The organism is Candidatus Desulfosporosinus nitrosoreducens, assembly GCF_030954495.1.
GTDB lineage: Bacteria > Bacillota > Desulfitobacteriia > Desulfitobacteriales > Desulfitobacteriaceae > Desulfosporosinus > Desulfosporosinus nitrosoreducens.
In genome coordinates this window covers 57,672-115,342 of record NZ_JAVHUW010000083.1, presented here as the reverse complement: position 1 = coordinate 115,342, position 57,671 = coordinate 57,672, and the positions used below count along the sequence as shown (strand labels likewise).

Here is a 57,671-nt window from a genome sequence, read left to right as displayed (position 1 = left end):
CAGGAATCAGATGGCTGGGATGGATCACTGTTTTCCCGATCAGACCATTTTCCTTATCCAGGATGACCTCGCGGATCAGACCATCCATGTATTTATTCAAAAGCTGTTGGCGCACGTTGGTTCTGTTATGTCCCGGGCTCGTCTGAAATTCCTCAAAAGGGCTTCTGCGCAGCAAAGGTTTTAAGACTCTCCCCTCGCCGGCAAAGTATTCCCACACCGGACCGGAGAGAACATAATCGCTCTCAATTCGTCCGAAAATATTGAGGATATCGGCAATGCAGTCCCGTATAACTGTGATATCATAAATAGTCACATCCGGCCCTCGTCTTATTCCAAAAAGACCGGAAAAATCTGTCGCTCCAATCCGTACATTTAAAATGAGGTCCTGATAAGCATCAAGAAGACCTTTAATCTCCAATAATTCTTGAAGCCTTGTTTCCCGATAAATAACTTTGGGACTTTCAATAATCGGCATCCCGTAGAAGCGGTCTGAAGCCTGACTATTAAGGTCCCCAAGGACCTCCAGATAACGATAACTGTCCGAAGAGAATTTCGGAAAGACGAAGCCCGTTAACAACCCGGAATACTTTCCTATTTTATCCACAAGCTTAAGAACCTGATCGGGAGTGCGAACTCTAATAAAAATCAGAGGAAGGTCCTCCGACGCCAATTCTTCCTCTGCGATAGCCTGACCGAGTCTTCGGATCTGAGCTGTGAGATTCTCTTCAGCCAAAATCACTTCCGAATCGGCAATAGAATCTTCTAAACAAACGACAGCCGCAACTAAGCCCGGATTCTTTTTCCTGATAAACTCCTGAGCAATTGTTTCCCGGGTTCCCGGCATATAAAGGGTCGCCCCTAAGGCATGGGAAAGAAGCGAACGGGGAGTATGTTTGTTGAAAGGCTCCGGCCCCTTAAAAAAGGTGATTTTCTGATTTTCCGGAGTTAGATAACTAAAATGCTTCACTTTATTGTCCTAACCATTACGTTAGCCTTCCCTCCTCACGGCTGTGAGCAAATTTAATCTTCAGACCTCAAGGCAGCAGATCTTAAAGTATTAAATTCTAGCCGTCGCCTGCAAATCCCTCTTTTTTGAGAAACTCAATTCCCCTCCGATTTCCCAAGGCATTCGGTTAAGGACAAAATGCCTCTCACTTAAGTCTTGGCTTTAGAAATAAGGCAAGGATGACCAGGTCCCTTAGAAAACCAGGGATTCTTGCGGGGAAGCTTTGGCAAATCGCTGAGGATAGAATAAGTTTCCCTCAATTTGTTCACAACGCCCCTTTAAAATCAGGTCTGACACGATGCGGCCAACGGCTGAAGCATGCATAAAGCCGTGACCGCTAAAGCCGCTTGTCAGATAAAAACCCTTCAAGTCTGCTGCTTCGCCGATAATGGGAAGATAATCTGGAGTTTGATCACGTATCCCGGTATAGGTGCGCAGCCATTTAATATTGAGAGCGGAAGGGATTGCCTCCATTGCGGCCAGAAAAAAATCCTCGGCTAAAGATTTGTCAACCACCTCATCCAGCCCGGGTCGGGTGTCTTTATCGGTCCCGCCTAATAAGACGGTTTTAGCACTGGCTTCCTGATGCAAATAAAAGCCTGTGGCTAAATCCACGATCAGGGGAGCCGCAGCCGGCACATCTTTGGGATTAGTGCAAACATACACCTGACGGCGAAAGGACTGTACGGGGAGAACAATCCCGGCTGCGCCGGCCAATCCGGCGGCATAAGGGCCGGCGGCGTTCACAATAATCGGACTATGGAATACCCCTTGTGTCGTTTCAACACCTGAGACAGCATTGCCCTGGCGGAGGATTTTTCTTGCTTCACATTGGAAATGTACGGGAACTCCCCGTCTCCGCACCGAAGCATAGAGAGCTGCCAAGACGGCATAGGGATCTGCATAAGCATCCCATTGACCGAAGGTTCCGCCTAAGTAATGGTCCTGCTGCAGATAGGGAAAGTTTTTTTCGAGTTCCTCTTGAGATAAGATTTTAACAGGTATACCCTCGCTCTCAGCCTGTCCGGCGCTCAGCTTCAGATCAGCCCACAGAGCCTCGTTGGGGGCCAGCATCAGATAGCCCCTTTCCCGATACCAGATCGGAGTATCGAAAGCCGGCTCAAAGTTAAGGAAAAAATCTCTGCTGAGAAGGCTTAAGCGCCGCAGAAGAGGACTGCTGAATTGGTAACGGATGCCCCCTGTGCATTTCCCGGTTGAACCTAAACCCAATAATTTTTCTTTTTCCAAGATGACAATCGATAATTTAGGATCGGCCTCCAGAAGGTGATAGGCCACACTTAACCCCATAATACCCGCGCCGATAATTATGATATCCGACTTAGGTTGTTTATAATTATTGCTCATTGACATTTCTCCTTAAGCAAATCTAACCAGGACAACGGCTTTAGGCCTGTTAAATAAAATAAGCCCTTTAGTTAACAGGGCTTGGAAAACAGCCATAGCGATCTACATTATAATTACGCAGATCGCATCTGACTTAACAGCGCTTTCCCATTACAATTGGGAATCAGCGCACGTTCAAACTTTACGGCAAATTCAGCAAGCGGCGGAGACCTTAAAATAACTGGGTTTAAACAAATAAGTCCGGCTCTTGGCGAGCGGCATATTCAATTTCTAATTCCTCTTTATGCCGCAGATAATCCGGATCATCGTAATATTTTGCCTGGGTAGGACATTTTTTAATACAGGCGCCACATTTAATACAGATTCCCAGCAGTTCAGAGACATTTTCAGGATTGATCGAACCCATAGGACAGACTTCAACGCAAAGTTTACAATTAGTGCACTGATCATTTGTTTTGGGAGTTACCTTTCTTATATCCACTGGATTACCGTCTTTGTTTTTAGGTTTATAATAATTTCTATACGGTTGATTTCCTCTCACGGCTACCGCCTTACACTCCCCCGGTGCGCTTAATTTCACGTAGAGACCTTTGGCAAATTCCTCGGCAATGGCCATGTCTTTCTCATCCGGTCTGTTTTGAGCAAGGGTTAGGGAAAAGGAGTGCTCTCCAATAAACGCTCCGGCTGCCAGCACTTTAAAGCCGTTAGCTTCCAGAATATCTCTCAATTCTATTAAAGCATCGTCATAGTTTCTGTTTCCATAAACAACAATAGGGATCGCTAAAGCACCGCGACCGCTAATCGTGTTTAAATAGTTTAATAAGACATTCGGAACTCTTCCCGCATAGACCGGAACACCGATAATAACGACATCCTGTTCTGAAAAGGACACAGGTTTTAACCTGATCCCCGGCAAGGTAAAATCAATGTTCCTGGCGGCTGTTTCTTGATCAGGTTTCCCGGATGTACTTTCTGCAAGTTTCCGGGCTATTCCCAATACTATTTTTTTAGTCGTGCCTGTCGGACTGAAATACATGGAGTTAATCGCCTGACTCATAACCCGTCCCCCTTGATTTTTGCAATAATCTCTGATTTATAGAATCAATACGTTTACAACCGGAATGTCTTCTCCAACAACACCCAAAGAATGTCCTCGCAAACAACTATATTCCAAATTAACGGCGAAAGATGGCGAAAAAGCGAACCTATAACAAAAAAATAGTTAAGAATAGTTTGGGTTCAACTATCTTAGCTATCTTTTTAAGCGGTTTATTCAATTTCCAAATCAATATCTTTGTACAGTTCAGACTTCTCCTCGATTTGGAAAGGGACCAAAGAAACAACAATATTTCTATAATTCAAAAGCGCTCTGGCTATAAACAAACTGGTGTTATTGTGAAGTGCCATTTCCCAAGGCTTCGCCACAACAAACTGGGGCAAAAGAACAGTTATCACATCTCCCGGTCTTGAAGCATGTTCATTGGACTCGATATACTCAGTAAGAGGACCAACTATGTCCCGGTACGCTGACTGCTTGATCACAAGCGGGACATCTGTTTTAAGTTTGGCCCATTTGCTTCTCAGTTTATCTGCTTCACCCTCATAAGTCTCTACATTGAACACTTCAACCTCGTTAGACAAGCTTTTAGCATAGCGAAGTGTCTTTATTACCATAACATTAAGACTTTGGACAGGAATAATAACATAGGGCATCGGTTTGGGACTGAGTTTCAGCCGTTCTATCCGGTCATTGGGAACATCCAGCCTTTTGGCAATCATAGTATAGTGATTTCTGATCTTCATCATAACAATAACCAGCAAGGGAATGATCAGTAAAACAACCCAGGCACCACTGAGAAATTTGGTAACGGCAATAACGATTACGGTTATGAAGGTTATAATGGTTCCTAATCCGTTGATAAAGGCCTTATAAACCCAACCCCTGGGCTTTGTCCTAAACCATTTTAAGAATATTCCGGCCTGGGCTAAGGTAAAGGACGTAAAGACACCGATAGCATACAAAGGAATAAGCAAGTGGGTATCACTTTGGAAAATTATGACCAGCATCCCCGCCGCTAAGGATAAAAGTAAAATGCCATTGGAAAAACCTAATCTGTGTCCCCGCATTGCAAACTGCCGCGGAACATAACCGTCCCGGGCAATAATGGACAACAGGATCGGAAAACCGGCAAAAGCAGTGTTGGCCGCCATGGCTAAGATAACGGTTGTCGTTGCTTGAATAATATAAAACATTAAGCCCCGGCCGAAAATGCTAGCGGCTAATTGGGCGATGACCGTTTGCTGGGAATTAGGCACAGGATGAAAAACCGTCGCTAAGTATGTGATCCCGCCAAAGGTTATAATCACAAAAATAGTCAGCAAGACATAAGCCAGCTTGGCGTTTTTTACCGCCGGCTCTTTAAAGTTGGGCACAGCGTCACAAATGGCTTCTACCCCTGTAACGGCGGCACAACCCGAGGAAAAAGCCCGCAGCAGCAGAAAAAGGGAAATAGCCTGAGTGCCGAAAGAAACAGCAGGATCAGAAACCATAGGGGGAATCGGTACTGCAGTCCCCCCAATGCTCTTGATTATGCCTGCTATGAGGAGACTAAGTATGGTAACCAAAAAAGCGTAGGTTGGAATACTGAAAAATTTCGAAGAGTCACTAACCCCGCGCAGATTCCCTATAGTCATTAGGGCTATAAAAAATATCGCTATGGCTATCCGGTGGGGGTACAGCGCCGGAATTGCCGAGGTAACAGCGGCTGTACCGGCGCTGATGCTGACGGCAACCGTTAAAATATAATCAACCGACAGGGATGCGCCGACAATAAGCCCATACTTTACTTTGAGATTGTCCTTAGCGACAATGTAGGCCCCGCCGCCATTAGGATAAGCACTAACGATTTGACGATAAGAAATGGTCAGTACAAGGAGAAGCAAGATAATGGCTATGGCAATCTTAGGAGCCCAATAGTAGGAAATCAAACCGATTGAAGGAACAAGGACCCATAAAATTTCATCAACGGCATAGGCAACCGAAGAAATGGCATCGCTCGCCAAAACAGGAAGACCCCAAAAAACATTAAATTTTTCTTCACTGAGCCTATTCGTCGGTAATTTTTCACCCAAAAGCCATCTTTTTAGGTTTTGTATCACTGCTATGCACCTCGCAAATCTAAAGTCAATCATAAGGCTTATCTTTTTAAGACGAAAACATACTTAACATTTTCAACTACCTATGCTCAATTAAAATATTAAGTAAAAAAGAGGTACATAGACTTGGCCCTTAATTGTGCTAAACAGGCAACCCATCTCTTATTCTCATGTTTTTGGCTTATAAAAACAAATATAATTCTACTCTATCCAATGATCGGAGTCTAGCAGATTTTAGCATTCCTTTTCGTAAAAAAGGCTAAATTCAGGTAAATTATCAACAATTTCAGGTCTAATTACATTCAGACTATTTTTATCTCGATTGTGCTCGAAGATAAACCTAAATCATGCGGAAATTATCTCTGCTTGTCCCAAACTTAGGAACTCAGAAATATTTCAGGCAATAAATCTTTGCCACTAACTGTTACAGGTATTTTTCCGCCAATCGTCTGCAATTATTAATCTTATGAATCTTTTTCTCTGAATTTCCCTAAATAATCTTGCTAATGCCACAAACCATCTTCAAGAAAAGATCAAGAGGCTGACCCGCCCATGAGAGAGCAATAAGTCAGCCTCTTAAAAAGTTTCTTCTTCTCTGTTATTCTTTGTCTTCAGGAATCTCAGATAATGCCTCCAGCGTCCGCCAATTTCTCATGAATCCAATTCACAATCTCTGTCGTAGGTGCTCCCGGAGTAAACAGCGCTTCCGCATGTCCGGCCTCTAAAAGCGAAACGATATCTTCCTCGGGAAACGTTCCCCCGCCCATGAGCACAATATCTTCAGCATTTTGCTCTTTAAGCAGCTCCTTGATTCTCGGGAAAATTGTCATGTGCGCTCCGGATAAAACACTAATTCCTATTATATCCACATCTTCCTGAATCGCGGCTTCGACGATCTGTTCCGGGGTTTGATGCAAACCCGAGTAGATGACTTCCATTCCCGCATCACGAAGTGCCCGCGCGATCACTTTAGCACCCCGGTCATGTCCGTCCAAACCCGGCTTGCCAACTAAGACACGAATTCGACTCTTCTTCATGACGTTCCCTCCCCCAATACTTAAAATACAGCTTGTTCCCGATACTCCCCAAAGACTTCTTTCAGAACAGCAATCATCTCTCCCTCGGTAGCATAAGCCCGGACAGCGTCAATAATTTTCGGAATCAAATTGCCGGATTCCTGAGCCGCTTCCTTTAAGTCCGTTAAGGTCGTTTGAACCCGGAGGTTATCGCGGCCTTGTTTCATGGCCTGAAGCGCGCATATTTGAGATTTCTCAATTTCGGGGTCAATTTTCAGCAGTTCAATCTCTACTTTTCCCTCGTTAACAAACTCATTAACCCCTACAATAATCCGGTCTTTGCTTTCGATCTCCTGTTGATAGCGGTAAGCCGCATCGGCTATTTCCTGCTGAAAGAAATTCTCGCGGATGCCTCCCAGAACCCCGCCCAGTTCATCAATTTTGCGGAAGTACTCCTCAGCCCCCTCTTCCATTTGCTGGGTTAGAGTTTCCACAAAGTAAGAACCCGCCAAGGGGTCAATAGTATTGACCACGCCCGTTTCATAAGCAAGAACTTGTTGGGTGCGCAAAGCAATCTGAACGGACTTTTGCGTCGGCAAAGCCAGAACTTCATCCATGGAATTGGTATGCAGCGACTGAGTACCGCCTAAGACAGCGGCCATGGCTTGGTAAGCCGTCCTGACAATGTTATTTTCCGGCTGCTGGCCCGTTAGAGAACAGCCCGCGGTTTGAGTATGAAAGCGCAAGAGTAAGCTTTCTTCCTTTTTAGCTCCATACTTTTCTTTCATATGACGGGCCCAAATGCGGCGGGCCGCTCGGTATTTGGCGATTTCTTCAAAAAAATCCGTATGAGAGTTAAAGAAGAAGGATAAACGGGGAGCAAAATCGTCCACATCAAGACCCGCTTTGATACCTGCTTCAACATAGGCAAATCCATCCGCCAGGGTAAAGGCTAATTCCTGCAAAGCCGTTGCCCCCGCTTCCCGAATGTGGTAACCACTGATGCTAATGGTATTCCACTTGGGAACATTTTCTTTGGCATAGCCGAAAATATCCGTAATGAGGCGCAGCGAAGGTTCGGGCGGAAAGATCCAGGACTTTTGGGCAATGTATTCTTTGAGAATATCGTTCTGAATTGTTCCGGTTAATTTATTGGCCGCAACGCCCTGCTTTTCCGCCGCCACAATATACATGGACCAAATGATCGAGGCCGGAGCATTGATAGTCATTGACGTACTCACTTTGTCAAGCGGAATGCCCTCAAATAAGATTTCCATGTCGGCCAGGGAATCAATAGCTACCCCAACCCGGCCTACCTCCCCATAAGCGCGCAGATGATCCGAGTCATAGCCCATGATCGTCGGCATATCAAAAGCAACACTCAAGCCCGTTTGGCCTTGCCCAAGCAGAAACTTATACCGCTCATTGGACTCCTTCGCCGTGGCGAAACCGGCAAATTGACGCATGGTCCAGAGCCGCCCGCGATACATATTCGACCGGACACCGCGAGTGTAAGGATACTCCCCGGGATTTCCCAAATCCTTCTCATAATCAATCTCGGCCATATGCCCCGGTGCATAGAGCGGATCAAGCGGAACACTAGAAACCGTAATAAATGGTCCTTTTCGCTCTTTCTGGGCATCATAGTTCGCTTTCCAGCGCAAGAAATTGTTTCTCATCCCATTTATCCTCCTTTAAAACGCTCTTCCCACAGCCTTTGCGCTATTTCGTAGGGATCTGCTTCAGCGTAAGACCTGAATTTTTCTTTAGCCGCTTCCCAAACGCTCTCGAACAATGCCAGGGTTTTATCCTCCCATTGGCGCCAGACTTCCAGGCGAAGCCGCTCTTTGCGCCGTTCATCTCTTTGCCCGGATTCTAACAGATGCACTTGATGAACCTCTATTTGCTGAAATAAGGTCTCCAGTCCACTATTATTAAGCACACTGGTCAGAATAACCGGCGGACGCCAAGTCTTCCCATCGCAGCTCAAGTTCAACATCATCTCGATGTCATTTTTCATGCGTTCCGACCCGGGCAGGTCTGATTTATTGATCACAAAAATATCCGCAACTTCCATAATTCCCGCTTTAATGGCCTGAATCCCGTCTCCCGTCCCCGGATTAAGTACGACCACGACAGTATCGGCCATTTGCATGATTTCCAGTTCAGATTGACCGACTCCGACCGTTTCCAGCAGAAGCCGGCCATACCCCCCGGCTTCTAAAATTCTCAAAACATCCAATGTCGAGCGGGTAACTCCGCCTAAATGCCCCCGCGTTCCTAAGCTGCGGATAAATACGTCACGGTCTGTTCCATGGGCCTGCATACGAATGCGGTCCCCTAAAATTGCCCCGCCTGAATAAGGGCTGCTGGGGTCCACTGCGACAATCCCCACTCTTTCATTTTTTGAGCGGTAGAATTTTGTCAAGGCCTCAACTAACGAGCTTTTTCCGGCTCCAGGCGGCCCCGTTATTCCTACGACCATTTGACGGTTCGTCTGTTTGAGGATAGACCGCATAATGTATTCCCGTTCGAAGTCATCTTCAACCCAGGAAATGAGCTTGGCAGCCGCCCTGCGGTCACGTTCTAAGAGACGGACTAGCCATTGATCGAGTGCTTCTTTGCTCAAAATTCCATCCCTGCTTTCGCCTCAACCCCCTGGTTATAGGCATGCCTTTTTTCCGTCATTTCTGTCACAGTATCAGCAATTTCCATAATTTCAGGCGCTGCGTAACGACCCGTCAACACTAAATTCAGGCGAGACGGCTTCTGCCGGACTAAATCTAAAACCTGAGCCACTGATATTAGTTTAAAGGCCACCGCCACTAGAATTTCATCCAGCACAATGAGATCAAATTTATCCTCTTTAAACCATTGTTTAGCCAGTTCGTATCCTTCCTGAGCCATTCTAATGTCCACCGGGTCGGGATTTTCATAAGAGACAAAGGATTCCTGACCCGATTGAACCAAAGTAAAATTGGGCAACACGGAGGCAATTTTTACTTCTCCGTAATTTTTGCTCCCTTTCATAAACTGCAGAAATCCAACGGTTTGATTATGTCCAAGCGCTCGCACGCTCAGGCCAATTGCCGCTGTAGTCTTGCCCTTTCCGTTGCCCGTATAAACAAGTATAAGCCCTGCCATACCTCCTTACCCCCTTTCCTAACGAGCCTTTTTTAGCCCTTTTAAATTTAAGGCCTCACTCCTTCTTTGTATTTTTCCAATAATCTAAATATTCTTAATTGCAAAATTTATACCACAAAGGCCCCAACCATTTATAAATTAATCCCGCCAATTAATGCCTATAGTATTTACGATGAATCAGGGCCCTTTTTCCAGGGGTGAACCTTAAAGGTTCTTCTTTGCTCAAAGGATTTTAAGCTAATTCCAAGCCATAAAAATGCCCGTAAACGGTACGTTTTTGTAGGAATGTGTACCGCTTACAGGACGTTATGGGGCAGCAATATTTCTCAGTGTTATTTGCTGCTCAGACTTGATTAAATCTTAAGATATAACATACAATGTCCACTATAGGAGTGATATATTTGATTAGATATTACAATCGCAAGAACAAAGCCTACGAAATAGAACAGGTAGCCGGAGAAAAAGCTCTGAATTGGACTTACTCTTCTCCGTTGGGCCTGAATCTCTTAGAAATAGTTATAAAGAAAAAAATGTTCTCAAGCCTCTATGGCTGGTATCTGGACAGGAGCGTAAGCAGGAAAAAAATCGGCCCCTTTATCCAAAAATTCAACCTGGATATGTCTATGGCTGAAAAAAGGCTTAAAGATTTTGCCTCATTCAATGATTTCTTTTACCGCAAATTGAAATCCAGTGCTCGTCCGATCGATCCCGACAGCCATGCCCTTATTTCATTAGGAGATGGGCGACTTTTGGCCTATGAGAAAATAGATTTGGACAACCTGGTTCAAGTTAAAGGGCTGACCTATAGCCTCAGAGATTTGCTTAAAAATGACCGAGTTGCCGAGAGATATCAAAAAGGGACTTGCTTGATTTTAAGGCTCTGTCCCACAGATTATCATCGCTACCACTTCATAGACAGCGGTACCTGTGAGAATACTGAAAAAATCAGAGGAGCCTATTACTCCGTCAATCCGATTGCCCTGCAAAAGGTCAGGAAACTCTTTTGCGAAAATAAAAGAGAATGGAGTACTTTCCATTCCGATCACTTTGGCGACGTCTTGTATGTCGAAGTAGGAGCGACTTGCGTCGGTTCAATTATTCAAACCTATAGCCCCCAAAAACGTGTAAGCCGTGGAGAGGAAAAGGGCTATTTTAAATTCGGAGGTTCCACTGTGATCCTGTTCTTTGAACCGGGCAGGGTGGGAATTGACGAAGATATCCTCAAGCAAACTGAGCTGGGGTATGAAAGTTATGTCTTATTGGGAGAAAAAATCGGGATTAAACTTGAAGCTTCGGAAATTTAAAGCGATAAAAGTATTTATGATTGGGCATTATTTATTTGTAAGTTGTATATATTGGCCTTAAACAGGGAAGGAGTGATGTAAAAGTGGATTTTAAAACTTGCTCAAAATGTTTATACGGACAAGCGAACGATCTTTGCGAGGCGTTTATGATTCGTCACTATTGTTGTGACGATGGGATAACCGAAATATCCTGGAACGGAGCATGCCCTTTCTATCATGAAAGCACGGAAACACCTTTGAGCTAATTTAATGGTTAATATAGTTACATAAGGGATATTGACTCTTTATTTGCTTCTTTCAGCTTCCGGAGAAAAGAAATATGATTAAATTCAAGTATCCATGAACTTTCCCGGCTTAAGGGGATTTTCATGGATTATTTACATTCTTCACAATAATTCCCTCATGTACATTTCTTGAGCCGGAACTTTCTCTAACATAGCCTGTTATGCCGAACATTTGGTCCTTGTACTCCGGTACTCCGTAACATTATCTCATGAACCCTGGCCCAATTCTCCCGTATTAAAGCCTCTATGCGGAAAGATTCTTCTTCCACGTTGCAGTTGATCCTTCTGCCGGAAAAAAGATAAACTATCAGCGCTTATATCATGATTCTTCATAAACAAATTACTGTTAAATTCATAAAAATAGTTTGAAAGAATTATTTTTATGGAGGCCAATGTAATGAGCAATAGCAACAAGGAAATTCACCCCAAAAGTCCATACTCCGATCCTTCTCCCTATCCGGAAGTACAAGTTCTAAGCCGTAATCCCGATTATGCCGAAATCTTAATGGATGACTATGCCGGCATCATTAGTGAATTTACCGCTATCAATCAATATCTTTACCATCATTTTATATGTACACCAATCAATAAGGAACTTGGAGACTTACTTAAAAACATTGCCAAAAGCGAAATGTTACACCTGGAGATATTAGGAAGCACGATTATAAGCCTTGGCGGGAATCCCGTAATCCGCGGTTCCGGAAGTTTGCTTCATAATAATTTTTGGTCGGGAAAGTCTATTTATTATGGAACAAATCTTTGCGGGCAATTAAAAGCGGATATTGAGGCGGAATATCAGGCAATTGCCGAATACCAACGCCATATCCTTTGCATTGGAGATTCCCAGGTAAAAACAATACTCCAAAGAATTATCTTGGATGAAAAAGTTCATATCCGTCTCTTGAGCCAGGCTCTGGAAAAATTTTGCGGCTGCAACGTTAGAGGTCTCTAAAAATTGGGGTTATTTTTAATGAAATTTTGCCACATTCGTTTTACACCTTCATCAATCTCGTCCCGTGAAGCGCGTATTGTTTTCTCCGTACCGGCATGTCCGATTTCAAGTGTCCCCTTTTTAAGTTCAGCAAACACTCCGTTGGCAAATTCCGTAACGGGCACGCCAAAGGTATGCAGTCCTACACCGCCTAAATCCGTATTCACGGCAGGAGGTAAAACTTCTACAATGCTCATCTTGGTTTCAGCCAGTTGCAGCCTAAGACTCATAGTAAAAGAATGAAAAGCGGCTTTGGTAGCACTGTAAATAGGCGCCCAAGCGGCCGGAGTAATGCTTAAATTCGAAGAAATATTGACAATGCTCCCTGCTTGCTTTTGCAACAAATGCGGCAAAAACAGCAGGCTTAAATGAATAGGCGCCTCTAAGTTGGCCGCAATTTCTTGATGGTAATAATTCCAGTCAGAGTTAAGCCGTTTAAAGTTTATTCTTTGTTGAATTCCCGCATTATTCACTAAAACATCCAATTCCGGAAATTCTTTAGTCACCGCCTCAAATAGCAATTGGCGCTCGGCAACATTGGTTACATCACAAACGAAGGTGTGCAAATTCGGAAATTTCTCTTTAGCGGCCTGGAGCCGCTCTTTACGTCTACCACAAATAATGACTTTATTTCCGGCGTTATAAAAACACTCTGCCAGAGCAAGCCCAATACCCGAACCTCCGCCTGTGATTAAAACTGTCTTTCCGCTTGTTATCATTCTAAAAAACCTCCTTATTGGTATTCGCTTAGACCTCCGGCCACTCCAAGTTTTGAGAAGCCATTTTCTGAGACACACAATTTATTTTGACGTTTATACTTCTCTTTTATCCCATTTTCGCGCCAGTAATCCGTAGACAACGTGATCGACATAACGATCATAAAGCCACTCCGCCTCGCGCAGGATACCCTCCTGAGCAAAACCCAGCCGTTCCGGTATTGACCGGCTTTTGAAATTTTTTTCCGCACATCTGATCTCAACTCGATTGAGCTTCAGCTCGGCAAAGGCATATTCAATAAATGCTTTACAGGATTTAGTCATAAGCCCTTTTCCTTGATAACGTTCTCCGAGCCAATATCCGATACTGGTGGTTTTGTTTGCCCAATTAATGCCATGAAAGCCTATGACTCCGGCAATTTTCCCTTGATACCAAATTCCCGCTTGCAGTCCGTTATTGGCTGCAAACTGGTTCCTGGTCATCTGAATAAATGATTTTATATCATCCGCACTCTTTGTTCCATCTACCCAAGGAAGCCATTGCTTAAGGTAAGAGCGGTTTAATTCAGTCAATGTATACAATTGCTCCGTATGCAAAATTTCCAACGGTTTAAGTCTTACCTCGTCTTCAACAACAAATTCAAACAATGCCGCTCAACTCCTTCTGCTTTAGATTCTTTAATTTCCACATCTTGACGGGAATTCCTTCTGGTTTGAGAGAAATTATTAAAGGCAAACAGCCAGAGCCTTAAAACGGCCTTGGCTGCTTGCTTGGCACTAACAAGAGCAGCATCAGCAATTTAAGCGGTGCCGTCTCTTATTCAAGCTTAAAACATTTCTTTAGTCATTTTGTCTATTGCTTCACTGACTGCATCGTATACACCCGGGAAAGAACTCCAATTTCCCCCTTGAGTTAAACAAGGGATAAAGAACAGCTTTCCGCAATTTCGACAAGCTCTTTCAACTTCTCGCGCGGCAATTTCCGGGGTCCATTCCGGAAAATCCACGACACCGCTGTCAATATCCCCCATGAAGCTGATCTGCCCGCCATAGTTTTGAATAAGCTCAGGCGTGTTGTTCGTTGTCATGACTCCCTGCCAAATATCTACTCCCATTTCAATCATATAGGGCACCAAATTAGCGGCATAGGAATCACTGTGGTGCACGATTAACTCAACCCCATTGTCTTTATAGAAGCCATAGATTTTTTTATAGGCCGGAAGATAGAACTCGTCAAACATGGCCGGTGAAATGAAAGAGGATTTTTGGCTCCCCCAATCGTCATGATGAAAAATACAATCGGGATGGAGATGATCGATCAAGGCTTGAGCATAGGCTAACTCGTGCTCAGTAAGGTAAGCAATCAATTCATGCATAGCTTCCGGTTCTTCATATAAGGCCATTAGGGCGTCTTCCATACTCATGAGGTGATGACACATTTCAAAAACACCCGGCGCGACAAACACCGTAATAAATTCTTCGTTGCGGTCAACCCTCTGGGCGTGAGCAGCGGCTGCGGCCCAGGCTTCATCAGAAGCAGGGATCTCTGGCGCTTTAACGTATTTTCTCCACTCTGTGATATCCTTCAATACTTTGTGCTCGTCGTCGTGAACCGGGAACCCTCCCAGCTGGCCTTCCGGCCACTTGAAAGTAATTCCCCAATCATTTTTTATGGTTTGACCAGGTTCCGGGAAACGTCCGCCGGGAGTCTCCATGATAAAGTGCATAAACTCATATTGTTTAACAAAGCGGTCAGGATTTCCGCCTTTAATTGTTGCCATTAAGTTTTGCCTCTTGCTCAACATAAATTTCCCTCCTTATCTGCGAATTTTTCAACCTTTTACCAACTCTACCGCTCTTGCGGCCGCACTGCCTGCATCGGGGGCAAAACCATCTGCTCCGATGGAAGCGGCGAATTCTGCCGATACGGGGGCTCCGCCGACGATCACCTTAAATCCCGTTAAGCCGCTGGATTTTAAAGTCTGAACTGTTTCCTTCATTGCCGGCATAGTCGTTGTCAGTAGCCCTGAACAAGCCACTAAGGTTACGTTTTTGTTTTCCTTGACAGCTTGCATAAATTTAGAGGCCGATACGTCCACTCCCAGATTTACGATCTCAAATCCGGCACTTTCAATCATCATGGAAACAAGGTTTTTGCCGATATCGTGGAGATCACCGGCAACAGTGCCAATAACACAAGTGCCCAAAGAAGATCTGCTCTGTCCGGCGAAGTGAGGTTTCAGGACTTCGACACCTTTAGACATGGCTTTAGCTGCCATCAGCATTTCCGGTACGAAAATTTCTCCGGCGGAAAATTTATCGCCAACGACACTCATTGAGTCAACCATGGCTTGAAGAATGTCTGGCGCCGCATTTCCCTCAGCCAGCGCTTCCTCTATCAGGCCCGGAACAAGTTTAGCTTTTCCTGCCTCTACCATAGCTTTAACGTCATTGATCTTAGACATTTTCACAAACCTCCTTAGGGCTTATTTCATTTAAAAAAGCTTCAAAATTTAAAGGAGTGTTAATTTAGAGCTCAATTAATTTCTCTCTGCCAAGAGAACCGGGACTCGGACTATTAAGAAGACTCAATAAATAACCCGACGAAACTCAGCCAAGCGGCTGCTCTTGATTTGTTGAACACTAGCCCGGTCCCGCAGGCGTTTAATGTATATTTGCTTGCGAAGAAGGGCCAACGGGGGCAGCCGGTTTTTTGACAGCGAAAATTATTATGAATAAGGCCAAAGTCGCTAAATAACCAAAAGTTCCAAAATAATATTGAAATCTCAGGGTTGTGATATGCAGCGGTTCCATAATAGCAGCATAGAAGTATCCGGAAAGGAATCCGCCCAGATTCATGCCGGAGACAATGATGGACATCGCCATGGGAGTTTGGCTGGGATGCACGGAAGCACCGGCAAGCATATAGATAGCTGACATACAAAGCGTCAAGCCAACACCCAGACACGCTTCTCCAAGGATAAATAAAGGCACGCTCTGACTAAAAGAAAACAAAATTTGAGATATCATAAAGAAGGCAAGTCCGATATTCAGGGTCTGCCTGCCGACTTTTTGATACATTTTGCCAAACACCACTCCGGCGATCATGCCGCCAACTGTCATGAACATCAGGACTACTCCGGCGACGGCGGAATTGGCTTTAATCGTTAAAAGGACGGAAGACATATTGGTAAGTGAAGGATAATCCAGAATTGTCAAGACTCCAAAAACCACCCCCCAGCCAAAGACTGAAGCAGGCATCTTTAATTTTTCAGTTTCAACATTTACCGAACCCTCCTTTTCCGCTTTTGGGGGTTCCGGCAAGTAAATCAAAACGATAATAAACGTAAGCAAGCCAAGGGCATGCGCCAGAAAGCTGTAATTCCAGCTTACAGCGGCAAGAACGCCGCCCAGCAACTGGAGCACGATTCCTCCGATATTCATGACAACACCGTTAATTCCCATGACACCGGCCTGCTTGTCGGAGGGTACAAGATTGAAAATCAAAGCATTATTAAGAGGCATAATAAGTCCCAGGCCTAAGCCAAAAAGCCCTCTGGCTATCAAAATCCGGGCGAAATCGTGCAGGAAATAGGGAACTGCCCCGCCAAGACTGAACATCAATGTTGCAAAAATTACCAACGTCCTGTATTTCACTGATTTCCCGGCAATCCCTCCTCCCAGGATTGATACAGGTATAGATATAAGAGAAGGGATAGTGGATACCAGCAATAAGGTACTGAAACTCACGGACGGGAAGGCTCCTCCAATAGCGGCTATGGCAGGTGTGATGGTTCCGACACCCATAGCAAGGAATCCGAATGAAAAGATGGCAAACAACACAAAGGACTGCCGTTTATCATTCATAAATATCTTCCTTTCCAATAATAATTGTCATTGATGTCATGCAGAGCCAGCCAAATAGTCATAGTTCGAATATTGGGAATTTTTTAAGCCCACTTATTTCCCCCTTTCAGTTTGCCAAGTGTAATACTGAGTCACTTCTTGTGTTCATTCCCCCTTATTTTTAAATTTTGCTTATTGTACACACGTTAATATGTATATACAAATTAACGTGTGTATTCCCCAAAGATATGTAAGATTTTCAGGGTTAAAAGCTTCTTCGCAGCCTAGTCCGGCAAACTATGCCCTCTGGAGTTTTGGGCTTTTCAAAACTAAATAACTGAGCAGAGAACCAATATCCGTCACAGCGATGATGACTCCCATGGGAACCGCAGTATTGCTTCCACCCAAGCCGACTAACGGAGCAACGCAAGCTCCAAAGATAAAAGACATAAGTCCTAACAACGCTGAAGCGCTGCCTGCCGCATGAGCGTAATTTTCCATTGCTAGAGCTGAACCGGCAGTCCCCACAATGCCAACACATGAAACGACCAGAAACAAGGGCAGTAATATAACCGCAAGACCGGCATTAAGGATAATGGCTACGAGCAAAGCAAAACCGGCAACAGCAGCCATATAAAGTCCGCTGACGAACAATTTAATCCCATCGATTTTTCCCGCCAGCCTGCCGGTAACTTGCCCGGCAATAATAATCCCAATGCCATTCATGGCGAAAATCAGGCTAAAGATCTGAGGGGAGGCGCCAAAAATATTTTGTATCACAAAGGGAGAGCCCGATATGTAGGCAAACATCCCTGCTGAAACAAGACCTTGAGGCAAGGCATATTTAACAAAACCAGCATCGGTAATCAGCGTTTTAAACGTTAACAGAGTATTTGAGAGGCCGCCTGAAGTACGGCTATCTTTAGGCAATGACTCCCGCAGGCCAAAATAAACAGCACAGGTCATCAACAACCCGACAACACACAAAACGATAAAAACCCCGCGCCACGCGGTAAAATGCAAGAGCTGTGCTCCAATAATCGGCGCCAATACCGGTCCCAAGCCATTGACCAACATCAAGAGCGAGATGAATCTCATCATTTCCGAACCTGAGTAGAGATCTCGAACCACAGCCCTTGAAATGACAATCCCTGCCGAACCGGCCACTCCTTGGATAAACCTTAAAGTTATTAAGCCGCTGATCGAAGAAGTTACCGCACAAAACAGAGAAGTAGCCGTATAAACAATTAAGCCTAATAGCAGGGGCAACCGGCGGCCACGAATATCGCTTTGGGCTCCCATAAGCAATTGTCCCAGTGAGATCCCCAGCAAACAGGCAGTTATGCTTAGTTGGGCCAAAGAAGCATTGGTATGAAGGTCCGTTGTTAAGGAAGGCAGCGATGGCAAATACATATCAATAGACAGTGGAGCAAAGGCCGCCAAAGCACCTAAAACAAAAGCGATCCAATAGCGAAGTGATTTCGACCCTGATAGTGCTGATTTCGTTAAATAATTAGTCTGACTCATCCTAGTTTCCATTCCTTTCCTTTTGCCCTTCTTAATGTCACTGAACCTAAAACAATCACTATTATGATTGTCTACAAGAATTAGGAAATGTTTTCAAAAATTCATTGTCTTTTTAAATCATTTGTTAAAACATCATGTTGTATATACAAATATACTATCTCAATAGTTTAAATATTACAATAGCTTTAGGGGAAATATTATTATCCTTGATAATTTTCATTCAATGTGGAAAGGTTGAGCCGCAACCATAAAAGAACTAATCTAAACTAATCTTGATTGCTCAAAGCTTTCCCGCCAGGCCGATAAGCTTGCAAATCAGGAAAGTAACACAACGTCAGAGAAACAAACAGGGGCGGACAAGCCACCCCTTAGCAAGATACAAAACTAAATTAGAGTTTCCCCATCTCTTCTTCTACTTCCTGAGCACCTTCAAGATAATATTTTTCTTCATCAGGAGCCAGTTCTTTTAGCAATCTTAAGAATTCACCTGCATGAACCCTTTCTTCATTGGCAATATCCTCTAATACTTCAATCGCCAATTTATTGTCCGTAGACTCTGCCAATTGCATATACATTTGAATAGCTTCGTATTCTGCTGAAATCATGAATCTTATCGCTCTAATTAATTCTGCTTCAGTCAGCTTGCGGTCTTTTGCCAACCCGGAAAAAGGGCTTCCAAACTCAGGCATAGTTATTCCTCCTTCATCTTGTTAAACTACAGTGAATTTAGCATCACTTACATGGTTTCTTGATCATAACCATTCAACATCTTCCCTTTAATTTCCTTCAACACCAGGAAAAAACCCTTCAATAGTTTTTACAGTTTCTATCTTAATCTGCTGATTTAGCCAATTATTAATACATTCATTCAACACATTCATGACGATACCTTGTCAAAGACAACTACAGCAGACAGTCGAAAAGGAACACAGCCCTACTCAGACTCTCTGCCTTACCGAAGGCAAAATTATCGCAAACGTTTAATTTGCGGCCAGCTCAATTCTGTTCCTGCCCATCAGCTTGGCTTTATAAAGAGATTCATCCGCTTTTTTGATCATCTCCCCACCAGTTAGCGAATCATCCGGCTTTCTAAAGCAGATTCCCATGCTAACTGTGATTTTTATCAACTCTGTCCCAATATCAAAGGCATTGTTTTCTATGGCTTGTCTGATTCTCTCGCACAACTGGCAAACTTTTTCCAGAGAAATGTCCGTTAAGACCAAGCCAAACTCTTCTCCGCCATATCTGCCAACTATGTCGCCGTTTCTGACATTACTCACAATAATCTTAGTCAATTCTTTTAAGACCGTATCACCGGCCATGTGTCCATAGGTATCGTTAACCTTTTTAAAATGATCAATATCGAGCATGACAAAAGCAAGGTTTCCTCCGCTTCGTTCCTGCTTAGTAAACTCTTTCTGGAACAATTCAAGTAACAAGGCGTGGTTATAAACACCTGTCAGCCCATCTCTGGAAGCCATTTCTTTCAGCTTATCCTGTTGTTTCTTAAAACGTAAAGCTGATTGCACTCTTGCTACTACCTCAATTTCATCAATCGGTTTTTTAATGTAATCAAAGGCTCCCAGGTCAAGCGCTCTTTTTACATCTTCTCCTTCAGTTTTAGCTGTCACCATGATAACAGGTATATCCTGCGTCAAAGAATTAGTTTTTAGTGTTCTACACACTTCATATCCATCCATTCCCGGCATCATAATATCCAGTAAGATGATATCGGGTTTTAAATTGAGGACCATTTCCAGGGTTGAGACACCGTCGTCAGATGTATGGACTAAAAAATTCTCGTCCTCAAGTATTTCCTTCAGCAATCTTATATTATTTATGTTATCGTCAACAACCAGGACTTTCTCATTCATAATCACTCACCTAGCCACTTCTTTACTTTAGTAAAAAAAACTTCCTCGTCAATTGGCTTGGCAATGGAATCCTCGAAAATTATTTTGAACGTTTCCGCATCATTCGGCAGGACATGAGCTGTCACAACTATAAAAGGAATATGCGCAAAGGACTCCAGCTTCTTCAACTCCTTTGTAATCGATATGCCATCCATATCCGGCAAAGAAATATCCATGAGAACCAAAGCAACTTCCTTGTCCTCAGCCACCTGTAAAGCTAGTTTCCCTGAGTCGGCTTTGATTAAATCAATCTCCTTACCAATTTCTTCGCTTATATCCCCTAATAATTGCTCTATAAGCCGTATATTATGTGGATTGTCTTCAACTAATAGTACTCTCACTGCCATAACCCTTCTCCTTTATTGTTTTAACAAGGATTTCCATCAAACTCTCTACCGTCACACCTGATTTTTGAATAAATCCATTGGTTTTGCTTAGAATCTTTTTTTTCTCTTTTACATTTAAATTCTTGGAGGAAACTACAACCACAGGAATATCGCTTAACTCCTCTCTCCTTCTCATTTCTTCAAGCACAGAAATTCCGTCTTTCTTGGGCATCATAATATCGAGTATTAGTATACTTGGTTTTTTTATGAGCATTTGCCGTATGGCTTCCTCCCCATCCCCGGCTAACCGATAAGGAAGAGATTCTTCATCTAAAAACTGACTTATCAGGCTTAAAAAATGTTCATCGTCATCTGCCACTAAAACATCAATCCCCTCTTTGGAGGAAACAGTTCGCATGATAGCCCCTAAAAATTCTTCTTGAGTTACAGGCTTAATGAGATATTCATCTACTTTCATTTTAAAGGCAAGATTCTTTTCACTGAGAACTGAAACCATGACAACTGGTATAATTTTGGTTTTGGCATTACTTTTCAGTTCGGCTAATATGTCCCATCCATCCTTCACGGGAAGCATAATGTCGAGAATTATAAGATCAGGCCTTGCTTCAATTATCTTTCCCACTATGTCTTCATGACCATAAAGAGTAATCAATTCAAACTCCTGGTCATCAAGGTACTGCTTATAGAGCCTCTGCACATTAAAATCATCATCAATGCTCACGATTTTAATCCTGCGTTTTTCATTGGCATTACTTGCTTCTGTCTCATCATAACCAAGTTTCTTTTTCGTCAAATCGGTTGGCAGACAAACGGAAAAACAGCTCCCTTGGCCAAGTTCACTGCTAACCTGAATACTTCCTCCAAGCATCTCCACAAACTTCTTGGTTATCGAAAGACCAAGTCCTGTTCCTCCGACTTTTCTCGTATATGAACCGTCTACCTGACGAAATTCATCAAAAATATTAACGATATTGTCAGGGGATATACCAATTCCTTCATCCTGAACACGAATGCTGTAATCGTTATTTATTTGCTCAACCTTAAGAGTTACAGTCCCTTTTTCAGAGTATTTAAAGGCATTGCTTAAAAGATTAATAAGAACTTGCTTGACCTTAAGCCTGTCACTCGTCATAACAATCGGCCTCGGTTCTAAAATTTCCTGCTCGTACCGGATAGCTTTTCCTTCGGACAACGTTTGGGTCATAGTATAAACTTCTTCAAGAACATCCACTAAATCGAAAGCCTCCAGATGTATCTCCATTTTTCCCGCTTCAATTTTGGAATAATCCAATAAATTATTGATTAATTCTAAAAGATGTTCTGCTTCCTCTTTAACAATCTCCAGGTTTTCCTTTTGCAAGGACGGCAGAGTCTCCCCGCACTTTTTAAGTACACGAGCTGTAAAGCCAATAATTGAGTTTAAGGGAGTGCGCAGTTCATGAGACATATTGGCTAAAAATTGGCTTTTTAGTCTATTGGCTTCGTTGGCTTCTTCTATTTTTATCCTCAGTACTTCATTCTTCCTCTTTAACTCTTCCTCCCGAATCCTGATAGCTGCTTGCATAGAATTAAAATTTTGAATGAGGACATTGAATTCTTTATTTGCATTTGGCTGAATCGGTTCTTGATAATCCTGGGTTTTTATATGCTCAGTTGCAACGATAAGGCGTTTTAACGGTTTAGAAACAGAAATGGACGTCAACACTGAAATTAAAATCGCCAGCATTACCCCTAAAAGGCCACCGACGGTGCTCATAATCTTTGTGGTTTGTTCTATGTCCCTAAGTTTTTGGTTTCTGCTTGCCAGTAATTGCTGCTCTTGATTAGTAATATCAGCCAACATTTTACGCATACTGTCCATCTGGTTTTTACCTTTATTCGTCTGGATAAGAGCAATCATATCGCTCATTTTCATCTGACCGTCAAGAACCTTTTTGCGGCTTTTAATGACGTAATTATTTTCCCAATCAAACCATTGGCGATATTGCTCTTGTAAAGCGTTCAACTGAGCTTGTTGAGACGGGCTGTCGGCTGTTAATTGCGTAATATTCCGGAAATACCGGTCAAAATCCACTTTTCCTTGATTATAGGGCTCTAAAAATTCATCTTTTCCGGTAATAACGTAACCCCTAGCCCCTGTTTCCATATTAAGCAAACTCTCTAACAAGCCATTTGCTTCATTAATCACTTCATGTGTCTTAAGATCCGTATTAACTGCTTTAACTTGGGTATTGTAATTGATATAAGTATATCCAAGCAATCCAACCATCAGCAGTATAACAATCCCGAATCCCAGGTATAATTTCTGAGCAAAACCCAACTTATTCAGCACTTTTGAACATCCTCCTAAGGTATAATCCCAGAGTAGTTTCTTTCGACGTGCGGCTAAGAAAATCCTTTGGCTTTGTTCCGCTGGTTTTTTAATCCCCCGATTCAATACCTTATCCCCTAATTTATCCTTATAAAACATTTACTTGTTTATAAGCCAATTCATAACAGTTAAACAAAAAGAAAAACCCCAGCTAATTTTTTAAAGCTGGAGAGTAACTTCGCATTAAGAAATTGAAGTTAAATCGGCACTATTGGCTGTTTAGCTTGTCTTGTGATTATTTGCACTAACGAATAGTTTCCCCCTTAAATTGAGCTTTACAAACCCAAAATTAGTTTTTGAATTTTACTGACACCCAACGGTTATATGGCGCTCAAAATTAGCAACGGCTCCAATAGTTCCGTTTCTACTTTTCCAACGCCTTCGATACCGTTCTTCCAGCAGGGCTTTGACTACTCTATCATCTCCAAACAGGCGTAATCTAATCTAACCAGTCTGTAACCTCTTGCCAAAGGACTCTAGGGCGCGGAAAAGGTTTTTCATTGGCATAACCAAGACAAATCGCGGCAATTAGTTGATTCCTGGTGTTTAACCACGTTCGAATTTCTTTTTCCGCATAATATACATCGCATATCCAGAGAGTTCCAAGTCCCTGTTCTTGAGCAACCAGCAACATATTTTGAATAGCCGCCGCAATTCCCTGAACATCAGTTAACCAGCGATAATAATTTAATTGCCCATTAACATCTACACAAGTATCAAAATAAGAATTCAAAACCAAAATTACGGCAGGCGCCTGATCCATAGCAGTAATTGTCTGTCTAAAACTACCTGTGTTGACCCCTTCAGATTTTCTTTTACTTTCGGAGCGGAATAAAAGACTTATTAAATCATCTTTTTTCTTGCCTTGGATAACAACGAATCTCCAAGGTTGACGGTTCTTGCCTGAAGGAGCTAAAGTTGCTGCCTCCAGGATTCTTTCAATCTGTTCCCTCGGGATCTTTTCACTTTTGTATTTTCTAATGCTTCTTCTTTGACTGATAACCTTAAAAGTATCCATTTAGTTCCTTTTCCTTTACCTCTTTGATTTTACCCTACCTCAGCTTTCGCCTTATTTTAAAAACAAGCGATATGCCATGAGCGCTAAGCATACAAAAATTATATCCCCTGAAAATAGATGTGCCCAATTGTTTGTCCGCCCCAGTCCACTCATTTTGGCAACAAGAAAATTAGCATCGTCTTTATTATAATAGATGAAATATTGGTTATGAGCTCTTCGATATTCTTCAACTTCTTCAAATGACCATTTTCTTTTTGCCATGGTTATTTCCCCATTCACTTTATCTCAACTTTTCCCTACAGCCAGGTCATTGTTCAGAAAGCCTTGCGTCACTTTTTCAATCCACTGTTTATTTAATTTTTCCCAAATTGAGCCACTCTGTCTTCAGCTGGGTTAGCGTGACATATCTGAATCTTGATTGTTGTTATCATTTTAACATCTCTCATTATTTCCTTAAAATTACCTAAATATTAGACACCACCTGCATAGTGGCCGCTATCTGTTCAATGGCCCGGGGCGTTGTACTCGGCATTAGCCACCAAAGCCAGTACGAATTACAGTTCGTAATAATAAAACTTCTTGTCCACTTCCATAACCGGGAAATTTACGGGCAGGTTTTCTTTCTTTATTTCTCTAAAACCATTCTTTTCGTAAAATTTATGCGCTGCCAAAAATTGAAGTGTTGTTCCCAAAAATATTTCCCTAAAATGTTCTTGCTTGGCCCAATCTAATAAGCGCGAAAGAAGTTCTTTAGCTACTCCCTTCTCTTTCCCTCTGTATTCCTGCTTGACAAACATTTTTCTTAAAACTGCTTTTTCATCACCTATGTTTTTTAAGGCAATTGTTCCAACTACCAGGCCACAATCAATAGCGACCCAAAAGTTCCCATTATCTTGTTGATAGAAAGCCGGAATATTAACAAGATCAGGTTGATCTTTTTCAGTTATGGAGAGATTGTACTCCTCCTGTTGAATCTTTAAAATCATTTTAATAATCTCATGTTGGTACTCATCTTTATAATCTTGGATCGTTAACATAAAAATTCCCTCCTACATCTGGCTAACCTTTTTGTTTATCTTTTCTGTTTTGAATCTTCCCATTATAACAATATCGTAATATTTGCCATCTTTATGAATTCGGTCCTGTGTTAAAATACAACGTTTCTTTCAACGTCAGTCCAAGGAGCAATGACTGCCAACTGACACCATTTGTTTTTGGGATTGAGTTGACCGCCAAATGACCTGAAATTACGCTCCAAGTGCAAGCTTTTTGAGGGCAAATTAGTTATTTCCCCGTCCTAATTATACCTAAAAATGCTCGTAGACTCTCACTTTTTATGTTTAAGTTCAGATAATCGGCTGTGAATAAGGCGAACCAAGCAAGAAAAACGCCACAAACTATGAAAAGAGTCAAGCATAGGAAAAAACAAGCTGTGCATGGACACAGCTTGCAATCGTTAACGTACCATCATGATATCAATTTTATCAACTAAGCAATATTGTCTAAGTAAATCACAATACCTATCTATAACCTCTTGCAAGTCACTTTCTCCATCGAAGGAATAAATCACGCTCATTATGGTTCGACTGCCACTCTGAATCATCGCTCTTCTACTGTCGCTAGTAGGATTGCCAAAGGCACCCTCCTTATCATAAAGCGTAGGTAAATGCTCGATGTTTACCGTTTCCTTGCCTATTCCCTGATATTTTTCACCGTCTAACGCTCTTTTTAATTCTATTGGTTCGGAAAGCAACTCTATATCATACGAGCCAATCGAATAACCAGTTGTCACAGACATTAAATTATTAACGTCAATTATGTTATTTATATAATAAAGCCCATTTCCTTTTATTATTCGACGAAGCATTGCCTCACAAGCATTCCTGTATTCCGAAGGGGATTTACCCAATGCCTTATATGCATTTCTTGTTGAGCGAATGTGGAGTATATCAGCGATACCTTGCATGGTGTATCTATTAGTCAATCCTTCAATAGTTCCATGAAATAATTCCAAAAACCGGGAAGAACTTTCTTCCACTTTAGCGGAATATATCAATATCCCTAAACAGGCATTGTTCCATCTATCCTTAATTTCATGACTGATTTGAACTTGCATTGATAAACCTCCATATTATAAAATAATCTTCTCATTATTCTCATGTTTAAGAATTGCTATTAATCAGAATGATGCGAAGTAGATTTTACGTTAATTTTTCTCACTAAAATCTTTAATCGGCTGCCCATCAACTCAAAATAATCGCCAAGCACAAGTAAAAATAACGCCAAAGAAAGCAACAAAGCGCCTAAAAGCTGGGATTCCTTGAATTTATCACCGATAAGTAAAATTGACAAAGCAGTAGAAGTCAATGGTTCAAATAATGTGGCAATTGACGCTTTGGTTGCTGAAGATTTCTTTAATCCCTGAGTAAAAATAATGTAGGCAAATGCCGTAGGTACAGTTCCTAAATAAAGTAACATAGCCCATGCATTCCAAGAAAGGTTGCCTGGTATTTGGGCAAATGGAAGCATAAGCACCGCTCCCAAGCTAAACGTAATTGATATTACCTTCGTAGAAGGATAATAAACAATCAGCTCCTTGCCGCATAAAGTGTAAATAGCATAAGATAACCCTGCTCCTAGAGCCAAAATATATCCCCAATAGCTAGTACCTGGCAAAATTTGATTGTCTGTTAAACCGATAATCAATGATGTCCCAACTATACTAATCACAAGAGCGATAATAACACTAGTTCTCATTTTTTCTTTGAGAAATATCCTTGAGAGTATTGCTACAAATATCGGAGCGGTACATAAAGCTATCAGTGTAGCAACCGAAACCATAATTCTTTTAACCGCCATAAAATAAGCAATTTGATACGTTGCAACAGTGATTCCATAAATCACGAATAAAGCATAGTGCTTTCTATCTATTTTAATTTTCTCTTTTAATTGTATCTTTGATATAGTCAACAAAATAGGAGAAGCAATCAATAAACGCATAGCTCCTATCGTCAATGCCGATAAAGAGTACATGTTGATTAAATACTTGGCAGAAACACCCGCTGTTCCCCAAAGTATAGCGGATAAAACTATTAGCACAAGGCCTGTGTTCACTTTTATCAACCTTTCTCATCATTTGCTCATTATCTTAATAAAAGTGAACTGTATTTTCTTAGCTTAAATTGTGGCCGTTTTATCCTAAAAATGCCTCTTTCTATACAAAATAGGGTTTAACCCTTCAATCTTTCTAAACAGTCTTGTCAGAGATGATTGGTGTGAATAACCAACCTGTAATGCTATCTCCAATAAAGATAGTTCTGTTGTTTCTAACAATTCTTTGGCTTTTTCCAACCGAATTCGCTGGATATAGGCATTTGGTGTCATTTCCATCTGCTTGTAAAACCACTTGCAATAATATGAAACGTTGAAATGCTCAATTGAAGCTAAACACTCCACCGTTAACTGCTGGTGGAAATTTTCATGTATAAATTGTATTGATGCAGGAATATGCCGTTGAAATAAAAGGCTACCTGAATAGCGCACTAAATCCGTTAAAGAACTGTTGTCTGTCTCTTGTAACATTAAATAGCGAATCGCTTTCCATCGTTCATCAAAAACCTGGTACAGTTCTCTGTTAAGCGTTTTAACCCCAAATGTATAGAAGAGTTTAGTAGGTATGTCCAATACCAAAAACTCATTTTTGCTTTTGCCATAAAAACTATGTGTAAAATCAGGAGGTAAAAAGAACAAAGATTTATCATCCAACTCAAAGTCGAACATATTGGTTTTTATGCTCATATTGCCTTGTAATGGCAGTATCAGTTGTCCATAAGGGTGAGAATGGGTTTGACACTTATCCGTATATGTTCGGCGTTCACATATTACTGAATCGGGTAAATCCATTACATTCTCCTCCTTTTAGATAAAACGATATACCATTATATCATGAAAATATCTCGCTTTATTAATTTGAGTATTCCGAGTGAGGTCGTCCACGAAATCCTTAAAATATTTTTCTGTCTTCCATTCCGGTCCAATTGGTCCGGGAGGTCTTGTCTAATTTCCGCATACAATTCCGAGTTCAAATATCGCATGCAGATTGTCAGCATCAATTAGGGGCTGAACCCATTTCCCGACTTCATCCTGATTACGAATATTCATTAGTCAAAGTGTCACGCCCTAAAACAAAATATTTATCACATTCTTTGACCTATGCGCATTAACGTTTGCACAAACCTTTTGGCTTTAGTGGCATATCCCATCCTTCCTCAAGTTATACGCGCATAAACCATGCGTATATTTTTCTTTGTTTTATTGACGCGCGCGTTAAATATGCGTGTTATAATTATATCAGAAAGGAGATCAAGGAATTAGGGAAGCAAATAACAGTAAGGAAAGTCCTACAAAAACTAAAAGAAGAAGGTTTTATTAAATCCCCAAACCACGGTAATAGTACCAGTCATCAGCGATACATACACAAAACAAACCCCGAGAGATACGCCGACATAGCCTTTCACCACACCAGTCAGGTAATCCAAAGGGAACACTAAGCAGTATAGAGAAATCATCAGGGGTTAAATTCTAACCCCTGATGAAAATCACATAACTATAATAAAACAGGAGTTGATTATAAGTGGCTTTTAATCATTTAATTTACCCTATAGTTGTGGAAAAAGCCGAAGACGGCGGACTCGGAATGTATTTTCCCGACTTCCCTGGCACTGCAATCTTGAGTCTTGATATTGCCGAAGGCATACGAAAAGCTAAGGACATGCTTGTGGATCTTGTTCTTGAAAAAGAAGAACAAGGCCAACCTCTTCCCGTTCCTTCAGCCCCTGAAAACATCTCTTTATTTGACGAAAGTGACCGAATTGTATTTGTAGAAGTTTATATGCCACCGTTTCGCAATGAAGCCGCAAATAAAGCTGTAACTAAAAATTGTACCTTGCCTAAATGGTTACGCGATGCCGGCGAGGATGCGGGCCTAAACTTCTCACAACTTCTTCAGGCCTCAATCAAGGAAGCCCTTGGTATTAAGTCTATAGAAAAACATTTATAAACCAAAATATAATATATCTCAAAGCAATGCATCTCGAATTGTGGGGCTTCGATGACACTAATCGTACCCGGCATAGCATTTCATTAAAATCTCAAGGGCTTGATGTTATTCCCCTGTTAATGCCACTGGAAGGATTTCTCCGTTCTTAACGTAGAAGAGGACTAATCCGTCTTTCCTGATTTCTCTCCTCACTTTCGCCATTAATTTATAGGGTTTTCCTCCTTTGTGTCGAAAAGGTAAATTATTCAGACCAACCCAATTCACACAGGAAGGAGGTGAAAAGTGTGTCTTTCGAGCTTAATTCTGAAGTTCTAAAGCAAATGCAATCTGTACAAAAGGCTTTGCAAAGCATTGATGTGTCAATAATTTCGAAAAGGTTAGAGGAGTTTAATAATTACAAAAATCCAGCATTCGAAATGCCTAAACTGACTAATTCAAATCTTGCAAGTGAGTTTCATGAAAGATTAATTAAAATAATCAACGATTTTGATGAAAAGCTTAATCAGAACGAAGAAGTTGGCGTAAGATTAGTAAACTTTGGACAAGCAGTGACCTTTTCCGTTGAGAATATAGGATATTGGAATCCGAGTCTCATCAGATTTTACGGACAATTAGAGGACGGTACCCCGGTAGAATTAATTCAGCATGTCACCCAGATAAGTTTCCTTTTAATGGCACTCAAGAGGAAAAACCCGGATGAACCTAAGCGGAAGATTGGCTTCTGTTCTGAGGCAAAAAGTGAAGAAACTCAAGAATAATATTCTCAATCATCTTAATGGGTTACTCAATTGCGACCAACCGTTCATCGATTATTCTTAATTGATCTTTCTCGCTTATTGGCAGCTCAACGTGTGAGGAATTTACATTGCTGAGCTGTTCTATTTCCCGATGCGGCCGGATAGCTATTCAAGTTATCTTGCGCAGCTCTTGAAACAAAAAAATACCGAAGATCCGCTTACACTATCTTCGGCATTATTATGCACTTGGCTGTATGAAAATGATGTACCAGATCATTTTCAGCCGAACTCCTGGGACACGATATAAAGTTTTAAAAGAAATTTATCAGTATCTTGGAGTTAAAAAGAAAGATGAAATCAATAGAAAAATAACAGAGCTTCAAGAACAAGAAATCCAATAGATAATTACTCGTGGCGCAGGCTACTTCGGGAAGGGTGGTGATTCCAAATGATGAGCCACTCCACGATAGAACTTTTGCGAGCCATGCATCTTAGCGCGATGGCATCTGAATTTGAGAACCAGATGGATGATGCCACCGCGTACGGCCAGCTGGGATTTAAGGAGAGTCTGGGCTTATTGGTGGATACGGAATGGAACCGCCGAACAGATATGTACGGAGCGCCCGCTTTTCCACCGCTTCTGCAACGATTGAGGGGATTGAGTATTATGATGACCACAAGTTGAGCAAAGCTCAAATCCTGCGTTTTGCCATTGGGTTGAGTATATTTCAACGTGTCGTATTTAGAATCATAGCTATCATATCGGTAGGAATGACCTTGTTGTATATTCCGGTGTGAGAGCCACAGCTGCACGGTAAACTGGCCACACCATACCGGAGCGAGAGCCACGCCTCGCCGGACGGGCTACACTCCGGACTCAGTCTGTCGGAAGATGGGAGCACTCTCCGACAGACCTTATATGTTTGTAAGCAAATCGTTAACCCAGTCGTGCAATGATCTTTTTGGACTGCTCATAGATATTGCTGCTTAAATTTTTTAAAAAGTTTTATGTGAAATTCTGGATAGCTGACATTTAGCTATTGAACATTATGAAATTGACTCAAGAAGGTGAATTTATTGAGTAGAATACAAATCGTCAACTTACTGCGTTAGCTGTCTTTCTCGTGATTCACCTCAGGATCTTCGGGATTTCTTAGAAAGCGAACCAGACCTTGTGCATAAAACAGTAGGAATAATCCAAATGCCAATTGAGTCACTATTTGAAGGAGTTGTTCAATTGAAGCCCAATTCGGGCCTCCAAGTAAAGTTTTTTCAGAAAAAAATTGGACAATTGGATTCACTATTTGAGGCAAAGAACTGCCTATAAAAAATAAACCTAGAATTGAAAAAGCTACATTGCGAATATCCCCGACCGAGATTTTCATATCTTCAGAATATTTTTCTATCCCTATTCTGTTTGCTATCTTTTTTGACAAAAGCCATAAGACTACGCCTAACAATAATAAAATTAAATATTGGCAAGATGACGCAAACTCCACTAATATTTTCGGTTGATATTGATATCCAGGGAAAATATGAGTGGGAATAAAAAATGGAAGAATAATACTATTAAATAGGTATACTACCTCTTTGGAAAAACCATTAAATATTGTATAGATAGCAAGAACTTTGCATGACAACTCCACAATTTCTTTTTTTTCCACCTATATTCATCCCTTCTCTTTTTTTAATAATTACTTCGAATTTTTACCATATTTAAGGTTGGCTATTAAATTGTAGTGTTAATATTCAAACAGTTTATAAATCCCTGTCATGTTAAGAGGTGTAACTACTTTTATCTTCATACAATTCGCGGTGTGTTAAAGACCCTATAAGTGGTATACCCAACTTATTACTGCTCATTTACAACTTGACCATTACAGATGATCGGTAAGCTACTATATATGACATGCTAACTTTTTTATTCTTGATTTCAGTGCATAAAAACAAGTTTTCTGAACTTTAAAAAATAGCCCATTTCATTACTCTGTCAAATAACTGATATCCTTTAAACCGGCTTGTAACAGGGGGACGATATACTCTCGTTTTCTCATAGTCGATTCCTCTTTTTGCATTCGACTATATCATGGTTCTTAAAAATTAACTACTTTAAATCTGATACTGTACTAGTGCGATAGAAATGTATTGACTGTCGTTGACTGTTTTGACTGACGTATGATGTTTTTTGACCGATTTTGACCGACAAAAGAGCATACGAACCAAATTTCAGAGCGTTTTCCCCTACCCGTTAAAATAAAAAAGACCCGCAAACGCGCTTATGACGCAATTTCGCGGATCTTCGTACTTTTATTTATGGTCGGAGCGACACGATTTGAACGTGCGACCTCTACCACCCCAAAGCCGATTGCAAAGAGAACATATATTCTTATATTATTTTAAAATCCTTTATTTACGCCTTATTAGATGGAGAACGTATATTCTCCATCTTCTTTTTCTTTCATTTTACGTTAGTAATTTTTATGTTTTACAACTTTCATTGTACTACCTAACATTTACAAAATACTAGATTTTCGCGGTTTTAGTGGAGGTGACCTTACACTATTCAAAACCCTGCATTATAAAGCAGAATTTAGAACGCAAAAATATCATCGTCGTTGGCACCAGTAACAACTACTATAAACGCCACTTTAAATGCAGTTTTTTTGTCCGCTAATTTGAATTTTTATAGTATCTATTCATCCTTTAATTTCAAAGTTTATATATTTCTTATCAATATCATATCCAAATGCTTTTATTAAATAATGGAAATTGCGACAGATACCTGCTTTTAAAAAGTAAACAAATTCTTTATCAGAAGATTTTAATTTTACCTCTATATCTTCCCCACTTTCTGGTATACAACTTATCTCAATTTCACTTTTTAGCGGATTAAAGTCAATTCTATAACATGGCTTTTTTATAAATTTATCCTCACTATCATATTCATTCTGTATATAATAGCGAGTTATAAACTTATTAAATAATATGTTTTGAGTCGCATTTATAAATAATTCCGCTATTTCGATTGTCTCTTTTGCTTTCTCATGACTCGGTAATATATATTCATGCTCTAATTTATTTCTTATTTTTCTTATTTGTGATATGAAAGACGTTGGTGCTATTTCCAGTGCCTGAATAAATCTTAATTTAAACGAATAATCTCTATTTAACTTTTCATCTTCCTCAAAATCATTTATTACATTAATTATATCTAAATATTTTTCTTCATTAAAACTAAGATAATCATATCCTAAATATGAAATAATCCAATCAATTTGACAATCTATTGCCCTTTTAGAATTAGTTACTGTACCAACCAATCCTTTTTTATCTTTGCTTTTATAATCTTGTTTTGCAAAATCCAAAAACTCATCTGGTGTTACTTCAAAATCAACTCCATCAATCCAAGTATTTCCCTGTCTAAAAATATAAAATTTGTTCCATTTTATTTTTACAATTTTTTGTAACTCATCTAACTTCATATTTACCTCTTTAACTCTATTTAACATAGTCTCCAACTACTTCTTTATAATCACTCTAAACTCTATAATCCAAATATGCTTGTTTGGATAGAGAATAAACATTCCCCATCCTCTTTTCATTTTTACTTTACATTAGAATTTTGTGTCTTACTACTTTCATTGCACTATAAAAGATTCTATTAATGCTATGGAGTTCTTATAAGAAAACCTTAACTCATGACCTCATATTCAAACCCTCTTTATAAGGGCTTATTTCGATAATTGTTCGGTCGAAATGTAATTAATAATTTCCCAGCATATATTACTAAAATTGTTTCCTGAAATAGTAGCAGCAAAGGTCTCCAATTCAATCATATAATGAGTGTCGTACCTTGGATTATACAGACCAATTTTTTTAATAGAATATTGTTTTGAAGCATAATTTAAAGAGCTGTAAGTAATAAGTTGCCGAAAGTCTTGTATATTAAAATTACGATTTACTGTTTTTATTTCATAAAGAATATCTCCAATTAACAAATCACCATAACAATCATCAATGATACCACATCCATTAAATTTAGGGGATATATGAATTTCTTGCTGCATATTATTACAAAATTGATTATATAGCCTTTCAAATATTTCTTTTGCATCATCTAATTCTTTAGTATTTAAACGATCATTAATATCTTGTTCATCATCAGCGTATTTTTCGAATTGATTCTGACCGATTTTTTCAAGACTTTGATACCAACTATTAACAATAGTTAAACTGTCAATTTTTGTTCTCGTAATATTCTTAAGGGCCACTTGACTAAATAGTAAATATCCAATATGACTAACGAATGATAACCTACGCCCTATAGTTGTAAGAGACAATTCATTTCCCTTGTTTGGACACTCAAGAAGTACACTTTTTATGAATATATTTGCCAGTGGAAATATGCTTTTCCAAAATGATCCATAATTTTTTATAAAAAACTTTTCACTTATCATATTGGAAACTCCCATCCTGGAATTTGAACTCTGCTACTTATCCAGTCTCTGTAAAGCAAATCAAATTTATTAAACTGAAATCTTGTGTGATCCCTCCAATGTTTTCCTTCATCACCCAATTTATATGAAGCCAATATAAAACTACGTTTTTCCCATGCCGTCATACTGCTATATCTATTTTTCATATCCGATATCCAGTGTGTTGCATTCCATTTAGCCATAATTAAAATAATATCTCTTCTGATTAATTCACTTTCTGTAGAATCAAACACTTTTAAAATAGTAATTTCGTTTTCATCACTGTACATTTTGGATAGTATTCTTAAGGCATAAGTAATATTTAGTTCAATTTTCATTAGGTATGACGATTTGTTTATAAGTTCCCTAATTAGTTCTTGCATTTTATTTTGTGTTTCTTGTGTTAGCTTTTCAAAAACGTTATCAAATAAAATCATAAGATTAGGTAGGACAGGGAATAAAATATCGATATTATTTAATAACGCATTAACTGCATTTTCTATCTTTAGTGTCTCAAGATATTTTAAAGAGTTAATTACTTTTTTCATTAAATTGGTATGAACACGTGTCTTGTTGAGCTCTTGACTAAGCACTGTAAGTATATCTAATTTTTCAATTTCTTCTTTTAGCTTTTCATAGTCTTCCTGAGCCGTTAATGCGTATGGATCATATTTCAAAGAAATTGCAAATATATTCTTTGTGTTTTCCCCCTCTTCAACATTAATTATTGAAGTTTGTATGAACTCTTCCGTAGTAATAATCCTCGTTTTAGACTTCTGAAGCGAAAGACCTTCATTTTCGATTAATTTCTTTGAAAGATAAAGTAAATCAGAATATAGCTCTTGTTCAGTTTTGGCAAAGATATGATAATCGTCCACAAACCTGCAAAATTGAATTTCTTTTGTACGTAATAATTTATCTGTCCTATTTAGTAGCAATTCGGCAAGAATTCTTGAAGCTTGTCCACCAATGGGTAACCCATATGATTTTGTATTTGAAAATTTTTGCAAGAAGTCCATAATATTCTTTTCTATGTTTTTTTCTGGAACATTTAATTTAGCAAGAGAATTTTCAAGTCTATGATGGTAGACGTTTTGATAAAAATTTGAAATATCACATAATAAAACATATTTGTAATCTGAACTTTTTGCTAATTCAAGAGAATGCTCCTGGAACTTTCTCCAACCATATTCTGTATCATAAATTGTTTTTTCGTTATCATCAAACTTAATTCTATATGAGAATACATTATTTTTTTCTTTTGGAATTCGGGTCTCTTCAATTTCCTCAGAAATACTTAAAACAAGGCCTAGGTAATATGCATTCCAAATTGGATCTATTTGTGTTGCCCACCTAAATCCTGTATACCCTGCTGCGGCCAACATATTATCGAACATAGGAGAAACATCATTTATGTAAGTACCAAAATTTGCATACATCTCTAATAGTAAATCTACTGCCTCTGTTCTTTTGTCATAGAATAGATGGTTTTCTATTGGGAAAGGAAAAATGTCAGTATCACCAAATTTAACAATATTGTCAAGTGCGAATTCAAAATATTTTTTCATAGGTCTACTCATAATATCTCCCTTTCCATTATATTACCGAAGGACGCAGCGACCTTGCTTACATCCTCTGATAATGTTCGAATTACTATAACGTATAATCATTCTGTTATGCGAAGTTTTATGATTGTAAATGAATTTTCAAACAGGTACTATGAATCTCAGAATAATATAATATCTTCCACATAATGAAGGAATATCCTCCTTTTTCGTCGAAATTATTTGAATATGATACTTATATTGACTCCAACATTTGTTTGAAAACTATTTATTTTTGTAGTTATTACATAAGTAATAGATTTTTTCTCCTATTATTAATTCTTTAGCTCATTTACCCGAATTACGAAAAATTCTTTATTCACATACTTACATGAATTAGACTATGTGCCAGTGGCGGGGACCCCCGAGTACCCCGCTTACTGGCACATAGTCTTTTTATTAATCATTCATTCCTGATTTATCAAATATTGCTGTTACAGGAACTTGTATATTCTCTGGTAATGGAGCACGAAGATCTGTAATTTTATCAAGTAATGCCTGACTAAGTTTAAACCCGGTAAACATGGCATACGTGTCATAATGATTGGAAATCCGTTTGCGATATAAAATAAACTCCGAACTTACTTTTTGTTTTACTACATACCATGCCAGGATGGAAAGAATGCAAAAAGGCCGCTCGTGAAATCGAACAGCAACTTGAAGAAGGGAAATTAACCAATTATGATAACTTTCGAATTGTTGAATGGATAAGGATATGGCTTAAGAACAGCAAAAATGAATATAGCCCTAGCACAAGAGCTTTGTACAAGGGCTATCTAAAAAACTACTATAAACCATTTTCAAGCAGATGAAATTTAAGGGCCTCCAGGAGATGCATCTTAAAAAGTTTGCGAATGAACTCCTCGAAAACCAATCAACAACAAGCGTAAGGCGTATCCTCTCTTGCTTGAGGCCAATTTTTTATGACGCGTTGAAAGACAAGTCCCCCTTTAAGGACTTCAAGCTCCCCAAAGAAGCTAAGGTTGATTACTCGGACGTGCCAGATGACGAAGAATTCAAATTAATTTATAAAGCCGTTAAGGGAACTAGGGATGAAGTGATTATACTCTCGGCAGCATGGTGTGGGCTAAGACGTGAGGAGATATTTGCCTTAAGGCCAAACGATTTAAATTACGTAAGTAATATTATTCGCATAGATGAAACATATGTCATTAATGAGAATGGCAAATATGAAATAAAGAAAGGTACAAAATCCGGGGAAGATGATGAACGTGAAGTATCTGCTCCACCATATCTCATGAATCTTTTCAAAGAGACTATTCTGAATGGATTTGCGTTACGTAAGAAAAAGAAAAATAACAACATCGTAGAAATTGCTGACTTGAAAGGCAAAGAAGATAAATTAATCTTCGCTATGCGTCCGGATAGCTATACAAGCTACCTCGCAAAACTCTCAAAGCAAAAAAAAATACCGAAGATCCGTTTACACTTTCTTCGGCATTACCATGCGTCATGGCTGTATGATAAAGATGTACCAGATCTTTTAGCAGCCGAACGCTTAGGACACGATATAAAAGTTTTAAAAGAAATTTACCAGCATCTTGGAGTTAAAAAGAAAGAGGAGATAAGTCAAAAGATAATAGAGCTCCAAGAGCAGGAAGTCTGGTAAATATAGAAAACGAGACCATGATTTTCATGGTCTTTTATTTTTGGTAGGTATTTGGTAGGTATTCGCTGTTTAAGCAACCTACCTAAAAACCGTCAAACAATTGATGTAATTGGTCGGAGCGACACGATTTGAACGTGCGACCTCTACCACCCCAAGGTAGCGCTCTACCAAGCTGAGCCACGCCCCGATATTTCCTTCGCTGAAGGACTTTTATAAGATACCATATTAGAGGCAAAAACGCAACCACAAATTTATCCATTTTGCTAGATTTTAAGCAAATCGAACTAAAATTTTCCCGTAAGCCGCCTTTTATCCAATCCCATCCGATTTTTATCCAGCTTCATTTTAGGTCTGGCCAATAATTTCAATTTTCCTTACACCGCTAATATTACCGAGCCCGCTTAATAGGTTTTCGGGAGTATCGGCCATACCGGCTGTTTCCACAGATATTGACACATTGGCGATTCCTTGAAGGGGTATCCCTTGATTAATCGTCAAGACATTTCCTTTTAGAGAAGCGATAAAATTAAGAACATGAGAAAGAACCCCGGCTTTGTTTTCCAAGATCAGAGAAATGGTTAGAATTCTTTCGCGACTCGCCTCATAGAAAGGAAATACGCCATCTTTATATTTATAGTAAGCACTTCGGCTTAGGCCTACCTTTTCCACCGCGTCATTAATCGTGTAAACATCTCCTTTGACAAGGAGTTCTTTAGCCCTTGCGGTCTTTAAAATGGCCTCTGGTAAAATATCTTTGCTGACAATTAAAAAATCGTTAGTCTTGCCAACCACCCAATCTCTCCTATCTATCTCACAATCATTGTCTAATCTCCAGACATATTATAAGCCAATTTGGACAATTATTGCAAGAATGTGAAAGGATTAACCTATTACTCTCCTTTAAACTCAGGTTTGCGCTTCTCTTTTATTGCAGCCAACCCTTCTTTATGGTCTGACATCTCGGTAACAATTGCCATGTGAGAAGAAATCAGATCTAAAGCCGTCCTTAAATCATTCGTGCGTTGAGCGGAATAAACCGCCCGCTTAATCATTTGTACACATATCGGAGGAGAAGCGGCTATTCTTTCGGCCATTTCAAGGGTTGCTTCTTCCAACACAGCTGCAGGGACAACTTTGTTGACAAGACCGATTGTTTCCGCTTCCGGCGCGGAAACAAAATCTCCGGTCCATAGAAGTTCCAGAGCTTTAGCCGTGCCGACCAATTTTGGCAAATAAAAAGCACCCCCATCTCCCGGCACAAGACCCACTTTCACATAGCCAGCGGAGAGCCGGGCATCATCCGCCGCCAACCGGATATCGCACATTAAAGCCATGTCAAGACCCGCTCCCACGGCAACCCCATTAATGCCACAGATAACCGGTTTGTCCATTGCTTCCAGAGTTAAGGCGATTTTATGAATATGGTCGGTCAAAGCCCGTTTGCGCTCAATCGCTTTATCACCCCATAAATCGCCCTGGTCGTCACAGCCCATAAAGCCTTTTCCCTCCAGCATGGCTTTAATATCCCCGCCCGCCGAAAAGGCTTTGCCTCGGGCCGTCACCGCTATAACCCTTATTGTCTGATCCTCCTGAGCGTCTTGAAGGGATTCGGCCCATCTTTGAATCATTGGCAAGGAAAAGGCATTATATTGTTCGGGTCTATTCAGGATGATCCGAGCAATATAACCCTGTTTCCGATAAAGTAAATGATCATTCTCACCCTTGTCCGGAATTCTTTTATCCTTTTGCAGTTCTTTGTTTTCCAACAGTTGCATCTCCTTCTCCCTCAGATTTCTCACGTTCAGTATCGCTTTTCCCCTTTTATCCCCAGCTCCTTAATGTTTAAGGTTTATGTGTGAAACAATTTCAGGAATTTCCACTTCAGGCATTTTATAAAACCCACAATATAACACTTATCAGAAAATTTCAATATTATTACCTTCTTAGCGAGCACATTTATTGACCTTGCAAATCTGATACTAATTTGTGCCTAAAAGATTAGACATTTCACAATCCTTGACTGCCATACAGCTTTGTTACAGCGTCTTACCCAAATGAGAAATGTAATATATTAACCACAAATTAGTATGAGTGCTGCTATACTCTATATCCAAAACAAAAAGAACGCCGGATGACGCACTTCAGGTCTCCAACGTCCTTTTTGAAAAACTTTTTAACCATTAATCCTTTAGGGCTTAACTACATTTTGGAACCACTCTTTATCCATTCAGATCTATCGATTTCGATTTTTTATCAGCTTGGCATGAATGTGATTTATAAATCGTCTACAATTCGTTAAGCACTTTACAATTTAAGGAGTTCATCGTCTTAAGCCAATGGCCTTGCAACCAAAAATTCCTGTTAAGCCTTTTAGATAATGATGTTAGATAATGATGCAAATAAGCCCTCCGTTGCCGTCATTGACGATCCGCTGCAGCGTGTCCTGAAGTTTATGCTGCGCATTTTCCGGCATCTTGTAGAGTTTATTTTGGATTCCTTCCCGTACCAAATCATGCAAGGACTTGCCAAAGATATTGGAGCTCCAGACTTTCTTGGGATCGCTTTCAAATTCGTCAAGAATATACTTCACCAGTTCTTCGGCTTGTTTTTCTGTGCCGATCAAAGGAGTAATTTCCGTTGTCACATCCGCCCTGATGATATGGAGCGAAGGAGCGCTGGCCTTGAGCTTGATGCCATAATGTCCGCCCTGTTTGACCAGTTCCGGTTCTTCCAGGAACATTTCTTCCAACTGAGGAGTCACAACACCATAACCGTTAACCCGGACTTCTTCGATGGCAACGGACATTTTATCCCATTCTCTCTTAGCTTTGCTATAGTCCTGCACAATGCGCAGCAAAGAATGATCTCCTTCGATTTCGAGGCCTGTCAGTTCTTGCAATACAGTCTTAAAGAGGCCTTCCACGGCAGTCATTTCGATATTGGCTATCCCGGTGCCTAAATTCATTTCTTTCAGGAGCACATCCTGGGCGTATTGGCATTCCGTTAAAGCGTCTAAGGCCTGATCAATGTCGCGCAAGCGCCGAACCCCTTCGATTGCCTTGCGGACCGTATCCTCAAAGGCTGCGCGCACGGGATGGCTGCTCTCCAGTTCTTCCACCCATTTCGGCAGATCAATGTTTACTTCGGCTACCGGGAACTCATAGAGCACTTCCTCAAGAATTTGCGTAATATCATCCTGGCCCATTTCCAAACAATTCACAGCGAGGACAGGAATACTGTATTTTTCTTCAAGGTCCCGACATAATTCCATCGTATTGTCCGCATAAGGACGGGTTGTATTCATAAGAACCACAAATGGTTTACCAAGCTGACGAAGTTCGTAAATCACTCTTTCCTCAGCGTCTAAGTAAGATTCCCGGGGAATATCGGTAATGGAACCATCTGTTGTGATGACAATCCCGATGGTAGCGTGATCTGTAATGACTTTGCGCGTACCTAACTCAGCCGCTTCTTGGAAAGACATGGGCTCGTCACTCCAAGAGGTCTTCATCATCCGCGGTTCTTCACCATCTTCAGCCTCATAACCGAGAGCCCCCTCAACAGCATACCCCACACAATCGACCAGCCGGACATTCATATGGATGGATTCTTTCACTACGATTTCAACGGATTCTGAGGGGATAAATTTCGGTTCCGTCGTCGTTATCATTCTGCCCGTTCCACTTTGGGGAAGCTCATCTTTGGCCCGTTCCCGTTCAAAGGCATCTTGAATGTTAGGCAGGACCAAGAGGTCCATGAAACGTTTGATGAAGGTGGACTTGCCTGTGCGGACTGGCCCGACGACACCGAGGTAAATATCGCCCCCCGTACGTTCTGCGATATCCCTAAAAATGTCTAGTTTTTCCATTAGAAATTCCCTCCCTTTTGAGTGCTGTCCCAAAAATTGGGGAAGGGCCTCCACCTTATCTCCCCTTCCACCTCCCTGTAACTCGTGGATACCCGATGACTGGACTAGCACATTAAGCAATATAAGTATATTGAGGTTTTCCAGGAAATATGACAGTAAGAAAAAAACAAGGAAAAGGATTTTATACCTTTTCCCTGTTTTTGCAAAGTTTTCAAATGTTATTTTTCTCCGGATGTTATTTTTCTCCGGAGCTTATTTTAGCCAGCTCATTTCCACAACTTCTTCAAGCTCGTGCCGTTTCCCGCGCATCATCAAATCTGTGACAGCGACTTTAGGGTCAGTCCCCTCAAACAAAACTTTATAAGCCTGCTGGGTAATAGGCATGGGGATACCTTTTTCCTGACTCAATTGATAAGCTACGCGGGTGTTTCTCACGCCTTCAACGACCATGCCCACCTCTTGAAGAACCGTATCCAGAGGTTTTCCCCGGCCTAAAGCGACACCCGCCCGGCGGTTGCGGCTATGTTGGCTTGTACAGGTCACGATAAGGTCGCCCACCCCGGACAAACCGGCGAAAGTCAGCGGATGTCCTCCCAGGGCAACACCCAAACGGGCAATCTCGGCCAAACCGCGGGTCATCAAAGCGGCTTTCGTATTATCCCCAAATCCTAAGCCTTCGGCAATCCCCGTACATAAGGCTATGACATTTTTTAAAGCGCCCCCCAGTTCCACACCGATCATGTCGGGATTGGTGTACACGCGAAATTTGGGGGTCATCATCAGGTCTTGCACTCTTTCCGCAACTCCGGCGGCCTCAGAGGCCACCACCACCGTAGTCGGCATGTCCCGGCCCACTTCTTCAGCGTGGCTGGGACCCGATAAGACTGCGATGGACTGGGCGCTTAATTCTTCCTTCAAAACCTCTGAAAGACGGGAATGAGTTGTTTCTTCCAGACCTTTAGAGGTATTGACGACAATCCCGCCCGGCCTCAGGTTAGGTTTGACAAGCCGAGCCGCGGCGCGAACACAGTGCGACGGAACACTCAAAACCACCAAGTCCGCATCCAGTTCTTTCAGATTTGTGGTGGGGGTAAGTCCTGAAGGCAGGACAACACCAGGCAAATAGCGCACATTTTCACGGAGTTCATCCATGCGGACCATCTCAGCAGATTGACGGCCAACGAGAGCCACTTGATGTCCCGCTTTTGTTAAAAGTACAGCCAAAGCGCTGCCCCAGCTTCCGGCCCCATAAATCGCCACCTTTGACATAACCTAACCCCCCCATTTCCAAGTACGATATTCGAGGTTTGATTTACAATTCGCGAGTATCCCTTTGGACCCGCTGCGCCAGAAAACCATTTACTTCTTGCCAAACTTATGTTCCGTGCCGTTTAAAACCCGTTTAAAATTGGAACGATGCAATATGATCACAATTGATGCTCCCACCAGACCGAAAATCCGATAGGGAAGTGGTTCGGAAAAGATAAACACGGATATGGCGACAGAAAGGGCGGCCACAACCGAGCCCATAGAAACATAGCGTGTCGCCCAGACCACTGCGATAAACAAAGCAATGGCCAGAAACATCACCTTGGGCATCAAGACCGTGATAATTCCGAAGCCTGCCGCCACTCCTTTGCCGCTTCGCCGAAAGCCAAAAAGAGGATTCCAGCTATGCCCCGCCATGGCCAGCAGTCCCCCGGCAATTCCGCCCCAGGCCCCGTAAGCCCAATAGCCCAAGGATGCCGCTAAGGCTCCTTTCATGAAATCCCCAAGCAGTACCGCAACGCCTAATTTAACTCCCAACAAACGAAAAGCATTCGTAGTGCCAATATTTCCGCTGCCGTGCCGGCGAACGTCGATCCCTTTGAGAAGACCTGCCAGATAAGCAAAAGGAATTGCTCCCAAACAATACGCTAAAATAAACACCAGATAGCGTAACATGACTTACTCCTTCTCTTCATCTTTTTGGCGAACGACAATCCGGATGGGAGTCCCTTCAAATCCGAAATGTTTCCGCAGCTGATTCTCCAAATAACGCTTATAAGAAAAATGCATTAATTCCGGATCATTGACAAAGAAAACAAAGGTTGGTGGTTTAACGCCCACCTGAGTAAGGTAGAGAACCTTCAGTCTCCGCCCTTTATCCGTCGGCGGAGGATTAAGGTGAACCCATTCCCGTACGAGTGTGTTTAAGGTTGCCGTTGTTACGCGCGTGGAATTTTGTTCAACGACAAAATCTGCGAGCTCTAATATCTTATTCACGCGCTGCCCGGTTTTGGCGGAGATAAACATAGTCGGAGCATACTGCAAAAAGCCCAGCTCTTCGCGAATCATTTTTTCAAATTTATTAATCGTCTTCTCATCTTTTTCTATCAGGTCCCATTTATTGACCACGATGACCATGGCTTTCCCAGCCTCATGAGCATATCCGGCAATCTTTTTGTCCTGCTCCGTAACCCCTTCCGTGGCATCGAGAAGCATGAGAATCACATCGGAACGGTCGACAGCATGTAAAGAACGGACAACACTGTATTGTTCCGTCAGCTCTTCGATACGCCCTTTCCGGCGCATGCCCGCAGTGTCAATAAGAATGTAGTGCTTGCCTTCAAACTCAAACGGTGTGTCAATCGCATCCCGAGTCGTTCCCGGTATATTGCTGACGATCACCCGCTCTTTGCCCAGCATGGTGTTGACCAGGGAGGATTTTCCGACATTGGGCCGTCCTATGACAGAAATGCGCACAACGTCGGGATCATAGTCCTCTCCATCCGTCTCCGGCAGGTTGGAAACCACCAGATCAAGCAAATCGCCCATATTCATCCCATGAACCGCCGATATGGGGATGGCTTCTCCGAGACCCAACGTTAAATATTCATACAGCTGTCCTTCAGCCTTCTCAAAGTTTTCCACCTTATTGGCAACCAGCAACACCGGCTTGCCTGAGCGGCGCAGAGTGCGGGCAAGCAATTCGTCATCCGGCGTCGGAGCTATCTGAGCATCGACGACAAAAATAACCACATCGGCCTCATCCATGGCGACCTCCGCCTGTTTGCGCATCTGAGCAGCGATCGGCGTCCCTTCCGCCTTAAATTCGATTCCACCTGTATCGATCAGAGCAAACTTGCGCCCCAGCCACTCGGCATCCCGATAGAGGCGATCCCTCGTCACACCCGGTCTGTTTTCGACGATGGCCACAAGGCCACCCGCCATACGATTAAACAGCGTTGATTTCCCGACATTCGGCCGGCCGACAATTGCTACCACGGGTTTACTCAAAACGTTCCACCTCCAACGAAAATCCAATCACCTGTTCTAAAAAGCCTAGGCCGTCATTTTCGACGATACATGCCTGGCCATTGACCTTTTCCGCCAATCACTGCACACTATGGTCATCCCAAAAGAGTGGCTCGTCCGCCTTCAGCATAACCCGGGGAATCAGGAATTCCTCTCCTGACAAATCGCCCACCTGCAGGGCAATATCCTGAGCCGTCAGCAAGCCGGCTACCGTGACCCTCTCACCGAAAAAGACATTTTTAATGGCCTGAACCGTAAGCGTCAAGCCGCTCACTTGCTGCATTAATTTTGGGGCCCATTCCTCAAAAAGCCCCTGCGCCGACGTCCCAGTGATAAGATGCACATGCCGCTGAGAAATTGAGTTGGGCAAAAAGGGCCAGCCCTTTTCCAGGCTTGAGAGAAATTTTCGCGCCATACCCACGCCGTTTTCCAGCTGGGGAAAGTCAGCGAATTTCCATTTCTTCCGCAATGCTTCCTGCCTGAACTCCTGCAATCACAAGACCACTTGCCAAAATATTCCGTCCTCCTGACGATCCGGGGTAAGTCACATACCCCAGTCTATCGTTCATCAGTATACTATATTTAAGGTGTACATGCTACTGAAGTTCCCGATCCTTTGCAGATTCAATAATTCCTTTGTCACTCGCCGGAACCAGAGCTTCGACAGAAGGGACCATCTCCGCACTTTCGGAGTAATCACTCCGTCTGAAACGCCAAATTCCCCAGCCCATCAGGACTAGAACTCCAAAATTCCAGATAAATCCGTCCGGCAAATCAACATGCCGAAAGATCCCTTCATAAACAAAGCGTTCCAGTCCCTGGCCCCACAAAACGCTCCCTGTCAAAGCCAAAACCGTCCCCCAGTAAGATTTCGCACTCAGCCAGGCGATTGTCACGAGGGCAAGGGCAAAGAGCCAGGAGCTATAAGGTATAACACCGGGATCATTGACCAGAAAGAGAGTCTCCATGCTCAAAACAAAGCTTGTCAGCAGCAAAGGCCAGACTCTGCGCTGAGCCTGTTTCCAAGCGCAGCCGAAGACATAGAGCAGCACTGCCAGGCGCGCGTAATGCCAATGCCAAACAGACGAGGAAAGAGGAATCATCCCCTCAAGACACTTCCCCACTAACCAAATCATTGATAACTTTAGAAAAAACCAGCGTGAGGCTTGCTTTTCAATCCAAGTCACCAAAGTTACAAACATAAGAATCCATTCTCCATAAGGAAAATTCAAAGCAACCCCTCCTCTGACGGGAACCCTAGTCCTAGTATTCCCGTAAAGAAGGAGATTACACAGAGAGGTCGGAAACGTCGGTCACGTTTCCTTCCTTTTTCCGGGCTTTAACGCAATACCTTGTTACATTTAAAATCAAGCCCAACTCGATCAGAGTAATGACCAGGGAACTGCCGCCATAGGAAATCAGAGGAAGAGTAATTCCCGTGACCGGCAGGACACCCGTCACAACGGATAGGTTGATCGTCGTCTGAATTGCCAGTGAGGAGATTAGGCCAAAACCCAAAAGCCGTCCGAAACGATCCGGGCATTGGCGAACAACGTAGTAGGCCCGGGCAAACAAGACAATAAAAAGAGCCATTAAAAGCAGTGTTCCCACTAATCCTAATTCTTCTCCGACCATGGCAAAAATCATGTCCGTATGGTTTTCCGGGAGAAAGCCATACTTCTGTAAGCTTCGCCCTAAACCGACACCAAACAAACCACCAGAGCCAAAAGCGATTTCGGCATTGGTGATTTGGTACCCATCACCCAGAGCATATTTCCAAGGATCAAGCCAGACTAAAATTCGCCGCCATTGATAACCGTGAATAAAATACACCAGCGGAAGTCCCAAAGCCGGTACTGCGGCCACAAACCACAAGGTCGGAACTTCGGTCTGCAATAACATAACTCCGCTGGTTAAGCCTAAAACCATAACCGTCCCCAGGTCCGGCTGCTTGTAAACAAGAACTAAGATAACGATTGTCAGGGGCAAAAGGATTCCTAAAGGAGCCCGCCAATTTTTCCCTTTCTTGACGGGAAAGCGGTCGAGAATATGGGCGTAAAAAAGTACCAGGGTTAATTTCGTAATTTCCGAAGGCTGGATTGTAATCCCCGCAAATTGAATCCAGCGTGCCGAGCCTTTAGCGGCAATTCCGGCACCCGTAAAAATAACCACGGTAAGCAGTATTGCACTTATCAGAACCCCTATCCCTGAAAAGCGGCGCCAAAAAGTATAAGGAACCTTGATAACGATCGCCGCGAAGACTGAACCGATACCCACCCATTTTAGCTGCTGCAGGACATAATAATAGGAATTTTGCGTTGCATTAAAGCCCAGCACAGCCCCGGCGCTTAAAACCATAATCAGTCCAAACGCCAGGAGCGCCAGTGTTAAGAACAAAATAGGAAAATCAATGGGCGAAATCGGTTGGCGTTTAGCCACGTGATCACCTTCTTTCGTGGATTAGAAGGAAATGACTCCCTGCGTTTATGAGCAAGAAGTCATTTCGAAGCTAATCTTACACTGTATTGGGACACTATTCTTTATTTTCCGCGGAAAGCTTTTCATTTACGACATCACCAATGGTCATGGATCTTATCTCAGGCTGTTCGGCCATGGCCTTTTCATCCTGAGCTTTATCAGCTTCTGCAATCCCCTCGCGGATACTTAAGCTAATCCGCTTGGCCTCCGGTTTACATTCTATAACCTTGGCACTAACCATGTCCCCGACCTTGAGCACTTCTTCGACTTTATTAATTCGGCGATCCGAAATTTGAGAAATATGAATTAAACCGTCGACACCATCCTCAAGCTGGACAAAAGCTCCAAAGGTCACAATGCGGACCACTTTGCCTGTGACCAGCGATCCCAGAGGATATTTTTGGGCCGCTTGATCCCAGGGACTTTCTTTAAGCTGTTTTAAGCCCAGCGAAAGTTTCCCTGTCGCTTGGTCCAGCTTTAACACCTGGACTTCGACGTTGTCCCCAACCTTCAGGAGCTCTGAAGGGTGCTTTAGACGCGAATAAGCCATATCCGAAATATGCAGGAGGCCATCAAGTCCATCTATATCGACAAAGACGCCAAAATCTGCCATTCTCCGCACTACTCCGCTGACAACATCCCCTTCTTGGAGAGTTTCCAGCAAATGCTTCCGTTTGGCTGCCTTTTCTTCTTCCAAAATGCTCTTCTGGGAAAGAATCACTTTCCGCTTGCCGGGATCAAACTCGATCAGGCGCAGGCGCAGAGTTTGGCCCAAGAACTGGTTTAAATCCTCAACATATCCTAATTGTATTTGGGAAGCAGGAACAAACCCCCTCATTCCCACGTCAACGACTAAACCCCCCTTGACAACTTCGACAACTACGGCCTGAATTTCTTCCTTACTCGCCGCCAATTGTTTCAGACGTTCCTGAGAATTCGCTTCATCTGCTTTGCGTTTGGAAAGGACGGTATGCCCTTCGGAATTCTCTACGCGTATAACAACAGCCGTGATTTCGTCACCAATGGATACGGCCTCTTCCGGACGTGTCTGCCGTGCTGCCTTTAACTCGTTCAAAGGTATAACACCTTCAGATTTCCAGCCGATATCCACGAATATCTCATCATTCGTAATTTTTACGACTTTCCCCGTAACCTGAGCTCCAAGATGAAGCTCTTGGAAACCCGCGTCCCAACTGGCCATATCCATTCCATCATCATTCATTTCCGACATTTTTCTTAAAACCTCCTCAATTATCCAATCTGGGGTCGAAGCTCCGGCAGTCAAGCCCGCGCACTTTACTCCAACAAACCAGACCTGTTCCAATTCGTCCGCTGTTTCTATGTGATATGTTTGGGTACGTTCAGCACAAATGCTGGCCAACTTACGGGTATTGGCACTGTCACGACCGCCGACGACAATCATAACGTCGACTGTTTCCGCCAGTTCGCGGGCAGCCTTTTGTCGTTCCGCCGTAGCGTTGCAGATCGTATCATGCACTGTCAGCTGTTCTGTATGGTTTTTCAGTTCCTCGACAATTTCCGTAAAACTTTCCGCAAGTTGAGTCGTTTGCGCTAAGACCGCCAGCTGCGGGTAAAAGGGAAGATTGCGGGCTTCCTCTACAGTTTGGATAGGAATGGCATTTTCACCGGCCCAGCCTAAAATTCCTTGCACCTCGGGATGGAGTTTATCTCCGACCACGATGACCTGTTGCCCCATCTGCGCGGACTCCGCAGCTAAATGCTGCGCCTTTTGCACAAAGGGACAGGTAGCGTCTACGACCTTAATCCCCCTTTTTTCCGCTTCTTGATAGGCACCAGGCGCCACACCGTGGGATCGGATAATTAAAGCCTGTTCGGCTTTTGCTTCTTCTAAGGCATTGACAACTTGAATACCGCGCCCTTCCAGGCGTTTCACAACCTGTTGATTATGAATAAGCGGTCCCAGAGATACTGCCGCTGACGTTTCCACAGTTCTTTCGGCCATATCTAAAGCCCGTTTGACGCCAAAACAAAACCCGGCTTTTTCTGCCCGTTTGACTATCAAAAAAAGACCCTCCCCTAAAATTATATGAACTAATTCTCTATTCTCTTGCAAAATTCCTGCTATGAGAATGAGTTTTATCGTTCTAAAACGAATCTGTATAATTTATCCTGCCCTTTACGCTAAAAAAGATGCAACTGATTCGGCGGCTGAATCCAATCAGCCCCTCAACCAGTCGCATTTTACCTGTCGGCGATCTTCTTAAATTACCGGCTTACTTTACTGAGCTTTAGGCAGCTGCAAATCCAGCACAGCCTGCATAATGCGGTCGGCAATCCATTCCCGACGATTGTCGATGCCGTCCGGAGCCTTGAGCATTTCGGCAGACAAGGGCTGACCGATGACGACAGAGATATTCCCCCACCCTTTAGTAAACATATGTTTCGTCCCGAACACACTAATAGGTACAACCACAGCTTTACTCTTTTCCATCAGCAGCACCATTCCGGGCATACCCTTTTGAATTCTCCCTGTTTTGGAACGTGTTCCTTCAGGAAACAGACCTAACACCTGTCCTTCTTTAAGAATTGACAGAGATTGCCTAATGGCATTCATATCACCTTGCCCCCGTTTAACCGGAAAAGACCCCAATTTAAGAAGCAGCCAGCGCAAAACCGGGAAGGAAAATAATTCTTCTTTAGCCATATAGCAAACCGGACGCGGAATACTGCAAGCCGCTACCACAGGGTCCCACATGCTAATGTGGTTAATCGCCAAAATAACCGGACCCTCCAAAGGCAAGTTTTCCACACCTTGCACCTTCCAGCCCATTATCTTGAACTGAAGACGAAACATCCCTTTCGCAAAGTTATATAACGTCATCCTTATCCCTCCTGCGTTAAGCTTAGAATTTCCGCAACAATATCCTCCACGCTTAATCCCGTTGTGTCGAGCATGATGGCGTCTCGCGCCGGCTCTAAGGGAGAAACCTCCCGCTCCGTATCCTGGCGGTCGCGACGCAGCATGTCTTGGGCCACTTCCTCCAAAGAAACACTCTTGCCATCCTTCCGGAGCTCAAGCCAGCGCCGCTTTGCCCGTTCCTGAGCCGAAGCCGTTAAAAAAATCTTCAGATCAGCCTCGGGCAGAACATAAGTGCCGATATCCCTGCCGTCCATGACCACTCCGCCGCGGGCCGCCTCCAGGCGCTGGAGTTCAACAAGGCGCTGCCTCACACCTATGTAGGCGGCCACGCTGGAAACTGCACGCGAGACTTCCGGACTTCGAATCGCTTGAGTGACATTTTCACCGTCACACCACACCAGGCGCTCATTCGAATGATCCAAGACGACTTGAGTGGTTTGCGCCAGCTCACTCACCAGCGTTTCATCGTGGACGGGAATCCCGCTCCTGAGTGCTTTATAAGCGATAGCCCGATACATGGCACCCGTATCCACATAGAAAAGATTCAAACGTTCGGCCACAAGCTTAGCCACCGTGCTTTTACCCGCTCCGGCGGGGCCATCAATCGCAATCTGCAGTTCATCCGGTTTTCTTCGCGTCACAGTCTATGCTCCTGTCCCTTCGATCATTTACCTCACAGTAGTATGTCAGGCTAAAATTTCTCTGTAATAAAGTATATTACACAGATTATAACATACGACTTTGAACGGTAACAATCCTTCGTTTCACACACCCCTTTCTAAAAATATTTCCCGCAGGCTAGTTTAATGACAGCTTTTGCGCCTTGAACAAACCCTCTTATTTGCTCAAGCAGCGGCTTCTACGCCTTGTTTTGAACTTGCCTGGGGCTTATCCTCAAATACTTAAAGGGCCTGTTAACGGCAAACAGAACTGATCCCCCTGAAACGGGGCCTCAGTTCTGTCTCCGCCCAAGCCGGGAACGTTTAAACCCGCCCGCCATTATTGGGCTTATCTAAGGAAGAAATTTCATATTTGTAGCCGTTAATCATGGAGGAAATCGTTCCGTCATCATCCAAAATATCCTGACGCAAAACCATATAGAGATGACCTAAAAGAAAGAGGGCATATCCCCAAGCCAGAAAGTGATGAAGATTGCGGACCTGGTACTCGCTGCGGAATAGCGGAACCACCCAGCCAAAAAGAGCCTGGATTACTCCATTCGGATCACTTCCCCCCCGCATTGCCAAGCCGGTTAGGATCATGAGCAGGCCTCCCAGCCAAATGAAAAAGAAATACATCAGTTGGGCAAGAGCGTTATGACCCGCATGGGAAACGTGTTCTTTAGTCATAAAGGTGTAATATTTAAAGGTTCTGACAACGTCCTGCCAAAAATCCTTTCTCCAAAGCTTCATTTTAGAATACTCGTTTCCCACCCAAAACCAATAAAGCCGGAAGAGCATATTAGCCATGAAAACAAAAGCACTTAGACCATGCCAATAGCGAACACTTCCCATGGTGAAATTCCCCACGGCCTCGCCCGGAGCGTCTAAAACGGGGTGCCCGATATACATTCCCGTCAAAAAAAGAACTGTAATGGCTAGAGCATTAAGCCAATGAAAAAAGCGCACAGGAAATTGCCAGACGTAGACTTGACTTCGCATAATTTTCATTTTGGAGCCCCCTTTAAAGCACTCTGACTTTTAGAATTTCATTCCCCTGAGGGGTTATTAAATGAGTGGCACAAGCCAGACAGGGATCGAAGGAGTGGATGGTTCGCAACAGCTCCAAGGGCTGATCTTCGCGGGCGATAGGTGTATCCAGCAGCGAAGATTCGTAAGGTCCTTTTTGACCGGACTCATCTCTGGGGGAGGCATTCCAGGTTGTCGGAACCACCGCCTGATAACCGCTTACTTTGCCTTGGTTTATTTTAATCCAGTGACCTAAAGCGCCCCGGGGAGCTTCGGCAAAACCGACGCCTTGCGTTTGGGCGGGCCATTTCTCCGGCTCCCATTTTTCGCCGTTAAATGTCTGGCTGTCTCCCGCCTTAATATTGGCTACTAAATCCTGATAAAAACCGGCCAGATGGTCTACCAAGTATTTGGCCTCCAACGCTCTGGCCAAAGTACGCCCCAGAGTCGAATAAAGGGCGCTGACCGGCAGATTCAGACGGCGGAGTGCGTCGTCCACCAACCCTTTAATCTCTTTGTTTCCCCGGGCATAAGCCACAACAAAACGGGCTAAGGGCCCTACTTCCATGGGCCGGCCCTGCCAGCGAGGGGTTTTAATCCAGCTGTACCCTTTTTTCTCGTCAAGATTGTTGTAAGGGGGCAGAGGTCCGTCATACAAGGCTTCCGTTTTTCCCTGCCAGGGGTGCAGCCCCGCCTTGGGATCATCATAGTGATACCAGGAATGGGGGACAAATTCCTGAATTTGTTTGGGGTCTTTGAGATCAACGTCCTGAACCTTGCTTAAATTCCGGTCTAAAACAACCCCTCCCGGGAAGAGGAAGCTATCGGGCTCGCGGATATCCACCGTGGGAATTCCGCCGTAAGCCAGATAGTTCGCGCCGCCTCCGCCATAGAGATCCTGTTTGTAAAAACCGGCAATAGCGAAGATATCCGGAATCAGGACCTGATCAACGAAAACCTGTGCCTCATCAATCTTGGTTTTTACTAAATTCAAACGCTCCATATTGACGACATCATTGTCATTCATGTTCAGGGTGCTGGCCATGCCTCCGACCAAATAATTCGGGTGCGGGTTTTTGCCGCCAAATATCGTATGAATCTTGGCAATTTCTTTTTGCCACATTAGAGCTTCAAGGTAGTGGGCAACCCCAACTAAGTTCGCTTCCGGGGGAAGCCGGTAAGCCGAGTGACCCCAGTAGGCATTGGCGAAAATCCCCAGTTGGCCGCTTTCTACAATGGTTTTGACCTTGTTTTGCACATCTTGGAAATAACCTTGCGAAGAATTCGGCCAATTAGAAATTGAGCGGGCGAGGGCACTCGCTTGAACCGGATCAGCTTTCAGTGCGCTTAAAACATCAATCCAGTCGAAACCGTGCAAATGGTAAAAATGAATGACATGATCCTGGACATACTGGGTAGCCGTCATAATATTGCGGATCAAATTGGCGTTTTTGGGAATTCGTATATCCAAAGCATCCTCCACGGCCCGAATCGATGCCAAGGCATGAATATGCGTACACACGCCGCAGATTCTTTGCACAAAGGCCCACACATCCCGCGGATCTCTGTTTTCAACAATTTTTTCAATGCCGCGAAAAATTGTACCGGCACTGACAGCATCTGTAATCCGGTTCCCTTCAACCACTGCTTCAATGCGCAAATGCCCTTCAATTCGGGTAATGGGGTCAACAACGATTCTTGTTGTCATAGCTTGCTTCCTTTCCCAAAGAACACGTTACTCTCCCTTAATCTCCTCTTATCTTTCTCTTTATCTTTACTTTTCATCTTTTTTATCCTGCGCTTCTTTGTGCTTTACTACGGCGGTCATTCCGGCGTGGGCCGCAACCGCAATTCCCGCTACGCCGAGCACGCCCGCTCCAACCTTATCCACGTCGTAGCCGATGGCGTTGTTGGGAATTTTGGCCAGATGGGTGTAAAAGGGCGTGTTGTCAAAAAAGTTATTTTCTGAACAGCCGATACAAGGATGACCTGATTTAATCGGATAGCTCACGCCGTCATTCCATTCCGTGATCGCACAAGCGTTATAAGTCGTCGGGCCTTTACAGCCCATTTTGTAGAGACACCAGCCTTGTTTGGCTCCGTCATCATCGAAGGACTCCACAAACTGACCCGCATCGAAAAAAGCCCTGCGCACACAATTGTCGTGCACGCGATGCTGATAAAAGGCCTTAGGCCTGCCTTGATTCGTCAGCTCCGGTATGGTTCCATAGGTGAGATAATGAACGATGGTCCCGGTGATCACCTCGGCAATGGGCGGACAGCCCGGAACATCAATAATCGGCTTATTTTTAACGACATTGCGAACCGGAACTGCTTGGGTGGGATTAGGGTAGGCCCCTTGAACACAAGCGTTTGTGGCACAAGACCCATAAGCAATCACCGCGGCGGCCCCGGCGGCAGTTTGCTTTAAAAGTTCCGTTGCCGCTACGCCTCCGATCGTGCAATAAACCCCGCCATTCCCTAAAGTGGCGCTTCCCTCCACAACCAGGACATACCCGCCCGGATAATCCTTCATGGTTTTCAGACGAGCGTCTTCGGCTTGTTTGCCGGCGGCGGCTTGAAGAACTTCCATGTAATCCAGGGAAATCATATTGAATATCAGATCCGCTACCAAGGGATGGGCGGAACGCAGGAAAGATTCTGCACAACAGGTGCATTCCTGCAAGCTAAGATAGATCACAGGCAAACGTGGCTTAGACTGCAAAGCCTGAACGATTTTCGGAAACTCGGCAACATCTAATCCCAGCATTCCCCCCATCAGAGTACAGAATTTGAGAAAGTCTCTCCTCGATATTCCTTTGCGGCGAGCCCATTGATAGTAACTTTCAGGTCTAGACATACTCTCCCTCCCCCGGCCAGAAGACCGTCCCATCTCATGATCGTGATTTACTTTTAGTCTTTGTCAATAATTTCAAATTATTCCCTGCCCTTTTTCAGCCTGCAAAATAATTAGCCCAGCACAAGGCTGAGCTGAAAACTTCTTTCTGAATATTGACCTGCATTCATTGAGTGAAATACATTAACTTAACAAACACTGAGGGCCTCGAACCTTCGGAAGAAGTGTTCAAGGCCCTTATACTGACCCGGCATCAGCCTGCCAGCTTTGAAGCCAGCAAGGTAGCAACTATGTTGTTTAAAGAGTGAAGAGCAACCGAAGGATATAGGGATTTGTACTTGTCAAAAAGATAGACTAAGGCAATTCCCAAAATAAAGCGCGGTAAAAATCCGTAAGCTTGAAAATGCAGACCCGAAAAGATGGCGGCACTGATTACCGTGGCTGTCCATTTGCCGCAATAAGCCCGCAAGCTCCCAAAAATAAGACCTCGAAATAAAGTTTCTTCAATCACAGGTGCCAGAACACCCGCCAAAAGCAGATTCAGCAGCAAAGTGAGCCCTGATGATTGTCCCAGAAGCTTTGTATAAACGTCCGTCGCCGGCGGGGACATCCCATGCTGGTAGAGAAAGAGGGCATAACTAATATTGACAATCCAGGTGACTCCATAGATACCTAAGATTTTGGGCAGGGCTCTGCGCAGGGATACGGTCCTCCAGCCGAAATCCGGCCACTGCCAACGCCGTACGGTCTTAAGAAACCAGATCAGAAGAGCAAATGAAAGCTGGGTTAAAAAGGCATTTAAGTACAGCAGCACCTGTTCATTAGGCCACCGCTTCATCAGCCAGATAGTGCCTAAGGCCAGAATTAAATAGATGCCGACAATTCCGCCCAAAACGGCCACCAGATCAACCCAATTCAGTCTTCGTTGGGGAGGCTCAAACCAGGATATACTTGGATTTGTTCTCTCATTAACGTCCAAATTGTTTTTTTTATCCGTGTCCGGATTGATTTTTTCCTTAATATTTGACTCGGTTTCTTCGTCCATACTCACTCTCCTTCTTCCCACTATACCAGGCACATAGTTTCTTAAAGATTTTCTCAAACTAGCCCTTAAGGAGGAATTTACATGCATTCAACAGAAACGACACTCCAAGTCTATCATCGTTATTTTAAAATTCCCATCGAGAGTTATTTAAATACTGTCGCCGACTTTCTCGACCCCTGGGAGGAACGCGCTTATCAGCATTTTGTCCAGAACTATCTGGAGACAACGAACGACGAGGGTATCGTAGGCATGGTCAGGCAAGAAAAAGATGAAAGCTTTGTCTACTTTGATGCCGCAGTACGATACCCGATAAACCATACCCAGGACTGCGAAATTAGAGAATAACCACTCTTAAAGACTTCTGAGGCTTAAAAAAGAATTCTCAAAAGTTAGGTATCACTCGTTTGTGTTTAAAAGTAACCTCGCCAATTCCTCAACGCTGGAGACAAAATAATCAGGAGCAGCCGCTTGCAGTTCCTCCCTCGTCCCGTAACCATAGCCGACGGAAATAACTTTAAGGTTATTGGCTCTGGCCCCTTGAACATCGTAGCGCCTATCCCCGATCATGACTGTTCGGGACAGCAGCCGTGCCGGCACCTGTTTTAAAACCTCCCGGATTAAATCGTCCTTTTCCACGAAGTTGCCGTTCAGCTCGCTTCCCATCACAACACTGAAACAGCCGGCCAAAGAAAAGTGTTGCAGAATTTTTTCCGCAAAGATTCTGGGTTTGGAGGTTGCCAGGAAATTCTGACAGCCCTTTTCCTGGAGCCGGGCCAACAATTTCGGAATTCCGGGATAAACGATATTTTCATACATGCCGATGTCCCGATAACGCTCCCGATAAAAACCTACCGCCTGATCAAGCAAGGCGTCGTCATTTGTGTGCAGCAGGAGTTTGAAGCTTTCTTTTAAAGGCGGTCCGATAACCCATTCCAGAGCGTCTTCGTGGGGAAAGGGCAAACCAAGCTTTTGCAGTGCATATTGCACGGAACGAGTAATACCTGCTTTAGGATCGGTTAACGTCCCATCCAGATCCCAAAGCAACAGTTCATAACGCATGACAGACAGTCCCTCCATTTAATTTTTCCTTATATTACCCGGATGATTTTCCATTAAACAGGCAAATCTAATACGTAAGAAAGGAGGATTAGCATGTTTTATCAGCAACGGCAACACTACCATTCTCACGGCTTGTTTTTTTTGCTTAGTCTCATTGCAGCCTTTTTCTTAGGACGAAAATCCGAACAGTATGGTTATGCCATCGTCTCACGAGGAAATAGGTGCTGCTCAGATTTAGGCGAAAACGACGAAATGGATATGACGAATTAATAACTTTAACTATACCTAACTTAACAACAGTTTGCCAGAAAAAATTAAAACTCCGAGCACTTCTCGGAGTTTTAATTTTGAAACTTAGCCTGAACAACTTCCCTATAAGCCTTTGCGCAAGGGCTCTTCAATGGGGTCCGGCCGAAAGAAGGTCATCTGCTTCACAGAAACATAGGGCAGACCGCTGTCCAGGGACAGGGGGGAATAGCTGCGCAGGAGATCAGGCCAGGCATCTCTTGAGACCAAACCCAAATCATGGAACAAAGAAGCCACCTTCTCCACAGCTCCGTCAAATAATTGCCCTAAGCTCATCTCATAAGCTTCTCCCGTCACGGGATGAAGCCAGTGCAGAGCCGAATCAAAAAACGCTAAATCAAAGCGCTGAGGATAAAACAGAGCCTCCTCTTTCTCAGCCGCCGGATTTCCGAAACGCCGGTAAAGAGTTAAGATTAGCCGGGGTGTTGACCAACGAAAAGCTGTCTGCAAAAACCGGTGATTCCGCCAGGCAATTTTAAAATGCGCGGGAACGCTCTTGTCCCCATTATAAGTATAGTGCTCCACCAAGAGCCGCAAGGCCTGTCGTCCGGCTTCCCCCGCCTCCCGCCAAAGGTGGATTAAATCCGAAGGATATTCAAGGGGATCAACGGTCTCCAGCCAAAGATCAATAGCGGTTTCTAACAGCCGATGCCGAAATACGG

Annotated in this window: 55 protein-coding genes and 1 tRNA gene (2 of these 56 cut by a window edge); 9 read left to right on the top strand and 47 right to left on the bottom strand. The window is 42.9% G+C overall.

All coding sequences use genetic code 11. The features are described 5' to 3' along the window. The 8 genes from REC12_RS24780 to REC12_RS24745 form a co-directional block, all read right to left on the bottom strand. A protein-coding gene (locus REC12_RS24780; RefSeq protein WP_308898838.1) for an HpcH/HpaI aldolase/citrate lyase family protein crosses the window boundary here: on the bottom strand, positions 1 to 967 show its 5' portion. The gene continues 230 nt to the left of window position 1, outside the view; the window shows 967 of its 1,197 coding nt (coding positions 1–967); it begins with the start codon at positions 965 to 967; the stop codon falls past the left edge of the window. A gap of 231 nt (positions 968 to 1,198) precedes the next feature. Continuing rightward, positions 1,199 to 2,371: an NAD(P)/FAD-dependent oxidoreductase gene (locus REC12_RS24775; RefSeq protein WP_308898837.1), complete on the bottom strand. Its 1,173-nt coding sequence runs from the start codon at positions 2,369 to 2,371 to the stop codon at positions 1,199 to 1,201. 226 nt (positions 2,372 to 2,597) lie between these two features. Continuing rightward, positions 2,598 to 3,428: an EFR1 family ferrodoxin gene (locus REC12_RS24770; RefSeq protein ID WP_308898835.1), complete on the bottom strand. Its 831-nt coding sequence runs from the start codon at positions 3,426 to 3,428 to the stop codon at positions 2,598 to 2,600. A 212-nt stretch (positions 3,429 to 3,640) separates the two neighbouring features. Further along, a complete protein-coding gene (locus REC12_RS24765) occupies positions 3,641 to 5,530 on the bottom strand; it encodes an APC family permease (protein ID WP_308898833.1) in 1,890 nt (629 codons plus the stop codon). Positions 5,531 to 6,147: 617 nt separating this feature from the next. Continuing rightward, entirely contained in the window at positions 6,148 to 6,564 is a 417-nt protein-coding gene (locus REC12_RS24760) for a cobalamin B12-binding domain-containing protein (RefSeq protein WP_308898832.1), read from the bottom strand. A gap of 20 nt (positions 6,565 to 6,584) precedes the next feature. After that, positions 6,585 to 8,222, bottom strand: coding sequence for an acyl-CoA mutase large subunit family protein (locus REC12_RS24755; protein WP_308898830.1), 1,638 nt, complete (start codon positions 8,220 to 8,222; stop codon positions 6,585 to 6,587). 5 nt (positions 8,223 to 8,227) lie between these two features. Then, the gene (gene meaB / locus REC12_RS24750; protein ID WP_308898828.1) at positions 8,228 to 9,172 is read right to left on the bottom strand and encodes a methylmalonyl Co-A mutase-associated GTPase MeaB; all 945 of its coding nucleotides are present in this window, start codon (positions 9,170 to 9,172) and stop codon (positions 8,228 to 8,230) included. Continuing rightward, on the bottom strand, positions 9,169 to 9,687 hold the full coding sequence (locus REC12_RS24745; protein WP_308898827.1) for a cob(I)yrinic acid a,c-diamide adenosyltransferase: 519 nt from the start codon (positions 9,685 to 9,687) through the stop codon (positions 9,169 to 9,171). Before REC12_RS24745 ends, meaB begins: the two co-directional genes overlap by 4 nt. 401 nt (positions 9,688 to 10,088) lie before the next feature. Between REC12_RS24745 and REC12_RS24740 the strand changes: the two genes are divergently transcribed. The 3 genes from REC12_RS24740 (at position 10,089) to REC12_RS24730 (ending at position 12,227) form a co-directional block, all read left to right on the top strand. After that, positions 10,089 to 10,991: a phosphatidylserine decarboxylase gene (locus REC12_RS24740; protein WP_308898824.1), complete on the top strand. Its 903-nt coding sequence runs from the start codon at positions 10,089 to 10,091 to the stop codon at positions 10,989 to 10,991. Between the two features lie 83 nt (positions 10,992 to 11,074). Then, positions 11,075 to 11,236 (top strand): hypothetical protein, encoded by a 162-nt coding sequence (locus REC12_RS24735; protein WP_308898822.1) that lies wholly within the window; start codon positions 11,075 to 11,077, stop codon positions 11,234 to 11,236. Positions 11,237 to 11,672: 436 nt separating this feature from the next. Further along, positions 11,673 to 12,227, top strand: coding sequence for a ferritin-like domain-containing protein (locus tag REC12_RS24730; protein ID WP_308898820.1), 555 nt, complete (start codon positions 11,673 to 11,675; stop codon positions 12,225 to 12,227). Here REC12_RS24730 and REC12_RS24725 read toward each other — a convergent pair. The 16 genes from REC12_RS24725 to REC12_RS24650 all read right to left on the bottom strand — a co-directional run bounded on the left by REC12_RS24725 (position 12,224) and on the right by REC12_RS24650 (position 27,907). After that, entirely contained in the window at positions 12,224 to 12,985 is a 762-nt protein-coding gene (locus REC12_RS24725) for an SDR family oxidoreductase (RefSeq protein ID WP_308898819.1), read from the bottom strand. The two genes, REC12_RS24730 and REC12_RS24725, sit on opposite strands and share 4 nt — an antisense overlap. A 93-nt stretch (positions 12,986 to 13,078) precedes the next feature. Next, entirely contained in the window at positions 13,079 to 13,630 is a 552-nt protein-coding gene (locus REC12_RS24720; RefSeq protein WP_308898818.1) for a GNAT family N-acetyltransferase, read from the bottom strand. Between the two features lie 179 nt (positions 13,631 to 13,809). Then, positions 13,810 to 14,787 (bottom strand): uroporphyrinogen decarboxylase family protein, encoded by a 978-nt coding sequence (locus REC12_RS24715; protein ID WP_308898817.1) that lies wholly within the window; start codon positions 14,785 to 14,787, stop codon positions 13,810 to 13,812. 27 nt (positions 14,788 to 14,814) lie between these two features. Beyond that, positions 14,815 to 15,447 carry a cobalamin B12-binding domain-containing protein gene (locus tag REC12_RS24710; RefSeq protein WP_308898815.1) on the bottom strand — a complete coding sequence of 211 codons (633 nt, stop codon included), beginning with the start codon at positions 15,445 to 15,447 and terminating at the stop codon, positions 14,815 to 14,817. A 199-nt stretch (positions 15,448 to 15,646) separates the two neighbouring features. Further along, on the bottom strand, positions 15,647 to 16,849 hold the full coding sequence (locus REC12_RS24705) for an MFS transporter (RefSeq protein ID WP_308898813.1): 1,203 nt from the start codon (positions 16,847 to 16,849) through the stop codon (positions 15,647 to 15,649). Between the two features lie 276 nt (positions 16,850 to 17,125). Beyond that, positions 17,126 to 18,355: a multidrug effflux MFS transporter gene (locus tag REC12_RS24700; protein ID WP_308898812.1), complete on the bottom strand. Its 1,230-nt coding sequence runs from the start codon at positions 18,353 to 18,355 to the stop codon at positions 17,126 to 17,128. Positions 18,356 to 18,744: 389 nt separating this feature from the next. After that, positions 18,745 to 19,044 (bottom strand): encapsulin nanocompartment ferritin-likeEncB family encapsulin nanocompartment ferritin-like cargo protein cargo protein, encoded by a 300-nt coding sequence (gene encB / locus REC12_RS24695; RefSeq protein ID WP_308898811.1) that lies wholly within the window; start codon positions 19,042 to 19,044, stop codon positions 18,745 to 18,747. Positions 19,045 to 19,335: 291 nt separating this feature from the next. After that, a complete protein-coding gene (locus REC12_RS24690) occupies positions 19,336 to 20,229 on the bottom strand; it encodes a diguanylate cyclase (protein ID WP_308898810.1) in 894 nt (297 codons plus the stop codon). Positions 20,230 to 20,231: 2 nt separating this feature from the next. Continuing rightward, positions 20,232 to 20,615: a response regulator gene (locus REC12_RS24685; protein ID WP_308898809.1), complete on the bottom strand. Its 384-nt coding sequence runs from the start codon at positions 20,613 to 20,615 to the stop codon at positions 20,232 to 20,234. Continuing rightward, positions 20,590 to 22,947, bottom strand: a complete 2,358-nt coding sequence (locus REC12_RS24680) for a CHASE3 domain-containing protein (RefSeq protein WP_308898808.1) — start codon at positions 22,945 to 22,947, stop codon at positions 20,590 to 20,592. The genes REC12_RS24685 and REC12_RS24680 overlap by 26 nt, the downstream gene beginning before the upstream one ends. A gap of 478 nt (positions 22,948 to 23,425) precedes the next feature. Further along, complete coding sequence (locus REC12_RS24675) at positions 23,426 to 24,004, bottom strand: nitroreductase family protein (RefSeq protein WP_308898806.1); 579 nt, start codon at positions 24,002 to 24,004, stop codon at positions 23,426 to 23,428. A gap of 51 nt (positions 24,005 to 24,055) precedes the next feature. Continuing rightward, positions 24,056 to 24,265, bottom strand: coding sequence for a hypothetical protein (locus REC12_RS24670; RefSeq protein ID WP_308898804.1), 210 nt, complete (start codon positions 24,263 to 24,265; stop codon positions 24,056 to 24,058). A 293-nt stretch (positions 24,266 to 24,558) separates the two neighbouring features. Further along, the gene (locus tag REC12_RS24665) at positions 24,559 to 25,041 is read right to left on the bottom strand and encodes a GNAT family N-acetyltransferase (RefSeq protein WP_308898802.1); all 483 of its coding nucleotides are present in this window, start codon (positions 25,039 to 25,041) and stop codon (positions 24,559 to 24,561) included. A 419-nt stretch (positions 25,042 to 25,460) separates the two neighbouring features. After that, the gene (locus tag REC12_RS24660; protein WP_308898800.1) at positions 25,461 to 26,120 is read right to left on the bottom strand and encodes a B3/B4 domain-containing protein; all 660 of its coding nucleotides are present in this window, start codon (positions 26,118 to 26,120) and stop codon (positions 25,461 to 25,463) included. Positions 26,121 to 26,179: 59 nt separating this feature from the next. Next, positions 26,180 to 27,118, bottom strand: coding sequence for a DMT family transporter (locus tag REC12_RS24655; RefSeq protein ID WP_308898798.1), 939 nt, complete (start codon positions 27,116 to 27,118; stop codon positions 26,180 to 26,182). A gap of 84 nt (positions 27,119 to 27,202) precedes the next feature. Further along, positions 27,203 to 27,907: an AraC family transcriptional regulator gene (locus REC12_RS24650; protein WP_308898797.1), complete on the bottom strand. Its 705-nt coding sequence runs from the start codon at positions 27,905 to 27,907 to the stop codon at positions 27,203 to 27,205. Positions 27,908 to 28,637: 730 nt separating this feature from the next. Between REC12_RS24650 and REC12_RS24645 the strand changes: the two genes are divergently transcribed. The 3 genes from REC12_RS24645 (at position 28,638) to REC12_RS24635 (ending at position 30,485) form a co-directional block, all read left to right on the top strand. Continuing rightward, complete coding sequence (locus REC12_RS24645; RefSeq protein ID WP_308898794.1) at positions 28,638 to 29,063, top strand: type II toxin-antitoxin system HicB family antitoxin; 426 nt, start codon at positions 28,638 to 28,640, stop codon at positions 29,061 to 29,063. A gap of 284 nt (positions 29,064 to 29,347) precedes the next feature. After that, positions 29,348 to 29,821, top strand: coding sequence for a DUF6173 family protein (locus REC12_RS24640; RefSeq protein WP_308898793.1), 474 nt, complete (start codon positions 29,348 to 29,350; stop codon positions 29,819 to 29,821). Positions 29,822 to 30,248: 427 nt separating this feature from the next. After that, positions 30,249 to 30,485, top strand: coding sequence for an ATP-binding protein (locus REC12_RS24635; RefSeq protein ID WP_308899179.1), 237 nt, complete (start codon positions 30,249 to 30,251; stop codon positions 30,483 to 30,485). Positions 30,486 to 30,909: 424 nt separating this feature from the next. Here the strand turns inward: REC12_RS24635 and REC12_RS24630 are convergent, their stop codons facing one another. The 4 genes from REC12_RS24630 to REC12_RS24615 all read right to left on the bottom strand — a co-directional run bounded on the left by REC12_RS24630 (position 30,910) and on the right by REC12_RS24615 (position 35,843). Beyond that, positions 30,910 to 31,464: a hypothetical protein gene (locus REC12_RS24630; RefSeq protein WP_308898792.1), complete on the bottom strand. Its 555-nt coding sequence runs from the start codon at positions 31,462 to 31,464 to the stop codon at positions 30,910 to 30,912. Between the two features lie 1,032 nt (positions 31,465 to 32,496). After that, positions 32,497 to 33,282, bottom strand: coding sequence for a hypothetical protein (locus REC12_RS24625; RefSeq protein WP_308898790.1), 786 nt, complete (start codon positions 33,280 to 33,282; stop codon positions 32,497 to 32,499). A 249-nt stretch (positions 33,283 to 33,531) separates the two neighbouring features. Next, positions 33,532 to 34,257: a hypothetical protein gene (locus tag REC12_RS24620; RefSeq protein ID WP_308898789.1), complete on the bottom strand. Its 726-nt coding sequence runs from the start codon at positions 34,255 to 34,257 to the stop codon at positions 33,532 to 33,534. Next, positions 34,254 to 35,843 (bottom strand): RNA-directed DNA polymerase, encoded by a 1,590-nt coding sequence (locus REC12_RS24615; protein ID WP_308898788.1) that lies wholly within the window; start codon positions 35,841 to 35,843, stop codon positions 34,254 to 34,256. Before REC12_RS24615 ends, REC12_RS24620 begins: the two co-directional genes overlap by 4 nt. An 868-nt stretch (positions 35,844 to 36,711) precedes the next feature. Here REC12_RS24615 and REC12_RS24610 point away from each other — a divergent pair. Continuing rightward, positions 36,712 to 37,509 carry a site-specific integrase gene (locus tag REC12_RS24610; RefSeq protein WP_308898786.1) on the top strand — a complete coding sequence of 266 codons (798 nt, stop codon included), beginning with the start codon at positions 36,712 to 36,714 and terminating at the stop codon, positions 37,507 to 37,509. A gap of 110 nt (positions 37,510 to 37,619) precedes the next feature. Here the strand turns inward: REC12_RS24610 and REC12_RS24605 are convergent. The 17 genes from REC12_RS24605 to REC12_RS24525 form a co-directional block, all read right to left on the bottom strand. Further along, positions 37,620 to 37,696, bottom strand: a tRNA-Pro gene (locus REC12_RS24605). Positions 37,697 to 37,854: 158 nt separating this feature from the next. Next, the gene (locus REC12_RS24600; protein WP_308898783.1) at positions 37,855 to 38,301 is read right to left on the bottom strand and encodes an ACT domain-containing protein; all 447 of its coding nucleotides are present in this window, start codon (positions 38,299 to 38,301) and stop codon (positions 37,855 to 37,857) included. A 98-nt stretch (positions 38,302 to 38,399) separates the two neighbouring features. Next, positions 38,400 to 39,275, bottom strand: coding sequence for an enoyl-CoA hydratase/isomerase family protein (locus REC12_RS24595; RefSeq protein WP_308898782.1), 876 nt, complete (start codon positions 39,273 to 39,275; stop codon positions 38,400 to 38,402). Positions 39,276 to 39,892: 617 nt separating this feature from the next. Next, positions 39,893 to 41,377 (bottom strand): stage IV sporulation protein A, encoded by a 1,485-nt coding sequence (gene spoIVA / locus REC12_RS24590; protein WP_308898781.1) that lies wholly within the window; start codon positions 41,375 to 41,377, stop codon positions 39,893 to 39,895. 252 nt (positions 41,378 to 41,629) lie between these two features. Further along, positions 41,630 to 42,646 carry an NAD(P)H-dependent glycerol-3-phosphate dehydrogenase gene (locus REC12_RS24585; protein WP_308898779.1) on the bottom strand — a complete coding sequence of 339 codons (1,017 nt, stop codon included), beginning with the start codon at positions 42,644 to 42,646 and terminating at the stop codon, positions 41,630 to 41,632. Positions 42,647 to 42,736: 90 nt separating this feature from the next. Beyond that, a complete protein-coding gene (gene plsY, locus REC12_RS24580) occupies positions 42,737 to 43,321 on the bottom strand; it encodes a glycerol-3-phosphate 1-O-acyltransferase PlsY (protein ID WP_308898777.1) in 585 nt (194 codons plus the stop codon). 3 nt (positions 43,322 to 43,324) lie between these two features. Continuing rightward, positions 43,325 to 44,656 carry a ribosome biogenesis GTPase Der gene (der, locus tag REC12_RS24575; protein ID WP_308898776.1) on the bottom strand — a complete coding sequence of 444 codons (1,332 nt, stop codon included), beginning with the start codon at positions 44,654 to 44,656 and terminating at the stop codon, positions 43,325 to 43,327. Between the two features lie 97 nt (positions 44,657 to 44,753). Beyond that, complete coding sequence (locus tag REC12_RS24570; RefSeq protein WP_308898774.1) at positions 44,754 to 45,143, bottom strand: DUF512 domain-containing protein; 390 nt, start codon at positions 45,141 to 45,143, stop codon at positions 44,754 to 44,756. Positions 45,144 to 45,270: 127 nt separating this feature from the next. Next, positions 45,271 to 45,906: a hypothetical protein gene (locus REC12_RS24565; RefSeq protein WP_308898772.1), complete on the bottom strand. Its 636-nt coding sequence runs from the start codon at positions 45,904 to 45,906 to the stop codon at positions 45,271 to 45,273. Between the two features lie 55 nt (positions 45,907 to 45,961). Next, positions 45,962 to 47,113: a putative lipid II flippase FtsW gene (gene ftsW, locus REC12_RS24560; RefSeq protein ID WP_308898771.1), complete on the bottom strand. Its 1,152-nt coding sequence runs from the start codon at positions 47,111 to 47,113 to the stop codon at positions 45,962 to 45,964. A gap of 94 nt (positions 47,114 to 47,207) precedes the next feature. Further along, a complete protein-coding gene (locus REC12_RS24555) occupies positions 47,208 to 49,196 on the bottom strand; it encodes a bifunctional 4-hydroxy-3-methylbut-2-enyl diphosphate reductase/30S ribosomal protein S1 (RefSeq protein WP_308898769.1) in 1,989 nt (662 codons plus the stop codon). Positions 49,197 to 49,412: 216 nt separating this feature from the next. Next, positions 49,413 to 50,015, bottom strand: coding sequence for a lysophospholipid acyltransferase family protein (locus REC12_RS24550; RefSeq protein ID WP_308898767.1), 603 nt, complete (start codon positions 50,013 to 50,015; stop codon positions 49,413 to 49,415). 2 nt (positions 50,016 to 50,017) lie between these two features. Beyond that, entirely contained in the window at positions 50,018 to 50,695 is a 678-nt protein-coding gene (gene cmk / locus REC12_RS24545) for a (d)CMP kinase (protein ID WP_308898765.1), read from the bottom strand. Positions 50,696 to 51,037: 342 nt separating this feature from the next. Beyond that, positions 51,038 to 51,724 carry a Ni/Fe-hydrogenase, b-type cytochrome subunit gene (gene cybH, locus REC12_RS24540; protein WP_308898764.1) on the bottom strand — a complete coding sequence of 229 codons (687 nt, stop codon included), beginning with the start codon at positions 51,722 to 51,724 and terminating at the stop codon, positions 51,038 to 51,040. 13 nt (positions 51,725 to 51,737) lie between these two features. Continuing rightward, positions 51,738 to 53,450, bottom strand: a complete 1,713-nt coding sequence (locus tag REC12_RS24535) for a nickel-dependent hydrogenase large subunit (RefSeq protein ID WP_308898761.1) — start codon at positions 53,448 to 53,450, stop codon at positions 51,738 to 51,740. Positions 53,451 to 53,516: 66 nt separating this feature from the next. Next, positions 53,517 to 54,602 (bottom strand): hydrogenase small subunit, encoded by a 1,086-nt coding sequence (locus tag REC12_RS24530; RefSeq protein ID WP_308898760.1) that lies wholly within the window; start codon positions 54,600 to 54,602, stop codon positions 53,517 to 53,519. A 250-nt stretch (positions 54,603 to 54,852) separates the two neighbouring features. Then, on the bottom strand, positions 54,853 to 55,644 hold the full coding sequence (locus REC12_RS24525; protein ID WP_308898759.1) for a CPBP family intramembrane glutamic endopeptidase: 792 nt from the start codon (positions 55,642 to 55,644) through the stop codon (positions 54,853 to 54,855). A gap of 81 nt (positions 55,645 to 55,725) precedes the next feature. Here REC12_RS24525 and REC12_RS24520 point away from each other — a divergent pair, with 81 nt between their 5' ends. Beyond that, positions 55,726 to 55,989: a hypothetical protein gene (locus tag REC12_RS24520; RefSeq protein WP_308898757.1), complete on the top strand. Its 264-nt coding sequence runs from the start codon at positions 55,726 to 55,728 to the stop codon at positions 55,987 to 55,989. A 51-nt stretch (positions 55,990 to 56,040) separates the two neighbouring features. On the opposite strand, the gene REC12_RS24515 is transcribed toward REC12_RS24520, so the two are convergent. After that, on the bottom strand, positions 56,041 to 56,703 hold the full coding sequence (locus REC12_RS24515; RefSeq protein ID WP_308898756.1) for an HAD hydrolase-like protein: 663 nt from the start codon (positions 56,701 to 56,703) through the stop codon (positions 56,041 to 56,043). A 93-nt stretch (positions 56,704 to 56,796) separates the two neighbouring features. Between REC12_RS24515 and REC12_RS24510 the strand changes: the two genes are divergently transcribed. Next, the gene (locus REC12_RS24510) at positions 56,797 to 56,973 is read left to right on the top strand and encodes a hypothetical protein (protein ID WP_308898754.1); all 177 of its coding nucleotides are present in this window, start codon (positions 56,797 to 56,799) and stop codon (positions 56,971 to 56,973) included. A gap of 102 nt (positions 56,974 to 57,075) precedes the next feature. Here REC12_RS24510 and REC12_RS24505 read toward each other — a convergent pair whose 3' ends face one another. Next, on the bottom strand, positions 57,076 to 57,671 hold the 3' portion of the coding sequence (locus tag REC12_RS24505) for a zinc dependent phospholipase C family protein (RefSeq protein WP_308898753.1). 388 nt of this gene lie beyond the right edge of the window; the window shows 596 of its 984 coding nt (coding positions 389–984); its start codon lies off the right edge, out of view; its stop codon occupies positions 57,076 to 57,078.

What these genes read in the sequence shown, in the direction of transcription:
- REC12_RS24520 (WP_308898757.1), top strand. Translation starts at nt 55,726, where the DNA reads ATGCATTCAACAGAAACGACACTCCAAGTCTATCATCGTTATTTTAAA.
- REC12_RS24730 (WP_308898820.1), top strand. Translation starts at nt 11,673, where the DNA reads ATGAGCAATAGCAACAAGGAAATTCACCCCAAAAGTCCATACTCCGAT.
- REC12_RS24665 (WP_308898802.1), bottom strand. Translation starts at nt 25,041, where the DNA reads ATGTTAACGATCCAAGATTATAAAGATGAGTACCAACATGAGATTATT.
- REC12_RS24725 (WP_308898819.1), bottom strand. Translation starts at nt 12,985, where the DNA reads ATGATAACAAGCGGAAAGACAGTTTTAATCACAGGCGGAGGTTCGGGT.
- REC12_RS24515 (WP_308898756.1), bottom strand. Translation starts at nt 56,703, where the DNA reads ATGCGTTATGAACTGTTGCTTTGGGATCTGGATGGGACGTTAACCGAT.
- REC12_RS24525 (WP_308898759.1), bottom strand. Translation starts at nt 55,644, where the DNA reads ATGGACGAAGAAACCGAGTCAAATATTAAGGAAAAAATCAATCCGGAC.
- cybH (WP_308898764.1), bottom strand. Translation starts at nt 51,724, where the DNA reads ATGAAAATTATGCGAAGTCAAGTCTACGTCTGGCAATTTCCTGTGCGC.
- REC12_RS24715 (WP_308898817.1), bottom strand. Translation starts at nt 14,787, where the DNA reads ATGTTGAGCAAGAGGCAAAACTTAATGGCAACAATTAAAGGCGGAAAT.
- REC12_RS24670 (WP_308898804.1), bottom strand. Translation starts at nt 24,265, where the DNA reads ATGGCAAAAAGAAAATGGTCATTTGAAGAAGTTGAAGAATATCGAAGA.
- REC12_RS24530 (WP_308898760.1), bottom strand. Translation starts at nt 54,602, where the DNA reads ATGTCTAGACCTGAAAGTTACTATCAATGGGCTCGCCGCAAAGGAATA.
- REC12_RS24510 (WP_308898754.1), top strand. Translation starts at nt 56,797, where the DNA reads ATGTTTTATCAGCAACGGCAACACTACCATTCTCACGGCTTGTTTTTT.
- REC12_RS24675 (WP_308898806.1), bottom strand. Translation starts at nt 24,004, where the DNA reads ATGGATACTTTTAAGGTTATCAGTCAAAGAAGAAGCATTAGAAAATAC.
- REC12_RS24625 (WP_308898790.1), bottom strand. Translation starts at nt 33,282, where the DNA reads ATGAAGTTAGATGAGTTACAAAAAATTGTAAAAATAAAATGGAACAAA.
- REC12_RS24690 (WP_308898810.1), bottom strand. Translation starts at nt 20,229, where the DNA reads ATGAATGAGAAAGTCCTGGTTGTTGACGATAACATAAATAATATAAGA.
- spoIVA (WP_308898781.1), bottom strand. Translation starts at nt 41,377, where the DNA reads ATGGAAAAACTAGACATTTTTAGGGATATCGCAGAACGTACGGGGGGC.
- REC12_RS24615 (WP_308898788.1), bottom strand. Translation starts at nt 35,843, where the DNA reads ATGAAAAAATATTTTGAATTCGCACTTGACAATATTGTTAAATTTGGT.
- REC12_RS24685 (WP_308898809.1), bottom strand. Translation starts at nt 20,615, where the DNA reads ATGGCAGTGAGAGTACTATTAGTTGAAGACAATCCACATAATATACGG.
- plsY (WP_308898777.1), bottom strand. Translation starts at nt 43,321, where the DNA reads ATGTTACGCTATCTGGTGTTTATTTTAGCGTATTGTTTGGGAGCAATT.
- REC12_RS24585 (WP_308898779.1), bottom strand. Translation starts at nt 42,646, where the DNA reads ATGTCAAAGGTGGCGATTTATGGGGCCGGAAGCTGGGGCAGCGCTTTG.
- REC12_RS24760 (WP_308898832.1), bottom strand. Translation starts at nt 6,564, where the DNA reads ATGAAGAAGAGTCGAATTCGTGTCTTAGTTGGCAAGCCGGGTTTGGAC.
- REC12_RS24635 (WP_308899179.1), top strand. Translation starts at nt 30,249, where the DNA reads ATGATGAGCCACTCCACGATAGAACTTTTGCGAGCCATGCATCTTAGC.
- REC12_RS24610 (WP_308898786.1), top strand. Translation starts at nt 36,712, where the DNA reads ATGCATCTTAAAAAGTTTGCGAATGAACTCCTCGAAAACCAATCAACA.
- REC12_RS24705 (WP_308898813.1), bottom strand. Translation starts at nt 16,849, where the DNA reads ATGAATGATAAACGGCAGTCCTTTGTGTTGTTTGCCATCTTTTCATTC.
- REC12_RS24700 (WP_308898812.1), bottom strand. Translation starts at nt 18,355, where the DNA reads ATGAGTCAGACTAATTATTTAACGAAATCAGCACTATCAGGGTCGAAA.
- REC12_RS24710 (WP_308898815.1), bottom strand. Translation starts at nt 15,447, where the DNA reads ATGTCTAAGATCAATGACGTTAAAGCTATGGTAGAGGCAGGAAAAGCT.
- REC12_RS24660 (WP_308898800.1), bottom strand. Translation starts at nt 26,120, where the DNA reads ATGCAAGTTCAAATCAGTCATGAAATTAAGGATAGATGGAACAATGCC.
- REC12_RS24620 (WP_308898789.1), bottom strand. Translation starts at nt 34,257, where the DNA reads ATGATAAGTGAAAAGTTTTTTATAAAAAATTATGGATCATTTTGGAAA.
- REC12_RS24775 (WP_308898837.1), bottom strand. Translation starts at nt 2,371, where the DNA reads ATGAGCAATAATTATAAACAACCTAAGTCGGATATCATAATTATCGGC.
- REC12_RS24745 (WP_308898827.1), bottom strand. Translation starts at nt 9,687, where the DNA reads ATGGCAGGGCTTATACTTGTTTATACGGGCAACGGAAAGGGCAAGACT.
- REC12_RS24550 (WP_308898767.1), bottom strand. Translation starts at nt 50,015, where the DNA reads ATGACGTTATATAACTTTGCGAAAGGGATGTTTCGTCTTCAGTTCAAG.
- REC12_RS24770 (WP_308898835.1), bottom strand. Translation starts at nt 3,428, where the DNA reads ATGAGTCAGGCGATTAACTCCATGTATTTCAGTCCGACAGGCACGACT.
- REC12_RS24755 (WP_308898830.1), bottom strand. Translation starts at nt 8,222, where the DNA reads ATGAGAAACAATTTCTTGCGCTGGAAAGCGAACTATGATGCCCAGAAA.
- encB (WP_308898811.1), bottom strand. Translation starts at nt 19,044, where the DNA reads ATGCCTGAGTTTGGAAGCCCTTTTTCCGGGTTGGCAAAAGACCGCAAG.
- REC12_RS24650 (WP_308898797.1), bottom strand. Translation starts at nt 27,907, where the DNA reads ATGGATTTACCCGATTCAGTAATATGTGAACGCCGAACATATACGGAT.
- REC12_RS24535 (WP_308898761.1), bottom strand. Translation starts at nt 53,450, where the DNA reads ATGACAACAAGAATCGTTGTTGACCCCATTACCCGAATTGAAGGGCAT.